Annotated in this window: 46 protein-coding genes, 1 rRNA gene and 1 pseudogene; 43 read left to right on the top strand and 5 right to left on the bottom strand. The window is 41.4% G+C overall.

Annotated elements, in window-relative coordinates:
- Positions 1 to 249: 249 nt before the first annotated feature.
- From G608_RS21295 to G608_RS0114220, 18 genes and pseudogenes are all read left to right on the top strand, one after another.
- Complete coding sequence (locus G608_RS21295) at positions 250 to 2,709, top strand: hypothetical protein (RefSeq protein ID WP_051209366.1); 2,460 nt, start codon at positions 250 to 252, stop codon at positions 2,707 to 2,709.
- A gap of 25 nt (positions 2,710 to 2,734) precedes the next feature.
- Entirely contained in the window at positions 2,735 to 2,905 is a 171-nt protein-coding gene (locus G608_RS24435) for an excisionase (RefSeq protein ID WP_081677437.1), read from the top strand.
- 120 nt (positions 2,906 to 3,025) lie between these two features.
- Positions 3,026 to 4,222 (top strand): annotated as a pseudogene (locus G608_RS21290) (integrase DNA-binding domain-containing protein).
- 422 nt (positions 4,223 to 4,644) lie between these two features.
- Positions 4,645 to 4,950, top strand: coding sequence for a helix-turn-helix domain-containing protein (locus tag G608_RS21285; protein ID WP_035795734.1), 306 nt, complete (start codon positions 4,645 to 4,647; stop codon positions 4,948 to 4,950).
- Between the two features lie 20 nt (positions 4,951 to 4,970).
- Entirely contained in the window at positions 4,971 to 5,999 is a 1,029-nt protein-coding gene (locus G608_RS0114285; protein ID WP_026496615.1) for a Wadjet anti-phage system protein JetD domain-containing protein, read from the top strand.
- A 64-nt stretch (positions 6,000 to 6,063) separates the two neighbouring features.
- Positions 6,064 to 7,611, top strand: a complete 1,548-nt coding sequence (locus tag G608_RS0114280) for a hypothetical protein (protein WP_026496614.1) — start codon at positions 6,064 to 6,066, stop codon at positions 7,609 to 7,611.
- Positions 7,608 to 8,315 carry a DUF6063 family protein gene (locus G608_RS0114275; protein WP_026496613.1) on the top strand — a complete coding sequence of 236 codons (708 nt, stop codon included), beginning with the start codon at positions 7,608 to 7,610 and terminating at the stop codon, positions 8,313 to 8,315. The genes G608_RS0114280 and G608_RS0114275 overlap by 4 nt, the downstream gene beginning before the upstream one ends.
- Positions 8,299 to 12,678 carry a hypothetical protein gene (locus G608_RS0114270; protein WP_026496612.1) on the top strand — a complete coding sequence of 1,460 codons (4,380 nt, stop codon included), beginning with the start codon at positions 8,299 to 8,301 and terminating at the stop codon, positions 12,676 to 12,678. Before G608_RS0114275 ends, G608_RS0114270 begins: the two co-directional genes overlap by 17 nt.
- A gap of 52 nt (positions 12,679 to 12,730) precedes the next feature.
- Positions 12,731 to 13,738, top strand: coding sequence for a virulence RhuM family protein (locus G608_RS0114265; RefSeq protein WP_026496611.1), 1,008 nt, complete (start codon positions 12,731 to 12,733; stop codon positions 13,736 to 13,738).
- 200 nt (positions 13,739 to 13,938) lie between these two features.
- Complete coding sequence (locus tag G608_RS0114260; RefSeq protein WP_026496610.1) at positions 13,939 to 14,526, top strand: low molecular weight protein-tyrosine-phosphatase; 588 nt, start codon at positions 13,939 to 13,941, stop codon at positions 14,524 to 14,526.
- A gap of 63 nt (positions 14,527 to 14,589) precedes the next feature.
- Positions 14,590 to 15,234, top strand: coding sequence for a YkgJ family cysteine cluster protein (locus G608_RS0114255; protein ID WP_026496609.1), 645 nt, complete (start codon positions 14,590 to 14,592; stop codon positions 15,232 to 15,234).
- 196 nt (positions 15,235 to 15,430) lie between these two features.
- Positions 15,431 to 15,880, top strand: a complete 450-nt coding sequence (locus G608_RS0114250) for an Hsp20/alpha crystallin family protein (RefSeq protein WP_026496608.1) — start codon at positions 15,431 to 15,433, stop codon at positions 15,878 to 15,880.
- Between the two features lie 258 nt (positions 15,881 to 16,138).
- Positions 16,139 to 16,696: an ECF-type riboflavin transporter substrate-binding protein gene (locus tag G608_RS0114245; RefSeq protein ID WP_026496607.1), complete on the top strand. Its 558-nt coding sequence runs from the start codon at positions 16,139 to 16,141 to the stop codon at positions 16,694 to 16,696.
- A gap of 4 nt (positions 16,697 to 16,700) precedes the next feature.
- A complete protein-coding gene (locus G608_RS0114240; protein ID WP_242829398.1) occupies positions 16,701 to 18,416 on the top strand; it encodes an ABC transporter ATP-binding protein in 1,716 nt (571 codons plus the stop codon).
- On the top strand, positions 18,413 to 19,240 hold the full coding sequence (locus G608_RS0114235; RefSeq protein WP_026496605.1) for an energy-coupling factor transporter transmembrane component T family protein: 828 nt from the start codon (positions 18,413 to 18,415) through the stop codon (positions 19,238 to 19,240). The genes G608_RS0114240 and G608_RS0114235 overlap by 4 nt, the downstream gene beginning before the upstream one ends.
- 173 nt (positions 19,241 to 19,413) lie before the next feature.
- Complete coding sequence (locus G608_RS0114230; RefSeq protein WP_026496604.1) at positions 19,414 to 21,921, top strand: ABC transporter substrate binding protein; 2,508 nt, start codon at positions 19,414 to 19,416, stop codon at positions 21,919 to 21,921.
- Between the two features lie 26 nt (positions 21,922 to 21,947).
- Positions 21,948 to 23,162, top strand: coding sequence for an ion transporter (locus tag G608_RS0114225; RefSeq protein WP_026496603.1), 1,215 nt, complete (start codon positions 21,948 to 21,950; stop codon positions 23,160 to 23,162).
- Positions 23,163 to 23,189: 27 nt separating this feature from the next.
- The gene (locus G608_RS0114220; protein ID WP_242829397.1) at positions 23,190 to 24,371 is read left to right on the top strand and encodes a substrate-binding domain-containing protein; all 1,182 of its coding nucleotides are present in this window, start codon (positions 23,190 to 23,192) and stop codon (positions 24,369 to 24,371) included.
- Here G608_RS0114220 and G608_RS0114215 read toward each other — a convergent pair.
- From G608_RS0114215 to G608_RS0114205, 3 genes are all read right to left on the bottom strand, one after another.
- Positions 24,342 to 25,985 (bottom strand): diguanylate cyclase domain-containing protein, encoded by a 1,644-nt coding sequence (locus G608_RS0114215; RefSeq protein WP_026496601.1) that lies wholly within the window; start codon positions 25,983 to 25,985, stop codon positions 24,342 to 24,344. The genes G608_RS0114220 and G608_RS0114215 overlap by 30 nt on opposite strands.
- A gap of 117 nt (positions 25,986 to 26,102) precedes the next feature.
- Positions 26,103 to 26,588: a TetR/AcrR family transcriptional regulator gene (locus G608_RS0114210; protein ID WP_207637697.1), complete on the bottom strand. Its 486-nt coding sequence runs from the start codon at positions 26,586 to 26,588 to the stop codon at positions 26,103 to 26,105.
- A gap of 100 nt (positions 26,589 to 26,688) precedes the next feature.
- Positions 26,689 to 27,630 carry a type I phosphomannose isomerase catalytic subunit gene (locus tag G608_RS0114205; protein WP_026496599.1) on the bottom strand — a complete coding sequence of 314 codons (942 nt, stop codon included), beginning with the start codon at positions 27,628 to 27,630 and terminating at the stop codon, positions 26,689 to 26,691.
- A gap of 230 nt (positions 27,631 to 27,860) precedes the next feature.
- On the opposite strand from G608_RS0114205, the gene G608_RS0114200 reads away from it, so the two are divergent.
- The 3 genes from G608_RS0114200 to G608_RS0114190 all read left to right on the top strand — a co-directional run bounded on the left by G608_RS0114200 (position 27,861) and on the right by G608_RS0114190 (position 30,980).
- Complete coding sequence (locus tag G608_RS0114200; protein WP_196810208.1) at positions 27,861 to 29,279, top strand: MATE family efflux transporter; 1,419 nt, start codon at positions 27,861 to 27,863, stop codon at positions 29,277 to 29,279.
- Positions 29,276 to 29,596 (top strand): putative quinol monooxygenase, encoded by a 321-nt coding sequence (locus G608_RS0114195; RefSeq protein ID WP_026496597.1) that lies wholly within the window; start codon positions 29,276 to 29,278, stop codon positions 29,594 to 29,596. Before G608_RS0114200 ends, G608_RS0114195 begins: the two co-directional genes overlap by 4 nt.
- A 106-nt stretch (positions 29,597 to 29,702) precedes the next feature.
- Complete coding sequence (locus G608_RS0114190; protein ID WP_026496596.1) at positions 29,703 to 30,980, top strand: O-acetylhomoserine aminocarboxypropyltransferase/cysteine synthase family protein; 1,278 nt, start codon at positions 29,703 to 29,705, stop codon at positions 30,978 to 30,980.
- An 8-nt stretch (positions 30,981 to 30,988) separates the two neighbouring features.
- Here G608_RS0114190 and G608_RS0114185 read toward each other — a convergent pair whose 3' ends face one another.
- Complete coding sequence (locus G608_RS0114185) at positions 30,989 to 32,212, bottom strand: ribonuclease H-like domain-containing protein (protein WP_026496595.1); 1,224 nt, start codon at positions 32,210 to 32,212, stop codon at positions 30,989 to 30,991.
- 194 nt (positions 32,213 to 32,406) lie between these two features.
- On the opposite strand from G608_RS0114185, the gene rsxC reads away from it, so the two are divergent.
- The 14 genes from rsxC to G608_RS22595 all read left to right on the top strand — a co-directional run bounded on the left by rsxC (position 32,407) and on the right by G608_RS22595 (position 46,478).
- The gene (rsxC, locus tag G608_RS0114180) at positions 32,407 to 33,723 is read left to right on the top strand and encodes an electron transport complex subunit RsxC (protein ID WP_026496594.1); all 1,317 of its coding nucleotides are present in this window, start codon (positions 32,407 to 32,409) and stop codon (positions 33,721 to 33,723) included.
- An 18-nt stretch (positions 33,724 to 33,741) separates the two neighbouring features.
- On the top strand, positions 33,742 to 34,689 hold the full coding sequence (locus tag G608_RS0114175; protein WP_026496593.1) for an RnfABCDGE type electron transport complex subunit D: 948 nt from the start codon (positions 33,742 to 33,744) through the stop codon (positions 34,687 to 34,689).
- Positions 34,686 to 35,285 carry an RnfABCDGE type electron transport complex subunit G gene (locus G608_RS0114170; protein ID WP_035795729.1) on the top strand — a complete coding sequence of 200 codons (600 nt, stop codon included), beginning with the start codon at positions 34,686 to 34,688 and terminating at the stop codon, positions 35,283 to 35,285. Before G608_RS0114175 ends, G608_RS0114170 begins: the two co-directional genes overlap by 4 nt.
- Before the next feature lie 12 nt (positions 35,286 to 35,297).
- Complete coding sequence (gene rsxE, locus G608_RS21280) at positions 35,298 to 36,164, top strand: electron transport complex subunit RsxE (RefSeq protein ID WP_081677434.1); 867 nt, start codon at positions 35,298 to 35,300, stop codon at positions 36,162 to 36,164.
- On the top strand, positions 36,161 to 36,748 hold the full coding sequence (locus G608_RS0114160) for an RnfABCDGE type electron transport complex subunit A (protein ID WP_026496591.1): 588 nt from the start codon (positions 36,161 to 36,163) through the stop codon (positions 36,746 to 36,748). Before rsxE ends, G608_RS0114160 begins: the two co-directional genes overlap by 4 nt.
- Positions 36,749 to 36,788: 40 nt before the next feature.
- Positions 36,789 to 37,583: an RnfABCDGE type electron transport complex subunit B gene (locus tag G608_RS0114155; protein ID WP_330367034.1), complete on the top strand. Its 795-nt coding sequence runs from the start codon at positions 36,789 to 36,791 to the stop codon at positions 37,581 to 37,583.
- Between the two features lie 116 nt (positions 37,584 to 37,699).
- Complete coding sequence (locus G608_RS0114150; protein ID WP_026496589.1) at positions 37,700 to 38,503, top strand: heparan-alpha-glucosaminide N-acetyltransferase; 804 nt, start codon at positions 37,700 to 37,702, stop codon at positions 38,501 to 38,503.
- Positions 38,504 to 38,615: 112 nt separating this feature from the next.
- Positions 38,616 to 39,098 (top strand): hypothetical protein, encoded by a 483-nt coding sequence (locus G608_RS0114145; RefSeq protein ID WP_026496588.1) that lies wholly within the window; start codon positions 38,616 to 38,618, stop codon positions 39,096 to 39,098.
- A gap of 17 nt (positions 39,099 to 39,115) precedes the next feature.
- Positions 39,116 to 40,531 carry a pyruvate kinase gene (gene pyk / locus G608_RS0114140; RefSeq protein WP_026496587.1) on the top strand — a complete coding sequence of 472 codons (1,416 nt, stop codon included), beginning with the start codon at positions 39,116 to 39,118 and terminating at the stop codon, positions 40,529 to 40,531.
- 34 nt (positions 40,532 to 40,565) lie between these two features.
- Complete coding sequence (locus G608_RS0114135) at positions 40,566 to 42,299, top strand: YARHG domain-containing protein (RefSeq protein ID WP_026496586.1); 1,734 nt, start codon at positions 40,566 to 40,568, stop codon at positions 42,297 to 42,299.
- Between the two features lie 8 nt (positions 42,300 to 42,307).
- The gene (locus G608_RS21275) at positions 42,308 to 43,492 is read left to right on the top strand and encodes an N-acetylmuramoyl-L-alanine amidase (RefSeq protein ID WP_242829396.1); all 1,185 of its coding nucleotides are present in this window, start codon (positions 42,308 to 42,310) and stop codon (positions 43,490 to 43,492) included.
- Between the two features lie 367 nt (positions 43,493 to 43,859).
- On the top strand, positions 43,860 to 44,798 hold the full coding sequence (locus tag G608_RS0114125; protein WP_026496585.1) for a hypothetical protein: 939 nt from the start codon (positions 43,860 to 43,862) through the stop codon (positions 44,796 to 44,798).
- A complete protein-coding gene (locus tag G608_RS0114120) occupies positions 44,795 to 45,550 on the top strand; it encodes a YrzE family protein (protein ID WP_026496584.1) in 756 nt (251 codons plus the stop codon). Before G608_RS0114125 ends, G608_RS0114120 begins: the two co-directional genes overlap by 4 nt.
- A gap of 94 nt (positions 45,551 to 45,644) precedes the next feature.
- Entirely contained in the window at positions 45,645 to 46,478 is an 834-nt protein-coding gene (locus G608_RS22595; protein WP_051209363.1) for a prepilin peptidase, read from the top strand.
- Between the two features lie 80 nt (positions 46,479 to 46,558).
- On the opposite strand, the gene G608_RS0114110 is transcribed toward G608_RS22595, so the two are convergent.
- Positions 46,559 to 47,542, bottom strand: a complete 984-nt coding sequence (locus G608_RS0114110; RefSeq protein WP_026496583.1) for an Rpn family recombination-promoting nuclease/putative transposase — start codon at positions 47,540 to 47,542, stop codon at positions 46,559 to 46,561.
- Between the two features lie 613 nt (positions 47,543 to 48,155).
- On the opposite strand from G608_RS0114110, the gene G608_RS0114105 reads away from it, so the two are divergent.
- The 8 genes from G608_RS0114105 to G608_RS0114075 form a co-directional block, all read left to right on the top strand.
- A complete protein-coding gene (locus tag G608_RS0114105; protein ID WP_026496582.1) occupies positions 48,156 to 48,833 on the top strand; it encodes a GDSL-type esterase/lipase family protein in 678 nt (225 codons plus the stop codon).
- A gap of 85 nt (positions 48,834 to 48,918) precedes the next feature.
- Entirely contained in the window at positions 48,919 to 50,400 is a 1,482-nt protein-coding gene (locus tag G608_RS21265) for an MFS transporter (protein WP_051209361.1), read from the top strand.
- 60 nt (positions 50,401 to 50,460) lie between these two features.
- Positions 50,461 to 51,192, top strand: coding sequence for a glycerophosphodiester phosphodiesterase (locus G608_RS0114095; protein ID WP_026496581.1), 732 nt, complete (start codon positions 50,461 to 50,463; stop codon positions 51,190 to 51,192).
- The gene (locus G608_RS21260) at positions 51,179 to 52,141 is read left to right on the top strand and encodes an alpha/beta fold hydrolase (RefSeq protein ID WP_035795725.1); all 963 of its coding nucleotides are present in this window, start codon (positions 51,179 to 51,181) and stop codon (positions 52,139 to 52,141) included. The genes G608_RS0114095 and G608_RS21260 overlap by 14 nt, the downstream gene beginning before the upstream one ends.
- A complete protein-coding gene (pyk, locus tag G608_RS0114085; protein WP_026496580.1) occupies positions 52,134 to 53,123 on the top strand; it encodes a pyruvate kinase in 990 nt (329 codons plus the stop codon). Before G608_RS21260 ends, pyk (G608_RS0114085) begins: the two co-directional genes overlap by 8 nt.
- Positions 53,124 to 53,157: 34 nt before the next feature.
- Positions 53,158 to 53,448 (top strand): hypothetical protein, encoded by a 291-nt coding sequence (locus tag G608_RS0114080; RefSeq protein ID WP_026496579.1) that lies wholly within the window; start codon positions 53,158 to 53,160, stop codon positions 53,446 to 53,448.
- A gap of 2 nt (positions 53,449 to 53,450) precedes the next feature.
- The gene (locus tag G608_RS24575) at positions 53,451 to 53,651 is read left to right on the top strand and encodes an Ig-like domain-containing protein (RefSeq protein ID WP_081677435.1); all 201 of its coding nucleotides are present in this window, start codon (positions 53,451 to 53,453) and stop codon (positions 53,649 to 53,651) included.
- Between the two features lie 371 nt (positions 53,652 to 54,022).
- A 16S ribosomal RNA gene (locus tag G608_RS0114075) occupies positions 54,023 to 54,212 on the top strand; the annotation flags it as partial.

The raw sequence follows: 54,212 nt of genomic DNA, 5'->3' as shown, positions 1-54,212 counted from the left end.
TGGGACACGATCCCTTTAGACACGGAAGGTTCACCATCATAGTTGATCAAAGGGAAAATAGCCTTTATAGAGCAAACAAAGGGATGCTTTATTAGTGCTACCTTCAATCAGCTATTCAGTATATGATATATGACTATTCATCACCTCTGGCTCCTGTTAAAGAGGTATATCAACAAACAAAAAGCTCATAAATACTGAAATTTGAGCTTGAAATTATAGGAAGGAGAAGAGAATCAACTATATACTGATTTGAAAAATCAGTATTGTTCCGAAATTAAAGAGAATGAAATAGTAGAAAAGCTTTATTCTCTTGAACTTGTTGATTGGTTTAAAAACGAAATAACCAAGATTTCAGACCAAAGTCTTGGTAATTATATTTTATACTACGTTTTGTTTGAAAAAAGGTTGGTGAGCATCGAAGGTCTAATAGCTATTTCGTTCCCACGATACAAGAATAAAGCTGTTTATGCATTAAAAACTTTAATAGATATTTTTAATGCTGAGGATATTGCACGCTATGTAGAAAACTCCATTATTTCTGCGTGGGATAATGCTCCTGATGGGCACGACATGGAGTATTTAGAAGCTTTTCACCAGGTCAATCCGGATAAAGCATTGAGCGTTATAAAAAAGAAGATAGAGCAAGAAAAATTTGTGGATTTTGATATGCGTAGCTTTAATGTGGATTCTAAGAAGAACTTTCATGATATTTCGACAAAAGAAATTGGGATTCTTGGAGGATTCAAGTACACAGAATCATTTTATGATTCGATAGAGCTTCTTGTATCATATTTTGAAAAGCGGCCGGATTTAATAATGGATTTTTATTTTGTGATTTGCGAGCAGCTTCTTTATGATGAATACTCATGGAAGAACAAATATAAAAATGAAAATGTGTTAATGGATAGGCTTTGGGAAGCAACTGAGGAGGGGGAGAACTATAATTTCAGTATACTATACATCCATGTGGCACAATATGCCTTAAAAACAGAGTTTTCATATACGGAAGAAATTAGAAATCGCCGAGCTTTTAATTTTATTAGAGTGACGATTGGGTTCAGCAAAGAAATAGCGATGCTACGTAACAAGATATGGAGGGCGTTGGGAGTTCTGCGCTCTAAAAATGTTTACAGGGACTTAGTCAATGATATTCTTTCTGAGGTTCATTTTAATGGTTTAGATGAGAAGGATTCCATTGCCTATTTACAATCTGATTTGGACACGATTTTCACAGGGGTGATAAAAAAAGATGATATTGATTTCTATACTGCAAGAATAATTGATAGATACAGAGAAGTTGCTGGTCAGATAAATAGTTCGATTGATGAAAGATATCTGATTGCCGAGAATAATCGTGAATTCAGATTGTACAGGATTTTATCGAAAGAGCATCTAATCGGTAGAACTATTGAAGAAGATGAAATAATTCGGAAGACCAATATATCTGCGGAATTTGATTCATATAGTCTCGAAGACTATACTGAGTTGTTTAAAATATGCAATTTTTTACAGGATACGCTTGGCGAAAACAATCTCTGGTCTATAAGCAGGGGCCTTGATATAGTTTTTGAATTATTGGAAACAAAGCCAGATTTTTATGTAGATGTTATCAAAGAGTATTTCAGAAATAATGCTCCGTTCAGATTAAATGGCTATAGGCAAGTTGGATTTTTGCTTTCAAATATTGGGTACGACAAAACATATAATATTCTGAACGGAGCTGACTATCGGGGGAAAGATACATGGTTGTCTCTGATTTGGGAGTGTATAAACGATAATGATATCACAGAGACAGTAATTAGTGATTACAACGCTTTTACAGAAAAGAATTTGGTGGGAAATAATCCAATAGTACCTTCGGGTAGGGTATTATTAAGGTATGGTGAAAGAGATAATGGACTAAAGAATAGAATTCTTAACCAAATAGCAGAAAAAGCAAGCCTGTCAGCAGCATTTTTGGGATATGCTTATCGGGATGATGATATAAATGCTATTTTGGATCTATTCAAAGACAATTATGATACACTATCCCAAATCTACATGAATGCACTTGAAATTAGTGATCATTTGGATTACGGTGGAAAACTGTTTATCAAAATCTTTGAACAAAGACCGAGCATATGGAAACAGTACGTAGATTGGGTAAAAGACCATTTACATCGTGATGGATATGAACAAAAGATATTTGATCAGATTTGGGATACTGAGAAGTGGAAAGAGTGTATCGACTATGCATATTCGGTTATTGTAGATGATGACATAGCTTTTTTTATAGAGCATCCAGCTCGATTGCTTTTTGGCCGAGCAGAACGAGAAGAGGATGTTGTTAAAAACAGAAAGCGGCAGTGGCTTCTTGATAGTTTACATGAGAATTATGCGGATGTAGATAAATGCAGTAAGCTAATTGACGTGGTAGTTAACGTTATGCCTCAGTGGAAACAGGAGTTCATACTTGAGTATATTAAGGGAAACAAGAGTATTGAAGATTTCAAGAAGATTCATTTGTTTCCAATGTCAGCTTCGTGGTCAGGTAGTGAAGTGCCTTTGATATTAGACAAGATAGAATTTCTTCAGGATCTTAAAGAAAAAATGAAGGGTGTTGCCTATATTGAGCATAGGGAATACATCGATGAATATCGAAGAGACCTGGAGGAATATAAAAGAAAGGTCGAACTAATGGAGTATCTTGAAGAGGCTGATTATGCATAAGGAATACATTGGATAACGGTAATTCATCACCCAATCGATACAGGAAGCTGCTGAGTATTACGGGATTGGAGAAAAAAGACTTAGAAGTATTATATCAGAGCACTATAATGAGCCATTCATTCTTGAAATAGGATCGCATCAGCGTATAAAAAGAAGACTCTTCAAAGAGTTTCTTGATCAGGCAACGGCGGTATGAATAAACACATGAAATAATGAAAACAGAACAAAAAAAATACGTGGCAGGCGAACAACCCGATTGATATAATGTCAATGTCGGGTAGTTCGCCTTTTTTAATTGACAAGGAGGACTACTAATATGAGTGAAAAAAGAAAGGATAACAGAGGAAGAGTTTTACACAACGGAGAAATCCAGCGTAAGGACGGAAGGTATCAGTTCAAGTATATTGATGCCAACGGAAAAGAAAAATTCGTATACAGTTGGAGGCTTGACCACAATGATGCTACGCCACAGTGAAAAGTTAGAACTTTATCACTAAGGGAAATGGAACGTCAGATTCAGGCTGATCTGTTTGACAACATCGTTTCAAATGGCGGCAATATGACCGTGCTGGAACTTGTGGAGAAATACATTTCTACGAAGACTGGTGTGAGACCTACAACAAAGGCGGGTTATAAGACGGTGACCAATTTCCTGAGTAAGGATCCCTTTGGCAGAAAGCGCATTGATACAGTGCGCCTCTCAGATGCAAAATGCTGGCTTATCAAGCTTCAGGCAGATGGAAAGAGTTATAGCTCAATTCATTCTTTAAGAGGCGTCTTAAGACCGGCTTTTAAGATGGCTGTGGATGATGATTTGATCCGCAAGAGTCCGTTTGATTTCGAATTGGCATCTGTGATTGTAAATGACAGTCATACAAGGCTTTCGATAACCAGGGACGAAGAGAGAAAATTCCTTAAGTTTGTAAAAGAGGATCCTCATTTTTGCAAATACTATGAAGAAATCTATATTCTTTTCCATATGGGGCTTCGCATCTCGGAGTTTTGCGGACTGACTCTTGGGGATATCGATTTAGAGAATCACAAGATCAATGTGGACCATCAGCTTCAGAAGCGTGCACATATCGGATACTACATCGAGAGCACAAAGACTACATGCGGAACCAGAGTGTTGCCTATGACAAAAGATGTTGAGGCATGCTTTAGGAAGATCATCTCAGAGCGTAACGCACCCAAGGTTGAGCCGATAGTTGACGGGTATACCGGATTTCTGTACTACGACAAGGATGGAAGCATTACATACTCGCTTCACTGGGACCATTACTTTAAGCATATAGTGGAGAAGTATAATTCCATCTACAAGCTTCAGATGCCTGAGATTACACCTCATGTATGCCGCCATACCTACTGTTCCAACATGGCGAAGTCCGGGATGAATCCGAAAACGCTTCAGTATCTCATGGGACATGCGGACATCGGAACCACGCTTAATGTCTATACTCACGTGAATTTTGAGGATGCAAAAGCGGAGATCGAGAAGCTGAACGCTGTGTGAAAATCTTAAGGTGTAAATGACAAATAATTACACCTTACTTTACACCTTTTGCCGGTGTAAATATGCCCAAATATACATATATTATGCCGGCAAATGAAAATGAAAAAGGTGTTAAACCCCTGATAAAACAAGGAAAAACGATATGATAAAGGTACTTTTCGTCTGCCACGGCAGGATTCTGACATGTGCCTTGGAATGGCCTGTTTTAGTCACTTTCGGAGCAGATTATGTGAGATTTGCACCTCATTTGCACCTTTTGCTGTAACAATTTAAATCGGCTCCGATATGGCATGAATATTGAAAAAATGATAATTGGTTGAAATATGAAAAGATTTTGATGTCAGAAAAGCTGACATCAAAATCTTTTTATGTTATCATAAAAAAGTATTGTCAACCATAGTTTTGGGAAAAAGGTTTGTCGAATGAACAATTTGGGAAAAAGGCTAAGAGAAGCAAGAAATAATATACATATGCATCAAGCTGTTGCTGCAGAGAGTATGCAAATGTCGAGACCCACGCTCAGTGCTATTGAAACTGGTAAGAGACAAGTAACAGCGAATGAATTGGTACAATTTGCCGAGTTATACAAAGTTGATGTTAGCGAACTTTTGTATGAAAACGGTGATAGTAACAGAAAAAGGGTGATGGAGTATTATCAGAGATTTGTGGCTTTATCGGAGGAAAAGCAGATAGAAGTCATGCATTTTATAGATGATGTAGAAAGGTAATCGTTTTGGGGTGGGAAGATTTGAATATCAAGGAAAAGTTACTGGAGTATGGCAAGAAAACAATAACGTTGGAAGATATTAAGAATATTATGAAAATAAGCCTAATGGATGAACAGAGTGCGTATGAACAGATTTCGGAAATGATAATGGAAGAGATTATTGAACCGGTCAAGTCGTCAGGCAAAAACGGCAATATATGCTATCCGTTATATAAAAAATACAGGATTTTGATAAAAGAAGAGGCTGATAAGGACGCCATCGATGAAATAAAGAGGCTCCATCCTCTGTTACTGCAGAGCGGTTATCTGTCGGCTAACCCAATGGAATTTCAAAGGAACAGAGCTGTTATCGAAGGGCTTAGTGCCTTCTTGTTCGTGGATAAGGACGAGATTTTTGTATCCAGGAAAGAGCGTTCCTTTGAGATATTTGGACATGAAAAAACGCTTGATGACAGCATGGTCAAAGCTCTTTTACGAAAGCTGCAGATTACAGAGTCGGAGCTGAGATTCTATGATACCCCCGAGTACTGCTTTCATGATTATATTCCGGTCAGAAAGGAGCACATGATGCTTTTAATCTGCGAGAATAAGGATATCTGGTTTAATATCCGAAGGCGTATGTTTGAGGACGGCGTAAAAGGCCTGTTTGGGATACCAATTGATGGAGTTGTTTATGGCGAAGGTAACAAGGTTTCTGACAGAACAGGAGCACTTGAAGAGTATGTTAAATTCATGGGTGAGCCTGATGTGAAATTTCTGTACTGGGGAGACATTGACAGAGAGGGCTTTGACATATTCAGAAGGACTAAAGATGCCAATGACAGGCTTGATATATCTTTATTTGTGCCCGGATATAAGAAAATGATAGAAAGAGCAAAGAATATTGAACTGGAGGATAGTCCGTCTTCCAAGAAGCAGGGCATGCGTTTCGATGATCTTATCAATGAGTTCTCCGATGATGAACGGAACCTTCTATCGGACATATTTGAGAATAATAAGCTTATTCCACAGGAGATAATATCATATAAGTATTTGGAAGAAGGTTGCTAGTCGACCACAGCGAGTCACGAGCTGATGAGAGACTGTATCCGTAATGAAATGGAGGTGAAGATTGATGCTTCGTTCTGACATAAAAGAGATGCTTTCGGATTTTCAGAACAGAATGAAGTTTATTGATATCGTCAGGAGTATCACTGTTACAAGCTATCCGGATGATATAAAGAAGATGTTCGGTGGAGATTATGATTATATAAACAACCTAGTAGTTGCTGTTCTTTTGTATATCAAGGAACGTACTTTGAGTGACAGACAGTCCTGCACACTAAAGGATATTGCAGGATTTCTTGACAGCATAATTCAGATTGTTCCTGAAGAATATGAAATTGACACTTATAAACTTGCCGGTTTTATTGTTGTAAATGTTCTTCAGAATAACGGAAAGCTCATTGAATATAATACTTTTTACGCAGATTCAGAAAGCTTTAAGAAGATGCCAATCCGCCTTGTCAATGAGGAAAAGGGTTCATATCATCTGACAGATGATGTTTTTGATTTCCTTTACAGATCAAAAGAAATAGAGTCCGAACTGGATTATTCTGTAACACGCTTTAAAATGCAGGAATACATGAAACGCAAGAACTATTCTGAGGCTCTTTCACAGAGTAGGGAGCTGGTTGCCAGACTGCGCAACATGAGTCACAGCATGGATGATTTCATAATGCGATGCCGGGAAAACATTGCAAAAATAACAGTTGATGAGTACGAGAGAATAGTGGGCCAGTTCAGAAACCTTATGTATGATGAGCAGAAGGAACTGGAAGAAATTCAGAAGAATGCCCGCAAGGAGGCAGAGGCCATAAGGAGCGCACTTGATAATGGTGCTGATACTGAAGAAGCCAGGAAAAATCTGAAATCTCTTAATGAAATCAATAAGAATCTGGATATTACCATATTGGAGCAGCGGTCCCTTATTAATGCCAAAAGCTCTGTTTCGGAAAGTTATAAGCAGATGCTGCGGGACAGCTTTGTTATAAAAAGCTTTGAACGTATGAACTTTGAGCAGGACATTATGGTGAAACTCCGAAAAATGGGAGATGGACTGGGGGATGCAGTATATACAATCATGGAGCCGCTACTCAGTCCGGAGTTTGATAAGAAATTCAGTATAGAAAACTTCTATGCAGCCTGCGGAACCATAAGTAATGAGGAAGAAGACAAGGGGCTCAGCATAGATGATGCTGACATAAAAGCTGAGGAACTGGGCAGGAAAAGAAATGAAATATACATGGAGATATGCACAGCGTTTTTTGCATTTCTTCAGAAAGAAAGCTCTTTTGAGATAAAGAAGTTCATAAGGACGCTTTCAATGGATGAACTTATGAAATGGAATAAGGAAAGCGCTCTTCCTAATACACTTATGACCATATATCAGAAAAGAGAGATTGATTTTGAGGCGCTCCATGGCGATGAGAGTTTGTTTGCTAAAGAACCACTTGGCGAGTTCGACCTTCTCTGGGTTCTTAGCAATATACCACAGAATTATCTGAACATGAAGAAAATAACATTTTTTACATCTGATCAGAAATGCGAGTTTACTGTGGATGATGGGGAAACGCAGGTGACAATAGAAATGACTAATTTTACAGTTGAGGTAGAACGATGAATAAAAATGCGCTTAAGCTTTATCATGAGCTTATGAAAAAAGGCTGGATTGACCGCGATGAAAACAGCGTATTATGGAGCTTTGTAGAGGATCCGGAAGCAAGGGATGAACTCGATCAGATGGGTGCAGAACTTGGATTTGAAATAATGCCTGCACAGAACAGAATATATATGGTCCCAACCCAGGACAATGATCTGTTTCTTAAAAACAATATTGATTACAGGTCTGATATCAAGGCAGGCAATGATGTAAGGACGAGGGACCTGTATCTGCTAAATTATCTTGCTATTTACATTTTGTATATATTCTTCAAGGGTGAGGGCTCAGAGGCACTTGTCAGAGACTTCATCACAAAAGAAGAGCTTATAAAGGAGTTTACCGATCACTGTCTTAGCGTAACTCAGAAGGGCGTAGATGGTGAGGATAAGGCAGAAGACTTCAGTGAGAGCTTTTACATGCTGGCTGAGGACTGGCTCGGTAAAAAGGAAGGGGATCCGACAAGCAGAAGAGTAGATGACCGTTATGGTGTTGTAAATAAAATCATTCTTAAGCTTCGGGCAGATGATCTTTTTGTAGAGGGCGATGATGGAAGAGTGGCTCCAACAAGGAAAACAAAGGATCTTATGCCATATGTACTTCAAAAAGAGCGTGTTCGGGTAATAAATGCATGGATTGAGGGGGATTCACATGCCACAGATAAATAAGATAAGGATTGTAAACTTTAACTATAATGATGGCAACCGTTTTATCCCTGATGAATTATATGATCTTTCCTCAGATAAGGGAGAGGCGCTTAATTCACTGTTTAACCTGAATAATGGTGGCGGTAAGACAGTCCTGGTACAGCTTATGATGCAGCCTGTGCACCCCAGGGCAATGGCAGGTGGAAGACATATTGAGGATTATTTTGGCCGCCCAGGAGATCATTCTTTTGTACTTATAGAATGGAATCTGGACGGAAGTGATGACAAGCTTCTGACAGGTATTGCCATAGCCGGAAGTGCCAGCGAGAACACTGATGAGAGCCTGAGGGGAAATAGCATCAGGTACTACACCTTTAAGACTGTTTATGAAAACAGTTATTCTTCCTACAGTATAGCGGCTTTGGAGCTTTCCAAAAATGAGAACGGGAAGTATGTACCTGCACCTTTTGCCTATGTAAGGGAAAAGGCTAAGGCCAGCAGAGGTATTCTGGAAGTTTATTCATCCGATGAAAGTACTAAATGGACGAAAGAGCTTTCCGAATATGGTATTTACAGATCTGAGTGGGAAACGGTAATAGAGGCTCTCAACAAGGATGAAGGTGGACTGAACCAGTATTTTGATGACGCAAAAACATCTGACAAACTGATCGCCAAATTCTTTATTCCGGCAATCGAGAATAAAATGAAAAGTGTGGCTTCAAGCGGGACGGATTCCTCTCTTGAAACCATGCTTATCAACTATGCAAAGAGAATCTCAGAAAAAGAAGCTGTAATCAGGGAAAGAGATACAAATAGAAGATTGATTGAAAAATTGTCGGATCTTGGTAAGGTGAGCGACAATCTTTATAATGCGGGGGAAAAATTATCGGATAGTATAGGTGAGGTCTGTGGTTTTAAGGCTTCCATTGGCAGGAAAATCGGGACCATAGATGAAAGTATATATGGAACTGCAAAGGAGATCCATAGTGTAGATTCCAAGATCAGACATATAGAACATGAGGAAAAATCCAAAGAATACTACGAAGCCAGTGGTGAATATGAGGAAGCTGCTAATGCTCTTTCGGATGCAAAAGAAGCTCTCAATCAATCCAGGGAAGAAACAAGAGTAAAAAAGCATGCTGAAGAAATACTGCAATCTGCAAGGCTTTACAGGCAGATTTTAGAGGCTGACAGCCAGATAACGGCATATAAGAAACTTATTGAGGAAAAAGAAAACAATTCTAAGGATGCGGAAACTGTAGCAAAGCTGAAATACTCTTGCCAGTTGAAGGCCAAAAGTGAAAGCGAAAACCTGTCACAGAGTATTGCCCAAAAGGATGAACAGATTCAGAGTAAAAATGTTGAGCTCAATGATAATAAAGATGAAATGGTAAAGTCTGAAAAGCTATGGAGTGATGCGAAGGAGAAACATGCGCAGTTTACTGCCAATCTGAGTGCTTCAAAAGATAATACTGATGCCAAAGTTAATGCATTAAAAATTGAAGCGGTAAGAATGCTGGACGGATTTTACTCTGAAAAAGATATAGAAGATGTGCGGATTAAGCAGGATGCTAATCGTGAGCAAACTGCCGTCTCCATAGCAAAAATCCAAAATGAAATAAATGCTATGGATGACAGGAAAAATGAGATCCCTGATGAACTGGCTGATGTAAAGCTTAAACTTGGCAGGTTGTCAGAAGAGAAGAAAGTTGCTGAGGATGCGCTTTCAGAATACAGAACACTATTGGATTCACTTATACATATCTGCAGCAAATATAGCCTTGAAAATAGCACTATTTTTTCCGGTCGTCTAAAAAGTGTACTGCAGGAAGAAATAGAAATGACCGGCGCAAAGATCAGAAAGCATGGGCAGGACAAGCAGTCTTTGGAAGAAAGGCTTACGGCAGCGAAAGAAGGTCATGTTCATATTCTGCCGGATATCATGAAATATGTGGTGTCCACAGGAGTGGGGTGTCAGACCGGTGAAGAATATATTACAGGTCTTTTAGAAAATGTTGCCATTTCGCAGGAAAAAGCCAAGGATATTATGGAGCGACACCCGGAATTTGCATTTTCACTTCTTTTCAATAATGAAAAAGATATGGAAAAACTTCTGGCGGCGGGGAATGTGGAGTGGCTCCCTGCCTCTGTTCCGCTTTTTACTATGGAACAGGTGAATTCTCTTATGTCAGGGAACATGGAAAGTGCTTCTCACCTGGCTGCTTATGACAAAGAATATTTTGCTGACAGATCAGGTTATTATGGCAGATTGGAAGATGAAATAAGAGTCAAAGAGGAAAAGTTGCAGCGTCTTAACGAAAGGCTGCGGGACAGTGAGGAAGAGAAGAAACTCGTAGAAAAGTTTGATTATTCTGAGGACTGGAGCTCTTTACAGGAAAAAGCTATTGCCGAGCTACAGGAGAAAATATTTTCTTTAGAGGGCCGAAGGAAAGAACTGGAAGAAGAACAGGGGAGGATAAAGGAAAAAATTGATGCCCTTAAGGATGATCTGAATCGTGAAGAAAAGCGTTTGCATGACCTTACCGTGTGGCTTGAGTCATTTGCTGAACTCAGTATAATGCTTGCCAAGGAAAATGAGTGGTATACAAAAGCACAGGAAGCATATGTTGCCCTGAAAGATGCAGAAAGCTCATATAAAAAGGTATGTGATACGGTGGCTAAGTGCCAGGATGAGCTGACATCATTTGAAAATGAACGTAAGCAGCAGGCTGATCACTTGGATCGCGTCCGCACAGTTTTAGAGAATACGGGTAGTGCAAAGGAAGCAGAAATCGTTGAAGGATCATTGGAAGAACTCTACTCTCAGTACCAGACTCTTCTGGGGAGTCTCAGTGAAAGTCTGGATAATCTCAGAGTCTGCCTTAATAAATCGCAGCAGGACAAAGCTGAATATGAAAAAGAACTTGGTGATTATGAGTGTGAAAAGGCCGAATATGAAGCGGTCCATTTTTCATCTGAAGCCCTCAAGAATGCCAAGGATGCAGTGAGAGCAGCTTCAGAGAAAATGGAGAATGCCAGGTCCATATTTGGAGAATGTAATGTGAAAGAGGCATCTGCCAAGCAGAGATATGATGCAGCTGGGAAAGCACTTGAAGATTTTGACGGTGTAGCTCTTCCACAAAATGAGATAGGAGAGGATTTCAAAGCCAGAGTAAAGGCCGCCAAACAGGAGATAAAGCAGTTAAACGAAAGGAAAGATTCACTCGAGCAAGAAAAGCATTCATTGGAGAGAATCTTTGATCGAGTAGGAGACGTCTTAAAGCCTATTCAGTTTGGAAACATAATAAAGACAGTTACTCTTTCCGAAAGACCGGATGTTCAGTGGGAGTCTCTACATGAAAATCTCATCCATGTAGAGAAAACCTTCCAGGATCAGAAAGAAAAGCTTAAGAGCAACATAAGAACAACAGTAGCTGAGTTTAAAGACATAGCACTTTCTGAAATAGTGAATAAACTTGCTGCCATCGGTGAGATGCTTGATGATTCAGGGATGAAGGGAGACCGGCTTTATACGGTCAGTGAGAGCATCAGTACAATGACAGCTTCCATAGAGAAGATTAACAGCAGGATTGAGACTGATCTAAGAGAAATTGAGAACGACTTTAATGATATCGTAGACCAGTGTATGAATCAGGGGAAGAGGATGTATCTTGACCTTCGTATGATAGCAGCCAGTTCAAAGGCTCATATTTTTGCGGGCAAGCCGCAGACGCAGATGGTAAAGATGGATCTTCCTGAGGAAAAAGAGATATCTGAGGAAGCATCAAAGGTTTCGATAAAGACTGAGATTGAGCAGGGGGCTAATGAGATAAAAGAGCTCCTTCGAAGCGGTGCGGAAGAAAAGCAGATCCAGAAACGCGCCAGAACTATAGTATCAAGTGAAAGGCTTCTTCATAAATATATACGCCAGGAATCCATAAAAATCAGAGTCTACAAGATTGATATGAACAGTGCAAACTCTGTATACAAGGGTTGGGAGGAGACACTTACACAGAGTTCCGGGGCTGAGAAATTTGTGGTATTTTTCTCAGTGGTACTGACACTCATGAATTATACTAGGTCATCAGCAGGGCTTGTCAGCAAAAACGTGGGGAGTGTGTTGATCCTTGATAATCCTTTTGGAAAAATAACTTCAGCGCATCTTTTGAAACCGATGTTTGATATAGCAAAGCACTTCAATGTACAGTTGATTTGCCTGTCAGATATAAATAAGAGTGATGTTGTTGGCTGCTTTGATTGCGTTATCAAGCTTGTTATAAAGGCACAAAACCTTTCAAACTTCGAAATAATGACGCATGAGGGTAATGAGAGGATAGAGCATGGCTACTATAAGATCATGAACGGACAGATGAGTTTGTTTTGATGATAAAGACTTTTTTATTTGTCTAAACATATTAGTTGGAGGTATTCATATAATGAATGAATATGGGGAAGTTATCATCTACCAAACAGATGATGGCTTAACGAAACTTAATGTAAATCTTCAAAATGAAACAGTATGGCTTACTATCGATCAAATGGCAGAATTGTTTCAGAGAGATAAATCAACAATCTCAAGACATATAAATAAGATTTTTAAAGAGGAAGAGTTGGTTAGAGAGGCAACTGTTGCATTTTTTGCAACAGTTCAAATTGAAGGTGGAAGAAAAGTTGAAAGAAACATAGAGTACTTTAATCTGGATGTTATTATTTCTGTTGGATATAGAGTTAAATCTAAGCGTGGTACACAGTTCCGAATTTGGGCAAATTCCGTACTGAAGGAGTATATCATTAAAGGATTTGCTATGGATGATGAGCGCCTGAAAGGTAATGGCGGTGGAAACTATTGGAAAGAACTATTAGATAGAATCAGAGATATCCGATCATCGGAAAAAGTTCTTTATAGGCAGGTTCTAGATCTTTATGCAACCAGCGTGGATTACAATCCAAGAAGTGACGAGTCAATCCAATTCTTCAAAATTGTTCAGAATAAATTACACTATGCAGCACATGGTCATACAGCAGCTGAAGTGATTTATGAAAGAGCAGATGCTGAAAAGCCATTTATGGGATTAACTTCATTTGCGGGTGAGTTGCCCGCACTTAAGGATATTGGAATCGCAAAGAATTATCTGAAAGAGGATGAACTAAAAATTTTAAATAATCTTGTATCCGGTTATTTTGACTTGGCGGAGATTAATGCAATAGAGCATAAACCTATGTACATGAGTGATTATGTTGATCAACTTGATTCGATATTGACTTCTGGAAATAGAAAACTATTAAGTGGACCAGGGAAAGTTAGTCATGAAAAGGCTCTTAGTAAAGCAAAGGAAGAATACAGGAAATACCAGGAGACAACCCTTTCGCCTGTTGAAGAAGAGTATATGAAGAGCATAAAAGATGTTGCAAAAGAAGCAAAAATACAAAGCAGGAAAAAATAGGGCTGCTTTACTTATGAGGACTTTTGCAACAGAATAGTTATGTCGGTTCAAGACCATCTATATTGCACCTTCACTTGCACCTTTTGCCGGTCAAACTATGCCAAATATTGCCAAGGATTGCCACGAAAATGAGAAAAATACGTTGGACAAAAATAGGCTTAAAGCCAGTAGATACGCAGAAATAGAGGTTTTTTACTAAGATGATAAGAATTTTATTTGTTTGCCACGGCAATATATGCCGATCAACCATGGCGGAATTTATTATGAAAGACATTGTACATAAGCAGCACTTGGAGGAGTTTTTCCATATCGAGTCATCTGCGACTCATACGGATGAGATTTGGAACGGACATGGAAGTCCTGTCTATCCGCCGGCGAGGGCAAAGCTTAGAGAGTACGGGATCGGAACTCCGGACAATGAGCTTGGAGTTTCAGAAAAAAGAGCAAGACTTACATCGAGAACCGACTATGAGAAGTTCGATTTCATAATCGGAATGGACAGTGCAAACATAAGAGATCTTAAGAGGCTCTTTAACGGAGACCCTGAAAATAAGGTTTACAAGATGCTGGAATTTGCTGATAGAAGCGGAGATGTAGCAGATCCATGGTATACCGGGAATTTCGATGATACCTGGCGCGACTGTTCAGATGGATGCCATGGGCTTTTCAGGGCTATTCTTATGGACCCGAAATACGCTGCGCAGATGGGCGATGCTGAGGATATAGATGACTTTGATGATTATGGTGATGACAGAGGCCTGATCCATGATGATTTTCCAAGGGGATAAATTGATGCAGAACATTTGCTGATTATTTCGGAAAATAAGCATTACGATAAAGGTAAATAATACATGATTAGAGATGTTGATTTAGATAAAATTTCAGACGGTAAGCTATACGATATTGGTGATATGGCCAAGCTCGGAGTAGATGATTGCAGTGGCTGTCATGCATGCTGCTGTGGTATGGGAGATTCCATAACTCTTGATCCTTATGATGTTTACAGGCTTGAAAAAGGCCTTGGCAAAAGCTTTGAAGAACTGCTTTCTGAAAATCTGGAGCTTAGAGTAGCTGATGGAATCATTCTTCCATGCCTAAAGATGGACGGTGACGAGAAGTGCACTTTCCTTAACAGAGAGGGGAGATGCAGTATTCATCCTCACAGACCCGGTATATGCAGGCTCTTCCCCTTAGGCAGAATATTTGAAGATAATACTCATAAATATTTCCTCCAAATTCATGAATGTCACAAGGTGAGGCAGACCAAGATAAAAATCAAGAAATGGCTGGACACTCCCGAGCTATCAAGCTACGAAGCATACATTGATAAATGGCACTACTTTTTAAAAGAAATCTCTGACAAAGCCCCGGAAATGCCAGAGGCAGAGCTTAAGGCCATAAACATGAAAATCCTTAAGGAGTTTTTCATAAAGCCCTACAATGTGGAAGAGAGCTTCTATACTCAATTTGAAGGGAGACTATCCGGTATGAAGTAAAGCGCATAAATGCAGGCATTTCTCGTGTGCCTGCATTTTTTATAAAAATAATTAGCACTCACTTGACAAGAGTGCTAACAAGTGTTATAACAGTTATAGAACAAGGGAACAGAAATAAAGGGAGCAAATAACAAAGTAATGACTCCGGTTCCGATGCTCAAATACAAAAATATATAGTCATAAGGAGGTAATTATTATGTTGATGCCTAGTATTTTTGAAGAGAACTTATTTGATAATTGGTTTGATTTCCCGATGTTTAATGACTTTGATAACACCGAGAGGAAGCTGTACGGCAGACATGCTGACAGACTTATGAAGACAGATGTACATGACAACGAGGATCACTATGAAGTAGATATCGACCTTCCGGGATTTAAGAAGGAAGAGATTTCACTAGAGCTTGATAAGGGATACCTCACAGTCAGCGCTGCTAAGGGACTTGATAAGGATGAGAAGGACCACAAGGGTAAACTCATCAGACAGGAACGTTACAGCGGATCCATGCAGAGAAGCTTCTACGTTGGTGAGAATCTTACCGAGGAAGATATCAAGGCTTCATTCAGACATGGCGTTCTGAGTCTTGAGATTCCTAAGAAGGAACAGCCTAAAGTTCCTGAGAAGAAGCTTATAATGATAGAAGGCTAACATTTAGCCCTCAAAATTAAATGCCAAACATTTAAACACCAGAACAAATTAACAATCAACAAATAAATCGAGTCGTTTACATCGCCCGGCTATATCATCGTAGCCGGGCGATATTTTTGTAACGAGCGAAAGCGTCAGTTGAGTGGATTATTTATGTTTGAAATACATGTAGATTGAAGTGCAATATTTCCAAGCTAAGGTGTATAATATCCTCAATGGGGAACTAAAATATTTTACTTACACATGGAGGAATTTGGTATGAAATTAAAGTTTGGTATCAGAGAAGTTGTAGCATTAGGTATTGGAACTGCATTGTTTGTCGTTCTTACGACAGTACAGGTTCCATTTTTTATTGTTCCTAACACAGCACTTCAGCCCAGAATGGCAGTTCTTGCATTCATAGCAGCAGTATTCGGACCTATCGTAGGCGGCGTTGCAGGCGTTCTCGGACACGCTCTCGGCGATGCATTTTTCTATGGATCAGTTTGGTGGAGCTGGGTATTCCCTGAGGCTGTTGTAGGCGTTGCAGTTGGCTTATTCGCTAAGAAGTTTGCAGTAGAAGAGGGCGGCTTCAATGTAAAGAAGAACATCATTCTCTTCAACGTAGTTCAGGTAGTTGCAAACGCAGTAGCATGGATCGGCCTTGCACCTGTTCTTGATATCCTCGTTTACGCAGAGCCTGCAAACAAGGTATTCGCACAGGGTGCCCTTGCATTTATCGGCAACATCGTAATAATTGCAATCCTCGGAACTATCCTTCTTGCAGCATATTCTAAGATTGCAGGTAAGTCATCAGGCCTCAAGGCGGAGGATTGATTTTTTGGAAAAGACCCCAATCATCGAATTTTCAGATGTAACATTTAAGTACAGAGTGCAGGAAAAACCTACACTTAAAAACATAAATTTAAAGATTTACCCGGGTGAGAAAATCCTTATCGCAGGACAGTCCGGCTCGGGTAAATCCACATTGGCACATTGCCTTAATGCACTGATTCCCTGTTCTTTTTCAGGCGAGATGAGCGGAACACTCCGGGTTGACGGGAAGACTCCCAGTGAACTCGGAGTTTTTGGCATGTCACAGATAGTGGGAACCGTCCTTCAGGATACGGACGGACAGTTTATAGCACTGACCGTTGGCGAGGACATAGCCTTTGCTCTTGAAAACGACAACATTCCTCAGGATCAGATGTTTAACAAGGTCCATGAGGTTGCGGAAAAGCTTGATCTAAAGAGCTTCTTAAACCATGCGCCGGGAGAGCTTTCGGGCGGACAAAAGCAAAGAGTTTCCCTTGGCGGCGTTATGGCCTGTGATGTAAAAATCTTACTGTTTGACGAGCCGCTTGCTAATCTCGACCCGGCAACGGGAAAGCGCACCATAGCCCTTATAGACGAGATAATGAAGCGCGAGGATGTGACGGTTGTCATAATTGAGCACCGTATAGAAGATGTGCTTTACCGCGACGTTGACAGAGTAATCCTCATGGGAGATGGCGAGATTATTGCAGACATGCATCCCGATGAGCTTCTCTGCACGGATCTTTTGCCAAAGCATGGCATCCGCGAACCACTCTATGTAGCTGCGCTTAAAGCAACAGGCTGCGAGCTTACCAAGGATACACATCCGCAGCATATAGAGACCATGGATGTAACAAAATATAAAGATCAGGTAAGGGACTGGTTCCATTCAGTTCCAAAGCATCAGCAGCAAAGTTCTTCTGAAACAATTTTAAGCGTAAATAATCTTAACTTTGGCTACGAGGATGGAAGGCAGATTCTTAAAGATGTTAGCTTCGACATAAAAAAAGGCGAGATGATTTCTCTTGTAGGAAGAAACGGTGCAGGAAAATCCACGTTAGCATCTCTCATTTGCGGTTTCTACAAGCCTCAGAGTGGAAGCATCCTCTTTAACGACGAAGATATGGCAGCCCTTTCTATCAAGGAAATCGGCGAGAAAATCGGCTACGTTATGCAAAGCCCAAATCAGATGATAAGCAAGCCAATGATATTTGACGAAGTGGCTTTGGGCCTTACCGCAAGAGGCGTTCCGGAGGATATCATCAAGGAAAAAGTCAATGAAGCTCTGAAAATCTGCGGCCTGTATTCCTTTAGGAACTGGCCTGTTTCAGCCCTTTCCTTTGGACAGAAAAAGCGCGTTTCAATCGCATCAATCCTTGTCCTTAGCCCCGAGCTGATAATTCTTGATGAGCCTACGGCAGGGCAGGATTACAGCCACTATACCGAGATTATGGAGTTTTTGATTAAGCTCCGCGACGAGATGGGCAAGACCATACTTATGATCACTCACGATATGCATTTGATGCTTGAATATACCGACAGGACTCTGGTTTTAACAGATGGTCAGCTTCTTATGAACGCACTTCCCTCCGAGGTTTTGACAGATGAGGATATGTGCGACAGAGCTTACCTTAAGAAAACATCACTCTATGATCTGTCACTAAAATGTGGCATAGATACACCTTCGGAATTTGCGGCCAGATTCATAGACCATGAGAGAGCAAAAGGAGGTCAGGCATGAACAGACTGATATCCTATGAAAAAAAAGACACCTTCGTCCACAAGCTAAGCGGCTTTACAAAGCTTGTGTTTTTCCTGATATGGTGCCTTACAAGTGCTCTTACCTTTGATACCAGAATTCTTGCAATCATGCTGGTTTTGGGTATCTTGATTTACATAAGCGCCGGAATAAAATGGAGACAGGTCAGCACAATTTTTAAGGCTGTCATGTTTTTCATGGTAATTAACCTTACCTGTATTTTCTTCTTCTCACCCCTTGAAGGCTGCAGAATCTATGAAAGCAGGGCCGACCTTTTCCATTTGTTTGGAAATTACACGGTGACAAAGCAGCAGCTTTTTTATGAGCTAAATGTGCTGATGAAGTACTTTACAGTAATTCCATCAGTTTTCATTTTTCTTACGACAACAGATCCCAGCGAACTGGCATCAAGCCTTAACGGAGTGGGAGTGCCCTACAAGATTTCCTACGCCCTAGAGATAACTTTAAGATACATCCCGGACATTCAGGACGAGTTTCACAGAATTAAGAATGCTCAGGAGGCCCGCGGTATCGAGATGAGCTCAAAGGGAAAGCTGCTTTCAAGAATTAAAAACACGGCAGCTATAATTTTCCCGCTATTGTTTTCATCAATGGAGAGGATAGATGTGGTCAGCAATGCCATGGAACTAAGAGGCTTTGGAAAGAAAAAGACAAGGACCTGGTACTCAAGGAAAAAGCTTACTACAGCAGATTTTGCGGTACTGATATTCATCATAGTTTTTTCTGCTGCAGCGCTTGCATTTACTTACCACGACGGGAACAGATTTTTCAATCCGTTTTTATAGAAATTTAATAAATATCGGTCACAACACTTGATCCAAAAGGTTGCGTCCGATATTTATTTTTTTTTAAGAATTTCTTTCTAGTTTCTATATGTAAAAAAGACTAAATTAATAATGCAAAAGCTCTTTTAATGCTATGATTAAATAGTATTATAGTCTAGCAACGGAGCAAAAGCATGAAAAAAGCTACGGTTTTCAGGACGCTAAGGGGGGTATGGCTTGTCCTTAGCGTTATCTGCCTTATATTGGCCGTGATTTTCTTGCAGATTATGGTCATAAATAAAGGGAAAAAGACCGAGGACCCTGCCTCTCAGTATGTTGAGGATGTCAGACACAGGGTGCTTTTATTCTGTTCGTATAATTCCCAGTACTACACATATCCCAATCAGATAGAAGGTTTCCATGACTCACTTTATCCAAACGGCGTAGAGTATGATGTTATCTTTATGGATGCCAAGAATTACAGGACCAACGAGGACCAGAGCGCTTTCTATAACTTCTTCGTATCAAGAATGCAGAATGGTAAAAAGTACGACGGTGTAATAGTTGTTGATGATGAAGCGCTGCAGTTTATGTATGATTACGGAGAAAAGATTTTTGGCGATATTCCCGTTGTTTTCATAGGTGCAAATAATCTTGCTCTTGCCAGAAAAGCCTGCACTCGCAGAAATATAACCGGATATTATGAGAATGATTATCTCGATGAAACCCTGAAACTCACCAGGGAAATTTTCCCTAACCGTAAGAAATATGTAGGCTTTTTTGATGAGTCCGCAGCAGGAAAAACAGATGTCGCAAGATTTACCATCGCAATGACCAGTCGTGCCGGATATGAATTCGAGACTGTCAATGTAACTAACCATACTAAGGAACAGCTTATTGAAGTTATTAAACAGATTCCGGATGACGCAGTCATAGTTTTCATGACCTGCTTCTCTGATGCAGATGGAATTACACATACCAAATATGAGATGACGAAATTCTTTACAGAGTATTCCAATGCGCCTATAGTGCGCTGCTATGAAGATGCAGTAGGTGATGGTGTTCTTGGTTCAGTTGGTATGTCCTTCTATCAGCAGGCAAAAAATGCCGGCGAAACTATGGTTAAGGTTCTTGACGGTGCCGACATCAGCAGGATACATATGGCTCAGAAAACACCCAGTATCACTGAATTTGATTACAACATTATGAAGAAATACGGTGTCTCTGAAAAGCTTCTTCCGGATGATGCGATAATTATAAATAAACCCGTTTTATTCATAGATGTTTACGGAGCAATTCTTCCCTCAGCAGGCCTTATTTTCCTTGCTATGATAATGCTTTTGCAGTCTGTCAATGCTACGGTTTTCCTTGGCAAAGAATCCAACAAAGAACTTCTTGCATCTAAGGAAGAACTTGAAAAATCCCAGAAAAAGCTTATCTATCAGGCGCAGCATGACGACTTCCTTGATATTTTAAACAGAAGAACAGCAGTAGAATATCTTAGAAAACATGCGCTACCGGATAAGGTATTTTCCATAGTCATGGTGGATATCGATAACTTCAAGGATGTAAATGAGACCTATGGCCATCAGGTAGCGGATGAGGTTTTAAAGCACCTGTCCTATGAGCTTGAAAATCTTGCAAGGACCAGAGACTGGATGCTGGCAAGGTACGGAGGCGACGAATTCCTTATGATGCTCTCCGGAGAGCGCGTGACTGAGGATAGCTACACTGTTCAGGAAATCATGAAAATATTCAGGAATCCTATTAGTTTAGGTGATGAAACTATTATCATGTCCTGCAGTATGGGTGTATCTTTGTCTGATGGAGTGACACCCCCTGATCAGCATATCATAAACGCTGAGATAGCAATGTACGAAGCTAAGCAGAGAGGAAGAAATAAGGCATTCCTGTACTCTGATGACATGAAGAAGAAGGTTCGCGAGGAGAATAAGATTAAGGCCAAAATCCTTGATGCCATGGATAATGACGGATTCTACATGGTATATCAGCCTCAGATCGATGCAGAGACAAAGAAGCTTTGCGGCTTTGAGGCTCTTGTAAGAATGAAGGCAGAGGGAATGTATCCCGGAATCTTTATTCCTATAGCTGAGGCCAGTGGATGGATAGCGAGAATCGGAAGAATCACAACAGAGCTGGTAATCAAGCAGCTGGCAGCCTGGAGAGACGCAGGACACATGCTTTATCCTGTTTCCATAAACTATTCTAGTAACCAGCTCAGTGATATCGGATATGTTGAGTTTTTAAAAGAGCTCCTAACGGAGTATAATATATCTGGGCAGTTCGTTGAAATCGAGGTTACGGAGAGTCTGTTCCTTGAAAGAACAGAGAAAGCGGAGAGCCTCTTTGCACAGCTCAAGGAGCTTGGAATAAAGATTTTGATGGACGATTTTGGTACCGGTTATTCATCACTTGGATACCTTACCTACATTCCTGTGGATGTGGTTAAGCTCGATAAATCTCTTGTGGATGCATATCTTGTTGGAGGCAAGGATTCATTTATCAGGGATGTCATCCAGCTTGTACATGACCTTGATAAGCTGATGATCATCGAGGGTGTTGAGGAAAAGTGGCAGTATGAAAAGCTAAGGGAATTCAAGGCCGATATCATTCAGGGTTACTACTTCAGTAAGCCTATAAGTCCTGAAGAAGCCATAGTATTTGATGCTACGGACAAATAAAAAGTTTTTGTTGGGGTCAGGGGAAAATGTCTGAAAAGAAAATAAGTTTTGATGAATTTAGACAGAAGCTTTTTAAGATAGTTTCTGTTGGATATCTGGGCGACTGGCCAAGCGTTATCTATGACGTTGTTGGTACAATCGCCCTTGTCATGAATTTGACGGTGGCATTTTTAGCAACCTTTTCAGAGCTGAACGTTCGATGCGGGTCAGTCTTTGATCGGATCGAAACTGTCACAGTATTCTTTTTTGCAATCGATTATATTTTGAGACTCCTTACGTCAAAGTGCCTTTTTCCTGACAGATCAGAGGGCGGTGCAGTAGTACGTTACATTTTTTCTTTCTTTGGAATAATTGATCTTTTGAGTTTCCTGCCCTTCTATTTGCCGTTTGTATTTCCTACAGGCGCAGCGGCTTTCAGAATGTTCCGTGTGGCAAGGATATTCAGACTCTTTAAGATCAACGCCTATTACGATTCACTTAATGTAATTACGGAAGTTATCAAAAATAAGGCGCAGCAGCTCCTGTCATCTGTTTTCATTATTGCAGTAATGATGCTGGCATCAAGCCTTTGCATGTACTCATTGGAGCATGAGGCACAACCTGATGTTTTTGAAAATGCATTTTCAGGAATCTGGTGGGCTGCATCCACGCTGCTGACAGTGGGTTACGGAGATATTTATCCCAAAACCATCCTTGGAAAAGTCTTTGGAATTTTGCTGGCGTTTCTTGGTGTAGGAATCGTAGCTATACCTACAGGTATTATTTCCGCAGGATTCGTGGAACAGTACACCAAATTAAAGCATATGGGCGATTATTCAAAGAGCATAGATATGCATTTTATCAAGGTGCAGCTCTCCATGAATGATAAGTGGGTAGATAAAAAAATAAGAGATATTGATCTTCCCCATGGTGCAATTATTGCAATGATACAACGTCAGGGCAACGTGATTATTCCAAACGGAAGCATAGTTCTCGAAGCGGGAGATAAGATAATAATCGGAGCTCAGGCCATCAAAAATGATGTACCCATGCACCTTAAGGAAGTTACTTTGGGAGATACTCATCCCTGGTGTGATAAATTTATTAAGGACCTGAATTTCCCGAGACAGACCATATTATTGTCAATAAAAAGAGGCAGCAAATCAGTTGTTCCAAAAGGGCAGGTTAAACTACGAGCAGGGGATACAATTGTAGTTATCTCCAAAGTACATCTGCCTGAAGAGGATGAAGTTGAGATTTAAGTGACCAATTTGAGGATACATAACGCTATGATGAAAACTAAGAGGTTATTTACAATTTCATTACTGTTTTTCCTGATCATAGCAGGATGCAGCTCGAAAAAAACTAATACAGATGTTGGCCGGAACGATACACAGAAGGTTAAAATAGAAGATACACATTCTGATGACGGCAAAACAGTAGTGGGTATTTCCATGCCTGATATGCTGCTTGAACGCTGGAATCGTGACGGATTATTCTTAAAAGAACAGTTTGAAAAAAATGACTGTGAAGTCATGCTGCGTTATGCCAATAATCTGATAGATACACAGGTAGACGACCTTCGCGATATGATAAACAGCGGTGCGGATCTTTTGGTAATCACTGCTGTGGATGGTGCCGCCTTATCAGATATTCTTGATAAAGCAGCTGAGGCAAACATAAAGATAATTGCATATGACAGACTCCTAATGGATACAGAAGCTGTGGATTATTATGTCTCTTTCGACAATTATCAGGTAGGCGTCCTTCAGGCCAACTATGTGATAGATGCTCTGTCACTGGATTCTGCAGAAAAAACCTTTAATATTGAATTTGTTTCAGGCGATCCGGTGGATAATAATGCCAGGTTCTTCTATGGCGGTGCCATGGACACACTTAAGCCTTATATTGATGCAGGGACTCTGAACGTAATGTCTAACCAGACCGGTTTTTACGAGACCTCCACTGCTCAGTGGTCGACAGATTTAGCCCAGCAAAGGCTTCAGATTATTCTTAATTCCTATTATCCAAGTGGGACTATTCTCGATGCGGTACTTTGTGCCAATGACTCAACTGCCCTTGGCGCAGCAAGAGCACTGGAAGTAGATTACTCAGAGAAAAACCCGGTTGTGTTAACCGGGCAGGATGGCGATATTGCCAATATTTATAATATTTTTGATGGAGTCCAGAGCATGACAGTATTCAAGGCTATGGATAATGAATCTGCTGTTACTGCCGATCTTGGATTAGCCATTTTATCAGGAAGTAAACCTGATGCGGATCTTATTGATACGTCGAACTGGGATTTTTCCTGCGATTACAATACCACGGATTACGACAACGGTGTGAGAGTAGTATCATCATACCTGTTACAGCCCATTACTATCACACTGGACAATATTGAGGAAGAATTGTTTGATACGGGGTACTACAGTCGAAACTCAGCCGGACTTATTTATGCTGTCAAATAATGTATATCCGTTTCTGCCGTTTTCCTTAGTCTCATATAGTGCTTTATCTGCACATTCCATGACGTTTTTGGAATTCTTTGTGTCAAGTGGATACATTGCACAGCCTATGCTGACAGTGATCTTAAGGTCACCGGCGGAAGTCTTTATTGGATCTTTTACACTCTTTATGATTGATTCGCATATCTTGCGGGCTTTGTCTTCAGAAGGTTCCATAAAAATTCCGGAGAACTCATCTCCACCAAGTCTTGCGAAGGACAGCTTTTTCTTTGAAAGCTTTTTTAACTTTTCTGCAACAGCTACGATCACTTCATCCCCTACTTTATGACCATAGGTATCATTTATGCTCTTGAAGCGGTCTACATCGAGCATTATTATTCCATAAGGTGTTGACGCAGTAACCGCCTGAACGATATCCTCCATGATCTTTTTTCTGTTGGGCATTTGTGTCATGAAGTCCATCTTTATCAACTTTTTGCGTTTGTTATTAGCGATATTAAGAAGAACAATTATGACTATCAAAAGAAGCAGGATTACAATCATCAGGTTACTGATAAGTTTGTTTTCACGATAAAATTTCGCAAAGGTCTGATGCTCATTTATTATTGTTGCACCTTTTGGAAGTTGTGAATTTTTTAAGTCAAACTTATCCATGGAGTGCTGTTCAAAATATGTAGCAGTGACAGCAGAAGTAACAAGAGGTATACTGTCGGCACTTTCGCCTGAAAGTATCTTTGCGGAAATCTCACCGGCCATTTTACCGGCATCATAATAAGAGTAGGATATTCCGCCAAGTACTCCATATCCTATATCAGTGGAAGTAAGCCTGATTATGGGGATATCCGGAGCATACTCGGAGATGAATTCTGCCGCGTTCTGCAGAGAATAAGCATTTTTCTCACCATCCAGTGAAAAATCCAGGAAGAGTATTATGTCATCTGATTCAAAAGTTCCCAAAAGTTCCCGGAGTCCATTTCTGGTATAGGATGATGCATTGATGACAGTGCTTTTCATTTCGGGATGTGCATCCCTGAATTTCATAAACTCAACATAATCGGCCAACCCTGCGATAGTAGAGTCCACTATCACATACAGATGTGTTCTGTCAGGGAAAAGCTCCTTCATAAGCTCATAATTGCCTTCAAAATCAAGATTCTCGGCGATACCGGTGGCGTTTTTCATTGCAGAAGCTGTGATTGCCTCTGTTCTGTTGTTTATTCCCATGAAAACCATCGGCGTATCCGGGAATAACTCGTTCCTATTGTTGATGGCATATCGCAGGGCAGAGTCGTCTGCCACAACCAACAGATCAAAAGAGCGAATTGAATACACCTTGTACCTGATATATTTATCAAAATTCATAAGATCAAGTCCGCCATAGTATTTATCCGCATCCATGAATTCATAACTGATATCGACATTAGCCTGTCCAAGTCCGGCCTCAAAACCCTGAAGCTGCGATGGAACTGCAGGATTGGAAAAACCGTATGAGGATATGAAAAGAATGCGATATTGACGCTCGCTATCGCCATCTGCGCTGACTTTCAGCACCGATGAAAAGAGCAGTATCAGTATGCTATATGTAATTAAGAAGAATTTTAGGCAATAGTTTCTCATACTATAATTTTTGACCTTTAGCGGTCAGAGTTCAAATAAAAAATATATAAATTTATATGTGTATATATAGAAAAAACTCCTGCACATTCAGTTATTGATATGTGACAGGAGTTTATATTACTTCCTTTCAGTCGGGAAATAAGAACCGTTAAAAAGATCATATATAAGTTGTTTAAGTTGTTCTTCCGATATCTTATCGCTGTTCATTACATAGTGCTTTGCAATGGTCGTAAGACCTGCTGCAATAAAATCCGCAGTCATGTTGGAAATGATTTCGTCATACTCATCCTTGGGATCATTGCACTCAGTAAAGGATTTGTACAAAGACCACATCATCATGTAGATGATATTGTTCTTCACAAGCAGCTCGAGAATCTCCTTTTTGGATAAAATATATTTTGTGAACCCCTCTGCAAGCTGCGCGAGAGTAGGGGGCCCCTGGCATTCGCAGTCCTTATCCGGTTTAAAGTCATGACTTTTTGCCAGAATAAAAATTACGATGTTTTCCTTGGATTCAAACAGAGTATAGAAGGTCTGCCTTGATATGCCTGAGCGCTGGCAGATCTCGCTTATACTGATCTTGGAATATTCTTTTTCATGCATTAACTCTGTAAAACCCTGGGCTATACTTTTCTGCGAGCTAAGCGCTGTTTTGTTAGAACCCTGATACATACTTTTTCCCTTTACAACTTATGCGTCTAATTTATTCGTAGGTCATCACTGCCTCGAGCTGACCCTTTATCTCGTAGCGTCCGCTACCTGCAGGAAGCAGAAGGCTGTCGCCCTTCTTGTATTCTACCTTGTCATCACCGTTTGTGATAACGCCTTCTCCCTCAAGAACAAGAATGTGGAGGAAGCTTTCAGCTGTAACCTCACCGCTAAGAGTATCTGTGAGAGAACCGGAGAGAGCAACCTTATCAACTGTGAAATACTTGCACTGACCGATGTGAGGCTCAGGCCTTGGAATCTTCGGTGCAGGATTTGTATCTGTAACATCAAGAGCTTTCTCAACATGAAGCTCACGAAGATTACCATCCTTATCGCGTCTGCCGTAATCATAAACTCTGTAGGTTACGTTGGAATTCTGCTGAATCTCTGCAAGAAGAATTCCTGCGCCTATTGCGTGGAGAGTACCTGATTCAATGAAAATCACATCACCTTTTTTTACATGAACAGGATTTAAAACCTCAGTTAAAGTCTCGTTTTCAATCCTTTTTGCGAATTCTTCTTTGGAAACTTCTCTATTGAAGCCGTAGTACAAAAATGCTCCTTCCTCAGCATCAAGGATGTACCACATTTCAGTTTTTCCATACTGATTTTCATGTACTCTTGCATATTCATCGGAAGGGTGTACCTGAAGTGACAGGTCCTTTTTTGCATCAATGAGTTTTATAAGAATGGGGAAGTCCTCGAACTTTTCACAATTGGTTCCAAGAACTTCTTTTCCGTTTTCTTCTATATACTGTGTCAGAGTCTTGCCTGCAAACTCGCCGTTTTCAATCACCGATTCACTTCCGGGAAAACATGACAGCTCCCAGCTCTCAGCAGTTACCGCACCTGCGGACTCTTTACCATATTCATTTACAAGTCTGTTGCCACCCCAAAGATAATCCTTTGTAGGAGCTTTTAATTTCAAAATTGCCATAAATGCACCTCTATATTTATATTCGTTTAATTCACTATAGGTTTTTGTTTTTCCTCAGAAAAACAGAAATCTGTACATCTGCGATTTTATAATAGTGAAGGGAATCTTTCAAGTTATCTGCTCAATTTTTCTCAGCAGCGTACTACGATATGTGGCTTGAGAAAAGTGCGATATTTTGCAATAATAAAATCATAATTAAGTACATGGAGCCGCAAAAATAAAGAATGACTATGCTGGGGAAAATAATAGAACCAAAAGAATATTTACCTGATGATCGTAAACGTTTTGATAATGCAGCGTTAAAAACCATGATCGTGCCACTGCTTATAGAGCAGCTATTGCAGATGGTGGTGGGACTGGCGGATACGATGATGGTCAGCTATGCAGGAGAAGCTGTGGTTGCCGGTGTAGGACTTGATACAATGGTATACACCATATTTATATACCTGTTTACCGCCATTTCTGCCGGAGGATCGGTAGTTGTATCACAATACATAGGAAGTAAGGAAAAGGATAATGCTGATGTTTCCGCATCACAGATATTCTTTATAGGCGGAGTACTTTCTTTAGTATGTATGGTGATCATGCTCATTTTCGGATCATCACTTCTTCAGACAATGTATCCTAAGGCAGAAGCAGATACTATGGCAGCCTGCAAGACATACATGTGGATCGTGGCCTGGTCTTTTCCTGCAAATGCTATCTATAATGCCGGTACTGCAGTTTTTCGCGCAATGGGTCAGACCAGAGTGACCATGTGGGTTTCGTTTATAGCAAATCTGGTTAACGTTGTAGGAAATGCAATAGGTATATTTGTACTGAAAGTCGGTGCTGCCGGAGTTGCATGGCCGACTACGATTTCATGGTATGTGGCAGCAGTTATCATGACGGCGCTTTGCCTTGAGACAGGGGCATCTGATGAGCTTCTTAGAAAACTTAAAGCGCTTAGCACTCCGAGAATCAGTATTAGAATTAAAGAATCACTTCGACTTAACACAGCTATGGCAGGTCGCATATTGGGTGTGGCTATTCCGAATTCTATAGAAAATACACTTTTTCAGGCGGCCAAGGTTGTCCTTGGTATGCTTACTGCAACCTTTGGTACCTCGCAGATAGCAGCAAATACAACAGGACAGACATTCTGGTCACTGGCTGCATGCATGGGCATGTCCATGGGAACGGTGTTTATCACTGTGGTCGGGCAGTGCGTAGGAGCAGGTGACTATGAGGCGGCTGAGTGGAATATTAAAAAGCTTACGAGATTATCGCTTTTACTGGCGACCATCTGGAATGTGATAGTAATGGCGCTGACTCCGATTTTGCTTACTTTATATAATCTCTCGGACGAGACTAAGCGTCTGATACTGATAATAGTTGCAATACACAATCTGTTTTCTGCGCTAGTTCAGCCCTTTTCAGGGCCGCTTTCATCCGGTCTTCGGGCTGCAGGCGATGTAAAATTTACAATGTGGGCATCGATATTCGCCACAGTTGTGTGCAGGACAGCCCTGTCGTTCATTCTGGCTTTATGGATGGGAATGGGTGTTATCGGAATAGCTCTTGCAATGGTGCTTGATTGGTGTATAAAGGCAGCTCTTGATATATGGCGTTTCAGGAGCGGAAAATGGAGGGATAGAAGAATCATATGATAACAGTTAATCTCTATTACAAAGGAAAAGATGGAAATGCACGTGCGTTTGTCCGGGAGATGGAATCGTCGGGAATAGCGGCTGCAATAAGAAACGAGGAAGGTAATCTTCGTTACCAGTACTTTCAGCCTTTAGATGATCCTGAGACAGTTCTGCTCATAGATTCCTGGACGGATCAGGCTGCGATCGATGCTCACCATGCATCCCCGATGATGGGACAGCTGGCAGCTCTTCGTGAAAAATATGATCTTCATATGACAGTTGAACGTTTTGTCAGTGATGAATATGAAGCAGATGAGAAGTTTTTGAGAAAATAATAATCGTTCCCTATACAATTATTCCTTTAATTATGGGAAGCTTTGTAATAGAATAGTGCTAATGCAGTGCTTTTTTTTGAAACTAAACAAGGGAGGGATTTAGATAATGAGTAATTATTCTATGGATACCAAATGCGTGCAGGGCGGTTATACACCCGGAAACGGTGAGCCCAGACAGATTCCGATAGTTCAGTCTACCACTTTTAAATATGCTACCAGCAGTGATATGGGCAAGCTTTTTGATCTTGAGGCTTCAGGCTATTTCTACACAAGACTTCAGAACCCTACTAACGACTACGTTGCAGCAAAAATTGCTGAGCTTGAGGGCGGCAGCGCAGCAATGCTTACATCTTCAGGTCAGGCAGCCAACTTCTTTGCGCTTTTCAATATCTGCGAAGCAGGAAGCCACGTTGTAGCATCAAGCTCTATCTATGGCGGAACCTTCAACCTTCTCGCTGTTACCATGGCGAAGATGGGCATCGAGACCACATTTGTATCTCCTGATGCAACTGACGAAGAGCTTGCAGCAGCATTCAAGGATAACACCAGAGCAGTATTTGGTGAGACCATTGCTAATCCCGCACTTACAGTTCTTGATATAGAAAAATTTGCGAAAGCAGCTCACGATCACGGAGTTCCGCTTATCATCGACAACACCTTCCCTACACCTGTTAATTGCAGACCTATCGAGTGGGGAGCAGACATCGTTACACACTCAACAACCAAGTACATGGACGGACACGGCGTGGCAGTTGGCGGTGCTATCGTTGATTCAGGAAAATTTGACTGGATGGCACACGCAGATAAATTCCCCGGACTTACAACTCCCGATGATTCATATCACGGTATTGTTTATGCTGAAAAATTCGGAAAAGAAGGTGCATTCATAACCAAGGCAACATCACAGCTTATGAGAGATCTTGGAAGCATCCAGTCACCTCAGAACGCTTTTTATCTGAACCTTGGCCTTGAGTCACTTCACGTAAGAATGCCTAAGCACGTTGAGAACGGCCAGGCAGTTGCTGAGTTCCTTGAAAAGCACGAGAAGGTAGTTAAGGTCAACTATCCCGGACTTAAGTCTGATCCTTACTATGACAGAGCTATGAAATACATGGGAAATGGTGGATGCGGCGTTGTATCCTTTGAAATCGCAGGCGGAAGAGAAGCTGCGGAAGCATTCATGGGCAAGCTGAAAATCTGCGCAATTGAAACTCATGTTGCTGATGCAAGAACCTGCTGTCTGAATCCTGCTACTTCAACACATCGTCAGATGACAGACGAACAGCTTAACGCAGCAGGAATCCCCGCAGGACTTATCAGAATTTCCTGTGGTCTTGAAGATAAAAAAGACCTGATCGCAGATATCGAACAGGCCCTGGCTTAAGTAATCACTTAGCAACTTTCTATTATATGCGCCATAACATGCAGCGCGTACAGACTCATTGCACTACGGCTCTGCTTCAGCTCATCGGTGAGCTCGAAGTAGAGCTTTTTATCTTCATAGCTTTCTTTGAAAACAGGAGAGAAAACTGCATCCCACTGAACAAGGTACTGACCCGGCTTTCTTGTGTAGCAGTTTGATGCTTTTGCCTGCTCCCTGTGAGTCTTTTCGACAAACTGGGCAACAGACTTATGAAGAGCCTGATCCTCGGCAGGCAGATAGTAGTAATCCTTATAATTATCGTAAAAATACTTAAGCTCTTTTTCCAAAAGCGGCATACGAATGGTCGCGCTGCTTCCTTCTGCCTTAAAATAGCAGCCATCGGCACTACCGCCAACAGAAGAGGGCAGATAGTCGGGAAGAGACACCTTCATGATGATCTCCTCGCGGGTTTTTCCCTCGTAGTCGTTGTAGTAATTTGCCTGAACCTTTGTGGCACGGATAGGAAGATCGATAACTGCATCAGGATCCTCGTTGTCAGAGCCTTCATCCATAAGAAAACCGCTTCTTATCTGCGGAAATTCTGCAGCTTCGGTATTAAAAAGTATCACATTCTGCTCACAGAGTGCGGTGAAAAGATCATAATAATAAAGTGATGGCAAAAGAGCGAACATTCCCCGGACATCATCTGCATTGTGCTGCATTAGAAGATTGTAGGCTTTCTCTGTGGGATTAGTCAGGTAATCCGTGTAAACCTCAATAAGCTCGCCGCCTGAGTATTCATCAATTCTGTCTATACCAAGGAAAAGCTCGATGGTTTTCTGCTTACAATCTGGAATGCCAAGCACATTTTTATAGGGACTGATGCGCTTGTACATGTCTATGGATTCCATATTTTCAAGGACGTCGGTCATATTTGCCTTGTCGCACTTAAACTTGATAAAGGGCAGATCAAAGCGATTGCCGTTAAAATGTATGAGAATTTTATAATCTCTGGCAAAGCCCATGAAGGTCTTTATAACTTCAAATTCTTCATTCTTTTCATTTGCGAAAAACTGGCGAAGATGCCAGCCGTCATCCCCATAATAAGCGCATCCGATAAGATACAGGGAACTGGTTTTAGGAGACAGGCCTGTGGTCTCGATATCGAAAAATAGAATATCTTTTTTATCATTACAGATTCGCTCCAAAGGATAACCCGGTTCCTGATTTATGAGTTCGTCTATGATTTTCATACCTTATACCCCAAAGAAATTCATTAAAAATTTCATATAAAAACTGACAATTCAACTAAATCCTTAAAACATTAATATGATACCACATAAAATGTATAAATTGCCCATAAGTTTTCTAGAATAATCTGACTAATCGCGCAACTTTGGTGTATAATAATTTTATGTATTTTCTTAACGAAAGGAAGAGGTAGGAAATGGCTAAATTAACTTTTGTTGGCGGAGTGCATCCTTACGAAGGCAAAGAGCTTTCCAAGGATAAACCCATCAAGGAAGTCCTGCCGAAAGGTGATCTTGTCTATCCGGTATCTCAGCATATCGGAGCACCTGCAAAGCCGATCGTCCAAAAGGGGGACCATGTGCTGGTAGGGCAGAAGATTGCCGAAGCGGGAGGATTTGTCTCAGCGCCGATCTATGCATCGGTATCAGGAACTGTCAAGGGGATTGAAAAAAGGAGACTGGCTACGGGGGCGATGTGCGACAGCATTATCGTAGAAAATGACGGCCTCTACGAGGAAGCTCCTATGCTTCCGGTAAAATCTCTTGAAGAACTCACCACTCAGGAAAAAATCGATCTCATACGAGAAGCAGGCGTAGTCGGAATGGGCGGCGCCGGGTTCCCTACAGCCGTGAAGCTCTCACCCAAGGAACCTGAAAAAATTGAATATGTTATCGCGAACTGTTCTGAGTGCGAACCCTATCTGACCAGCGATTATCGCCGTATGATCGAGGAGCCGGAGCTCGTACTGGGCGGCCTTAGAGTTGCGGTTTCGCTTTTCCCCAATGCCAGAGGAATACTCGCCATTGAGGACAACAAGCCCGACTGTATCGCTAAATTCCGCGAGCTCACCAAGGACGACGATAAGATAATGGTCAAAGCGCTTCAGACCAAGTATCCCGAGGGTGCTGAGCGTATGCTTATCTATGCCTGCACCAAGAGAGAGATCAACTCCTCGATGCTTCCTGCAGATGCTGGATGTATCGTTGATAACGTTGATACTCTTTGTGCTGTTTACAGAGCTGTCACAGAGGGCAGACCTCTCATGGAGAGAATCGTAACCATTACCGGCGATGCCGTTGTGGATCCCAGGAACTACAAGGTTCGTATCGGTACCAATTACAGAGAACTCCTTGAGGATGCCGGCGGTTTTGTAAAGACACCTGCAAAGATTATTTCAGGCGGTCCCATGATGGGATTTGCACTGTTTGATCTTGATGTTCCTACTACCAAGACAGCTTCAGCTCTTACCTGTCTTACAGAGGATGCGGTTTCTGCAATGGAACCCAGCGCTTGTATTAACTGTGCAAAGTGCGTGGATGTTTGTCCCGAGAGACTCATTCCCAAGAACCTCGCAGATGCGGTTGAGAATGGTCAGGAGGAGAGATTCCTTGCGCAGTACGGTATGGAGTGCTGTGAATGCGGATGCTGCAGCTTTATTTGCCCGGCCAGAAGACAGCTGACCCAGCTCATCAAGGGTATGCGTAAGATTCAGCTTGGCAAAAGAAAGAAGTAAAAGAAAGGGAGAGTAACAATGAGCGATATGATGAAAGTATCGTCAAATCCGCATGTCAGAAGCGGCGTGACATCATCAAACATTATGATGTGGGTGGTTATAGCGCTCCTTCCCGCAGCCGGCTTTGGCGTCTACAACTTCGGTATCGATGCACTGATCATACTTCTTATATCAGTTGGCTCAACGGTCGCTACCGAGTTTATCTATGAAAAACTAATGAACAAAAAGATCACCATAGGTGATTTTTCTGCGGTTGTCACAGGACTTCTGCTTGGAATGAACCTTCCCTGCACGGCACCCTGGTGGCTTCCCATCATCGGTGGCATCTTTGCAATTTTAGTTGTAAAAATGCTCTTTGGCGGACTTGGTCAGAACTTCATGAATCCTGCTCTTGCAGCAAGATGCTTCCTTCTGATTTCGTTCCCTGCACTGATGACCAACTTCACAACCGATGTTTACACATCGGCTACACCTCTTACAGCACTTAAAAACGGCGAAGACGTAATGGTTCTTGATATGATCATCGGTAAGATTCCCGGAACCATCGGTGAGACTTCCATGATAGCCATTGTGATTGGTGCCTGCATACTGATAATGCTTGGTATCATCGATCTCAAGATACCCGGAACCTACATTGTTTCCTTCGTTATTTTCATAATCCTCTTTGGAGGACATGGACTGAACGGAACCTACATCTCAGCGCAGCTTGCAGGTGGCGGACTTATGCTCGGTGCATTTTTCATGGCAACCGACTACGTAACAAGTCCCATCACCACCAAGGGAAAATACATCTATGGTGTATTCCTTGGAGTTCTCACCGGAATTTTCCGTGTATTCGGAGCTTCAGCTGAGGGTGTATCCTATGCCATCATCATAGGAAACCTTATTGTTCCGCTTATTGAAAAGTACACAATTCCGAGAGCATTCGGAATCAAACCGGCACCGAAGAAGGAGGAGAAAGCATGAGAGACATAAAAACTCTGATTAAAAATGCACTGGTTCTCTTCGTTATCACATTGGTAGCCGGAGTTTCACTTGGTTTTGTTTATCAGGTGACTAAGGAACCCATTGCCGAGCAGGAGAGACTTGCACAGGTAAAAGCAAATCAGGCAGTTTTCCCTGACGCAGCTGACTTTACGGATGAAGCACTGGATGAAGCAGTTGCCGCGCAGGTTCTGTCAAATGCCGACTACGGCAAGATTGAAATTAGCAGTGTGAAAAAAGCAGTTGACTCATCAGGAAACGGACTTGGCTATGTAATCCAGGTTACAAGCGGCGGATACGGAGACAAGATCGTATTTACCGTTGGTATTACCAATGAGGCTTCGGTTAACGGCATATCACTGATATCCATTAACGAGACTCCCGGACTTGGAATGAATGCCGAGAAGGTGATAGTTCCCCAGTTTGCCGGAAAGCCTGCTACTGTATTTTCAGTTACCAAGAATGCAGCAGCCTCCGACAGCGAGATTGAGGCAATCTCCGGAGCAACTATTACATCAAAGGCCGTTACATACGGCGTAAACGCAGCTGTTGAGTATTTTCAGTCTGCATTACAGTAAGGAGGGGCACTGATGAGTGAAGAAAGAAAAGGAGCCCTTGGTTTTAAACAGGATACTCCTGCAGAAAGATTTTTTAACGGACTTATCGTAGAGAATCCGACGCTGGTACTCATGATCGGTATGTGTCCTACACTTGCGGTCACAACGTCAGCGATAAACGGTCTCACAATGGGACTTGCAACTACATTCGTACTTGCACTCAGTAATGCGGTTATTTCACTTCTGAGGAAGGTTATTCCGGACACAGTTCGTATTCCTTCATTTATTGTAGTAATCGCATCATTCGTAACATTGGTTCAGCTTGTTATGCAGGCATACGTTCCAAAGATGTATGAAGCACTTGGCGTGTACATTCCGCTTATAGTTGTTAACTGTATCATCTTTGGCCGTGCCGAGGCATACGCTTCAAAGAACAACATCATTCCTTCCTTCTTTGACGGAATCGGAATGGGTCTTGGCTTTACCTGTGCAATAACTGTTATCGGACTTTTCCGTGAGCTTATCGGCGGCGGCACAATGTTCGATGTTCAGATATTCGGTGAAGGCTCTGTTGTTCCCGGAGCAGTAGGATACTTCTTCTCACAGTATCAGCCGATTCGTATTTTCATTCAGCAGGCAGGTGCGTTCATCGTATTGGCAGTGCTGATCGCAATCATGAATCAGGTAAAATTCAACCTTGAGAAAAAGGGCAAGGATACTTCAAAGTTCGGTGTTGGCGGATGCTGCAGCGATGTTGAGATAAAGGATCCCCACAAGGTTAAGGAAGAGCTTCTTGCAAAAGAAAAGGCAGCTCTTGAAGCAAAAGAGACAATTAAGCCTGATTTCAAAGCAGCAGAAAAAGAGCCGGTACCGGTTAACAGTAAGGAGGAGAACAAATGACAAATACAATAGTAGGACTTTTGTCCATCATGATAACCGCCTCACTTGTTAACAACGTAGTACTTAGTCAGTTCCTTGGACTTTGTCCGTTCCTTGGTGTTTCAAGGAAAACTGAGACGGCTTTTGGTATGGGTATGGCCTGCGTCTTCGTTATTTCGCTGGCATCCCTTGTAACTAACGCCATTTATAAGTTTATATTGCAGCCATTGGATCTGTCTTTTTTACAGACTATCGTATTCATCATGGTTATTGCCATGCTGGTTCAGTTTGTAGAGATGTTCCTTAAAAAGTTCGTTGTTTCTCTATATCAGTCACTTGGTGTATACCTTCCGCTGATCACAACCAACTGTGCAGTGCTTGGTGTTGCACTTAACAACGTAACTGACGGATACAGCTTGCTTGAGAGTACAATCTGCGGTTTTGCCACAGCAGTCGGCTTTACGATTGCCATCGTAATTCTTGCAGGTATTCGTGAAAAGATCGAGTTCAATGACATCCCTAAGCCCTTCCGCGGAATGCCCACGGTACTTCTTGCGTCAGCGCTTATGGCAATAGCATTTACCGGTTTTTCAGCTCTTAGGTAGGTTGCGAGAGCAGAACTTCCATATAAAGGAGATAACTATTATGATTAGTGGTGTACTCATTGCTACAGCAGTGGTTGCAGGCGTCGGTATAATCATAGGAATAATCCTCGGCGTAGCTGACATGAAGCTGCATGTAGATGTGGATGAGAAAGAACAGGCTATTTTGGAAGCACTTCCCGGAAATAACTGTGGTGGATGCGGATTCCCCGGATGTTCAGGATGTGCAGCTGCTATAGCAAAGGGCGAGGCTGCTGTAAGCCAGTGTCCTGTAGGAGGCCCTCCGGTAGCAGCAAAAATATCAGAGATTATGGGTGTTGATGCGGGCGAAGCAAAGCGCATGGTTGCTTACGTGCACTGTGGCGGCGACTGCGAGCAGGCAACCCAGAGATATGAATATTATGGAGCAGAGGATTGCCGCGTAATCAATCAGGTACCAGGCGCAGGTCCTAAAACCTGTACCTTCGGATGCCTTGGCGGTGGAAGCTGCGTAAGTGTCTGCCAGTTTGATGCGATCCACGTAGTAAACGGAATCGCAGTAGTTGACAAGGAAGAATGTAAAGCCTGCGGCAAGTGCGCAGAGATCTGTCCTCGTCATCTGATTGACCTTATTCCCTATGATGCAACGGAATCCGTTCGCTGCAAATCTCAGGATATGGGTCAGGCAGTCAACAAGTACTGTAAGGTCGGTTGTATCGCATGTCATATCTGCGAGAAGAACTGTCCTGCAGGAGCAATTACAGTAGAGAACAATGTAGCTACAATCGATCAGGAAAAGTGCACACACTGCGGACTTTGCGCAGAAAAGTGTCCTAAGAAGGCTATCGAGGTACTGTAATAAAACAGTTTAGACATTAAATGGTCTGTAAAGAGCTGAAAAAATGCTCTTTTCAGACCATTTTTTCATTATTTTTATAAAGAAAATTTCCTATTAATACAGTATAATAACAAGGTATGGAAAAAAGACTAAAGACACTGGATACATTAAGAGGATTTACCATAATCAGCATGATCCTATACCATTTTTGTTGGGACCTTAAGTATATCAAGGGTTTTGACATGGAATGGTACGTCAGTGAGGGTGTGTATTTCTGGCAGCAAAGTATTTGTTGGAGTTTTATTTTGCTGGCAGGTTTTTGTATGCACTTTGCAAGGTCGCCACTTAGAAACGGTGCTGTTGTATTTCTCTTCGGAGTGATAGTTACCTGCGTCACTGAGATTTTTCTTCCGGAAGCACCGATACATTTTGGTGTTCTTACGCTGCTCGGCTCATCAATGCTGCTGATGGGTGCTTATCTGAAAATCTATGATAGGATAAACAGCCTTACTCACGCACAGAGCAGAGACCATAAGTATAAGCCGGATAAAAATGTAAGTACCTTTGGCTTTTTAATAACTGCATTTTTATTTGCTCTTACAAAGGGGATTAATTTTGGTGTTTTGAAGCTGGCATTTATTAACATTAAACTGCCGGAATCGCTGTATCAAAATGGCGGAGCAGACGGAATGGGCCATTCTTATCTGACTTATCTTGGTTTTATGCAGAATGGTTTTTATTCATCTGATTATTTTTCACTGATGCCCTGGTTTTTCCTTTTTATAGCAGGATATTTCCTATACGGAGTCCTCAGAACACGTTTTAAGTCAAAGGTCTTTCATATTGATATAAAGCCGCTTTCATGGCTGGGCAGGCATTCACTTATAATCTATCTGCTTCATCAGCCGGTTTTATACGGAATCACAATTTTATTGCCATAGTGACCGGCAACGTATTTTCATGCCGTGGATATAGAAATTGGCGGCATATTTCCTTGCCGGTATAGCGCCGGTTTTCGAAGTGAGGGGAGAACTTCAAAAAGGGAGATTTATTATGAAAAAAGGCTTGAATAAAGGTGTAGCTTTTGCGGTGGTATTTATCTCAGTTTTTGTGATGTGCCTCGCACTTATAATCTATATGCTTAATATGTCCAACACATTAAGAGAATTCAAGGTGGACCTGTTTGTTCTTTGCAACGAGGCTGATGTATGCGTGGCAGAGAGCTCGGAGGGGACATTCAGAATTAATAAAGACAATCTGAATGCCATTAACCTCATTATTTCATCCACCACAGGTGCTATTGTTAAAGGTGAGCCGGAGCTTTTGGATGAGTTCAATCTTGATTTTACCCATGACGGCGAAGAGTGGAAAATGCTCATAGGCAATGCCGGCGACAACAGGATGCTTATTGAGCTGAATGGTCCAAGACACTACAAGGTTTATTTGAAGGAAAACAACAAATATGCGGAGCTCTTAAAATGCGTTTCTGCTAAGGGCTATCATGAAGCCAATAAACCTTTTAATGTAAATAAGTAATATAAATAGGAGATTTTATGAGAAAAACTAAGATTGTATGTACTATCGGTCCCGCAAGTGAATCAGAGGAGATGATCGCAGCGCTCTGCAAAGCAGGAATGAATGTTGCGAGACTTAACTTTTCACACGGAGATCACAAGGAGCAGCTTACAAGAATTAAGAGAATAAAGAAGGTTCGCAAAGAACTTGGCCTTCCCATCGCAATTCTTCTTGATACAAAGGGCCCCGAATACAGAATCGGTACCTTTAAGAACGGCAAGGTCAACCTTGAAGCAGGAAAGAAATTCACCTTCACAACCGAGGACATCAAGGGCGATGACACCATAGTTTCCGTAAGCTATAAAAACCTTGCGAAGGAGCTTTACAGAGGCGACAGAATCCTTCTGAACAACGCTCTTTTGGAGTTTAAGGTTATCGATACAGACGGCACAAGAATTGAGACTGAGATCATCACAGGCGGCGAGCTTTCAGATAAAAAGAGCATGAGCTTCCCCGGAAAGCACATCAAGCAGGTTTATCTTTCAGAGCAGGATAAATCAGATATCCTTTTTGGTGTCGAGAATGATGTTGATTTCATCGCATGCTCATTTGTTTCCGTAAAACAGGATCTTGTGGATGTCCATGAATTTTTGAAGGCACACAACGGTAACGACAAGGTTCAGCTCATCGCTAAGATTGAGAACCAGTCAGGCTATGACAATATCGAAGAGATCTGCACAGAGTGTGACGGAATCATGGTTGCCAGAGGAGACATGGGTGTAGAGGTTCCCTTCGAGCAGCTTCCTGCGATCCAGAAGGACCTTATCACCAAGTGCAGAATGCTTGGTAAGCGTGTAATTACAGCTACTGAGATGCTTGAGTCCATGATCCACAATCCCAGACCCACAAGAGCTGAGACCTCAGACGTAGCAAACGCTGTTTATGACGGAACAAGTGCCATCATGCTTTCTGGCGAGACCGCTGCGGGCGCATATCCTGTTCAGGCTGTTGAGACCATGGCAAAAATCGCTGAGACTACAGAGCAGAATATTCATTACAACAAGCGTTTTTACAATTACGATTTTCTTATAAAAAATGATGTGGATGCAATTTCACATGCAACCTGCGGAATGGCTATTGACCTTGATGCCAAGGCAATCGTAGCCTGCACCCTCTCAGGACGTACAGCGAGAATGGTATCCAGATTCAGATCACCTGTGGATATCATCGGTCTTACAACTAATGAAAAGACCTGGAGATGGCTGTCACTTTCTTGGGCTGTCACACCCAGAATGTGCGATGTTTTCCCTTCTACTGACGTTTTGTTCTACAGCGCAAAGAAGGTTGCCATCGAAACCTTTGATCTTAAAGAAGGGGATAAGATCGTTATCACAGGCGGTGTTACCAACGGAGAATCCGGCAATACCAATCTTATTAAGATTGAAGATGTATAAATAAAATCCATGAAATGAAAGTGAGGAGAGAGAAATGTTTTGTGGAAGTTGTGGAACTCAGATTCCCGAGGGTTCGAAGTTTTGCCCAAATTGCGGCACGGCTGTTGAGGTACCGGTTCAGGTTGTGCGTAAGAAGGGAGGCGCAGGTAAGCTTGTAGGAATTATCGCTGGTGTATGTGTACTGATTCTTGCACTTGGTGTAGGAGCGGCCTACTTGTTTTTGGGCAGAAAGACCACTATCAATCTCAATAAGTACATGACCATAAGCTACAGCGGTTATGAGACAATAGGCAAGGCTTCAGCAGTTTTTGACACTGATAAATTCGAAGCTGACTACAAGGATAAGATTAAATTCACCAAGGCAGCTAAGAAAGAATTCGAAAGCGCTAAGGGTGAGTTAGGCGAGCTTGGTAATCTTGTAAGTGACCTTGATGATGTCGAGGCAGCGCTTGCAGCATACGGTTTTACACCGGCGTCTCTTTTGGAGGATGGTTTTAACGGTAGCCTTGATAAGACAGATGGTCTTTCAAACGGCGACAAGGTAGTTTATACATGGACCATCTCAGAACAGGATGAGAAGGATTTTGAGAAGTATCTTAATGTAAAGATTAAGTACTCAGACATTGAGGGCACAGTTGAAGGCCTTGAGACAGCTACATTATTCGATCCTTTCGAGGGCGTTGAGATAGTTTACTCGGGAATCGCCCCTGATGGAACAGCTCAGATTCAAAACAGCAATACAAGCGGTGTTTACGGATACCTTGATTATCAGCTTGATAAGAGCTATGAGCTCAGTAACGGAGACGAGATTACAGCTACTGTTACAACTTATTATGGAGATAGTCTTGAGGATTACTGCCTTGAAAACTATGGCATGATACCAAGTCAGACAGAAAAGGTCTTCACAGTAGACGGACTTAGCAGCTATATAGCATCTGCTTCCGAGATTTCAGACGACATGCTGTCCAAGATGAAGCAGCAGGGCCTTGATATCATAACAGCTAACGCAGCATCTTACTGGTCAGATCAGGTTACATTAAAAGAAGCAAATTACATCGGCAACTATTTCCTTGTTGAGAAGCCGGGTGCATATGCAGACTACCACAACATTGTGAATCTTGTTTTCGAAGTAGTATCCACAATCGATATAGACGAAGATGATGCTAAGTACAAGGCAGATATTCCATATTACTACTACGTTTCTTTCTATGATGTAATGCAGATGCCTGACGGAGTAACATCTGTTGACCTTAGCAGATATGACACAACCTATGACTACTTTAACGTAGATACAGGCGTGGATTCCGGTTGGTGGAGCACCTACAATTACGACTTCAAGGGTTATGAGACCTTAGATACAATGTTCAACAAGCTTGTATCAGCAAGCGTTGATGTTTATACTTATGAAGATAATATCCAAGATGATTTAAAGAATAATAATGCTCAGATAAGTAGCGAAACAGAAGCTGACAAAAATGAGGATAGCGCAGATTACATTTTACCTGATAGTGACACAAGACTTTATACGAAGGCAGAGCTTAATAAGTTTACTGCAGAAGAACTCAAAATAGCCCGCAATGAGATTTATGCACGCTACGGCAGAAAGTTCAAGGATGAAGAACTTCAGAGTTATTTTGACAGCAAGGACTGGTATGTAGGTCTTTACACTCCGGAAGAATTCGACAAGATAAGTAACACCCTTCTGAGCGATACCGAGAAGACCAACGCTGAATTGATTAAAGAAGTAGAAGATTCAAAGAAAGATTGATTTTTGACATGAAAAAAAGAAAGAACAGTCCTATCCCATACATACTTATCGGGGTAGGTGTGATTGTACTTTTGGCACTAGTGGTTTTTGCTATTACAAGGGATCCCTCAGGTGTAAAAGATAAAGAAGAAACAGAAGTGGCGGAAGCTCAGATGGAGGCTTCCGGTGATAGCGGTGATACGGATAGTGTCTCTGCTGATGATCAGGCAGGTTCCGAAAACGGTGATATAACCATGAACGGATCAGAAGAAGCTCAGGCTCGGGAGAATGATTCGCTGCAGGCTTCACAGAATGGTGAAGGCTCATCGGATACTGCTGATAGTGATGAAAGTACAGATGGCGCGGCTTCTGAAAATTCAGATACATCAGAAGAAAATGGAACTTCTGATACGTTAGCTGCTGACAGCGATGCTTCTGCGACTGCTGGAGACAGCACAGATAAAGAGGCATCAGATAGTGAGAATGCTGAATCATCTGAAAACAGTAATGCAGATATTTCCGGTTCAGATAGTGAGAATACATCCGCAGATGCAGCGCAGGCTCAGACGTCAACGCCACATACAGGCGGCCATCTTGTAGTAATTGATCCGGGGCACCAGTCCCATGGAATGTCAGAGAAGGAACCCAACGGCCCGGGGTCATCAAATATGAAAGCCAAGGTTACAGGCGGAACTTCAGGCAAGACATCAGGCCTTACAGAGTATCAGCTCAACCTGACAGTCGGACTGAAGCTTAGGGATGAACTGGTCGCAAGAGGCTACACAGTTATAATGACAAGAGAGTCCAATGACGTCAGTCTTAGTAATGTGGACAGAGCACAGATTGCCAATAACGCAGGTGCGGAAGCCTTTGTCAGAATACATGCCAACGGCTCTGATAACACCTCCACAAACGGTGCCATGACTATTTGTCAGACACCTTCAAATCCCTACAACGCTGCTTACTATTCACAGTCAAGAAAGCTTTCAGACTGCGTTCTTGATTCCTTCGTGGCCGCAACCGGCTGCAAAAAGCAGTACGTATGGGAAACAGATACCATGACCGGCATCAACTGGGCTAACGTCCCCTCCACCATCATTGAGATGGGCTATATGTCCAACCCAACAGAAGATGCCAACATGGCCTCCGAAGCCTACCAGTCTCAAATGGTGACTGGAATTGCAAATGGAATAGATGCTTTCTTTGCGAACTGAATTATGATGAAAATGTTGAGGCTCCCCAGGTAATAGGGGAGCTTTTCAATTCCTTGAAAGCCACTTATTGCCTAGGAAAACAGATTAATCAAATCTTAAGAAATTTTGTAAGAGTTTCTTAAGAAATTTGGGAACTATTTGTGGTATTATCTTTTTACGTGATCACTACAGTTTAAGTTTAAAAAGCATATATTTATTAGACTAAATTGGTCGGTTTGATCATATAGGTATCCGGGATATCCCCGATTATTTCCACTGAATTTGTTTGTAAAGACATAACAGCAAGGTTATAATTTAATAGTAAGACATATCTCTACTACATGCTCCTATATGGTCATCTGATTTAAAAGTATAGAGAGGATGTAGTATGATAGAAGTACAAAATAAGGTCACTGTTAATGAAAAATATAAGGATAGGTTATTCAATTTCATATTTGGTAGTCCTGAGAATAAGAAGTGGACACTGAGTCTTTATAATGCTGTAAATGGATCTGCTTATACAGATGAAAATGCTATAGAAATCAACTCGATTAAAGAAGCTCTTTATCTGGGGATGCATAATGATACATCATTTATGATTTCAGATACAATCAATATTTATGAGCATCAGAGTAGCTTTAATCCCAATATGCCACTTAGGCAGCTACAATATCTCGGGAGTTTGTATGAAAAATATATAAAAGAAAATGAACTGAATAAATATAGTAGCACGCTTTTACAGCTTCCAGTTCCAAAGCTGGTAGTATTTTATAATGGTATTAGGGATAAACGGGATGAAATCATTTTAAATCTCAGTGATTCTTTTGATGAGAGAGTCAGGGCTGAGGCAGATGTTGAAGTCCGTGTCAGAATGTTGAATGTTAATTATGGTCATAACCAAAAAATCTTGGATGCATGCAGACCGCTTAAAGAATATGCATGGTACATCGATACTGTTAGACAATACCATCGAGCGATGGGGATAGAATCTGCGCTTAGCAGAGCTATAGATGACATGCCTAAAGATTTTAATATTAGGCAATTTATGATGATTCACAAATCGGAGGTATTTAGTATGCTTTTGTGTGAGTATAATGAAGAAGAAACAATGAACTTGTTCAAAAAAGAGGGCATACAGCAAGGACTACAGCAAGGTCAACAGAAGCATCTTGTCGAACAAGTTTGTAAGAAACTTAAAAAATGTAAAACAGCTGCTGAGATAGCAGAAGATTTAGAAGAAGATATAAATGAAATAACAAGAATATGTCAGGTGGCAGAGAAGTATGCGCCTGATTACGATGTTAATGCGATTATGGAGAATCTATGAACTCTCTGTTAATTAGTTTTCTTTCGATTGAAATAATTTCTACATTCCGCGGATTGAGAAGAGGAATCCGCGGAATGGTCTATGGAATCGCCACGTGGGTCATCATGATCCTTCTTATTCCGTCGTTGGCGCTTAGTATCACACATAATCTTGAAAAACAACCAAAGGTTAGAGATAAAATAGAAGACATAATTGATCCATACGTTGATGCTGTTACCATGAATGTTTTGGATGAGAATTCAGCTGTATTTAACACTGACACTGATGCGTTGAAACAGTACTTTCAGAACTTCGTCGGAACCGAGGAGCAGCTTGAACAATATGAAAAATATGTTCTTGGTGAGTCCGACGATCCGGGATATTCATATTCTCAGGGCAGCACCTTTAGCTTTGAAAATGGGTCGCTTGAGCAGCAGGCCCATGAAGAGGCCAAAGATACTCTTGTGGAATACAGCATCTACATAATGTCAGTTGTGATCAGCTATATACTGATAAAAATCGGATTAGCCATAGCTTCAAGCCTAATAAATAGCTCTATGAAGCAGCGTCTTAGAACCTCTGCCGACAACATCGGATTACTCTGGGGAATTGCAGAGGGCGTACTCTATATATTTGTCATCCTGATGATAATTTCAACCATGCAGCATACCGGTGTCGGAAAGCACTTCATGAGTATGGTCACAGAGAACACCTTTATCAAGTATATGTATGAAAATAACATAATTCAGAAGCTGTTTATGGCAGGCCCTTGATTTAATAAATCAAAGTGACTTGCTGTTCATAAATTACGCGGTGGATTTTTGAATATATTGAGTAACATCATTTACATGTGGGGGATAGGGCAAAATGTATGCTTATTTTAGAACGGTAGTTTTCATATTTGGACTTATATTTGGTTCGTTTCTTAACTGCACTGCAATTCGAATATGCAGGAAAGAGGATTTTGTTAAGGGCAAGAGTCACTGCATGTACTGCGGACACGACCTTGCAGCGATAGATCTAATTCCTGTGGTCAGCTATCTTCTTACAAAGGGTAAATGCAGATATTGCAAAGAAAAAATATCACCCAGATATCCGCTTACAGAGCTTTCTTTTGGAATAATTACGCTGTCAATGTACCTTGCAGTGTTAGAGCCATCTCTTAGACTTTTGTTTACTGTGGACGTATCCACATTAGTATTGTTTTTTAGAAATCTTGTACTTTCAGGAATCCTTTTCATAATCGCGCTTACAGATCTTGAGACCTTTGAAATACCGGATGGATGCATTCTTGCCGGAATTATTACCTGGGTAGTGACTGCACCCTTTATGTCAGGTGAAGGCCTATTTTCAAAGATATCGCTTTTGTGGATGGGGAATCATCTTCTTGCAGGAATTCTGATGCTAGTAATCATGCTTCTTTTAACTATGGCAGTTGAGAAGTTCCTGAGAAAAGAGGCGCTTGGAGGTGGAGATATTAAACTCTTTGCGATGCTTGCACTTTATCTTGGATATGCCGGAAGCTATGAGTTAATCATTTTCTCCTGTATCAGCGGACTTGTATTTGCAGCTATCAGACGATTGCTTAACCCGGATGCTTCAAAGGCATTTCCTTTTGGCCCTGCCATAGCGTTTTCGGGATATTTACTTTTGATTTTTTCAGAAAGTATTACGAGTTGGTATCTCGGGCTACTCATGTAGAGCTTAAGTTTTAGGGTATAAAGTAACCAGGATTTCACAAACGTGAAATCCCGGTTTTGACTGTAGACATATCTAATATGTTAATCCAACTTTAACAGAAGACGAGCCTGCTTTTCTGCATCAGCTCTGGGAATATTTTGCATTTCCATTATTGAAAGTGTAACGTTTTCAAAATCCTCATTTTTTTGCTCTCCTCGACCTTCAACCCTACCTTCAACCCGACCTTCAATCCGACCTTCAACCCGTCCTTCAATCCGACCTTCAACCCGTCCTTCATCTATTAATCCTTGAATTCCTTTACACACTTCTATCACCTCATCGTTCTCATGTTCTGGTTTAATTGTTGATCCTGTCATGGTATTCATAATAGCCACTCCTGTTCGACTGATTTTCCATTCACCATTTCGCTCAGCTACCATTTGTTTAAGAGCAGGAGTGCTGTCTGATTTGCTAATGAATTCAAGCACACCTCCAAGCTCTGTTTTGAACAATTTGAAATCGTTGATTGTTTGCGGCGTGATAAGATTTACTCTGTAATCACATGCATAAATACGAATTTCCTTTGGTGTATTAGGTGGAAACATATCACTAATGCGCAGGCTACCATCCCATTTTTCTTTGCCCCAGTATATGGTAAGCGTTACTACAGGGATTATGTGATCGTCTTTCGCAAAATGAGATAAGAATTCATCACCTTTGAGATCCTGTTTTTTCTTGTGCATGGTAGATATGTTATCTGCCTGTGTAGCATAATTAAGGCTGTCATATAGCAGGTTCTTTACAGCCATGGCGTAATGTATATTTGATTGGTTTTCAACGCCCATCATAACATACACTGCATCATCCGAAGTGCGAAGCACACACTGCTTAAGCACATCCCTCATTTTCTGCTTTGCAAACAAATCATTGTTTTTAGTGAGGGAAATTAGTTCGGTAGGATCTTTTTCGTGAAGATCAGTATCTTTTATAACCTGCTTCCCACCAAATAAAAAGTAGTTGAACGCATCTGCAAAACGTGCATTATCTGACATGTATTCCTTAGTCAGATTGTCTTTTTGTCCCATTTAATCATTTCCTTTCCTCGCATTTTTGAATTCTCAGCCGTATATCTATTATAGAAATAACGCGAGGCAAAATAGTATCTGGACAAAATACATATTTGGGTACAGTAAAATAAAGCTATGTCAATACATACTTTCTTTTTGTACATTATAACATAGTTATATCAATGTTTCTGCGAAAAGTGCCCGAAATTAGGGCTGGATTCGTTACGCCGTAGCGTTATTTGATAAAGATATAAAACATGAGTGAAATCATAATAACATATGAGATAAACAAATACAACAGAAAATGCAATTTGTTCATTTGTTACCAGATAAGTGTTGAATAAGTTTAATAATTATTTAGGAATATTGATAAATCACAAAGTAGTGGTAATATCTCTCAGGATGCCACCGCCGATTCAAATGCGCTTTTTGCAAGGATTAAAGTGACGATACTGCTTTGGTACTTGCTCTTTACTATATTTTACTTCATAGATTTCGCAGCAGAGATTTTTTGGATCAAATACTACCATATCAAACTCGCTGATTGGAAATTGTAAGTTATAACGGCGATATGCAGCCTGCTTTTTTTGAGGTAAAATGTACTATATATATTACTAACCAGGAGGACATTATGGCAGAGGAAAGCAAAAACGTATTTTCAGAATTTATTGGGGATTTTATGAAGCGCGAGAAGGCTGATAAGCTGGAGCGATACAGACATCTGAACAAATTTGTGAAAAAGGGTCAGATCCTTTTTACAGGCTCATCACTTATGGAGCAGTTTCCTATTCAGGAGATTCTTTTAAATCACGGAATGAATCTGACAATCTATAACAGAGGTATCGGCGGATACACAATCCCGGAGATGCTTGATGCTATGAACGAGCAGATTCTCGACTTAGAGCCATCTAAGATTTTTATCAATATCGGAACCAACGACATCAGCATACCCGATGAGACCAAGGAAAAGCTTATTTCTGATTACAGACAGGTACTTACCCAGATTAAGGAAAAGCTTCCGGAAACTGTGGTTTATCTGATGGCTTATTATCCTGTAAACGAGACAGTTGCAGCAAAGATGCCCTGGCCCGACGCAGACAAGGCAGCAATCCTTAGAAGAGAGAGGCTTCCTGAGGCAAACGCAGCAGTTAAGGCTCTTGCTGAAGAATTTTGCTACAACTATATCGATGTAAACGAAGGCCTCACCGGCCCTGACGGCAAGACCAAGGAGGAATTCTCAATCGACGGAATTCACATGTGGTCTGATGCATATGAAGTTGTTTTTGAAAATATGAAAAAATATCTTTGATTTACAAAAGCTTGCGCTGTCCCCATCTGTTTTGGGGACGCGTGCTTATATTATGAAAAAAGAGAAAGGTTTTTAGGGGGCACTTATGGAATATTATGGAAGAAAACCAAACTATAATTTTCTTCACCAAATGATGTTTGGCATGGCGGAATTCTACAACGGGGGCGCTTTTGTCATCATAAACACTTTTTTTGCAGTATTTATGACCAAGGCACTTGGCATGCCTGCGGCGCTTGCGGGCACAATCCCGCTTGTGGGAAAGGTTTGGGATGCCATCACGGATCCCTTGATGGGAAACATTACTGATAGGACCACGTCCAAATTCGGACCCAAGAGATTTTACATTTTTATTGGTGCATTTGCTTCATCAATTACATTCCTTCTTTTATGGGTAAGCATTCCAAGCACCTCGCCTGTGATTCTTTATATCTTTTATCTGTTTATGTACTGCCTGTTTTCAACGGGCTTTACAATTCTTTTTGTTCCATATTACGGACTTTTACCTGACATGATGGATGACTATGCCATGCGTGCGAAGTTTTCAAACTGCCGCATGATCTGGTCCACACTGGGTTCCATGGTTTGCGGACTTATTCCGACATTCATAATTACCGATACGCTGAACAAAGGCCTGTATATGAAGTGCGCCTTCATTTTCAGCATTCTCTTCCTGTGCACATCCTTAGTGACCTTCTTTGGCACTTGGGAAAAGAAAAAGGAACCCATCAACACAACTCTTGCCGAGAGCTTTCCTCAGTCTGTAAGCGTCTTAAAAAGCAGATCCTTCAGGCTTTTCCTGGGCCTGTATCTCTTTGGACAGTGCGGTATGGACTTCGTTTCCGGCATGGCAGTTTACTATGTGGATGATGTTTTAAACGGCTATGGAAACGGTTACTTTACCTATCTTATGGCGGTTCTTCTGATTTCGCAGCTGGTTGGTATGCTGATCTGGGGACCTGTTATGAGCAAGACCTCCAAGAGGACGACCATACTTATCGGCGCGCCTATAAGACTTTTTGGTACTTTGGGACTTCTTGCTTTTTCTTATGAAGGTGCAAACATAGTTATGATTTTGATTATGACGGCACTTATTGGTCTTGGAAACGCTGCAACTCTCACAAGCATCTTTGCAATCATGGCGGATATGGCTGAGGTTGACGAGCTGATCACATCAGTAAGAAGACCCGGCATAGTTTCCGGTATGGCTACTTTTATCAGAAAAATCTCAGCAGGCGTATCAGCCGCAGTTATCGGAATCCTTTTATCGGCAGTTGGTTATGATGAGGTAATCGCAAATCAGGGCGGCCGCCAGAGCCTTGGTACTCAGCATGGAATATCCCTGATTTTCATCATCTGTCCTGCTATTCTGATTACACTTTTGTTTGTAGTTGCTGTTATTTTCCCTATCACAGGAAAAGAGTTTGCAGTTATTCAGAAGGAAATCGCCCGCAGAAAGGGCGAGGAACCTTCAGTAGCCTCAGATGAAGAGAAGCGAATCTGCGAGAAGGTAACGGGCTTTTCCTACGATAAGCTCTGGGATATCAGGAATTCAAACAAGAAGGTTTGATTTTTGAAAAAACGTATTCCAACAAACGAATATTTATATAAGAAGAAAGAGGTGAAAATTATGAGCTATCCTTTAATTTGGGCTCACCGTGGAGCCAGTGGTTATGCGCCTGAAAACACACTTCCTGCATTTAAAATGGCGGCTGATATGAAGGCCGACGGAGTTGAGCTGGATATCCAGCTTACAAAGGATGATGTGATCGTAGTCTGCCATGATGAAAAAATCGATAGGACCAGTAATGGTGCGGGATTCATCAAGGATTATACCTATGAGGAGCTTCTTAAGTTTGATTTCTGCAATGGAAACCAGGCCTATGAAGGTGTGCACATTCCTACTATGGAAGAGGTGTTTGATTTACTTGACCCTACAGGCCTTACCATCAACATCGAGCTTAAGACAGGGGAGATATTCTACCCTGATCTGGAGGATAAGATTGTCGAACTCACGAAGAAAAAAAGCTTTTCCGACAGAGTAATCTATTCATCCTTCAACCATTACTCAGCTATGAAGATTAAGGATATGGATCCCGACGCAAAGGTGGGCTTCCTCTACGGCGACGGTCATCTTAACATGCCCGGCTACGCTGCCGAAAATGGCGTAAACGCGCTTCATCCGGCATTCTACAACCTGCAGTATCCTGATTTTATGGACGACTGCAATATGTTTGAGATTGACGTTAATGTCTGGACCGTAAACAAAGCTGCCGACATGATTAAATGCCGCGACCTTGGCGTAAATGCCGTGATTACAAACTATCCTGATAAGGCAAGGGAATTATATGAACAAGGTTAATTTTTTAGGTGAAGATGATTTCATCGAAGTAATGAAAACTGAAAACAAGGAATTTCGCAAAGCCCATGTAAAGCAGGGAAAATTCAAGTCCTTTGACGGAACTACCCTCAATTACTATTTTGCCATGCCGGAAAACGCCACAAAGGTAGTAGTTTTCGTCCACGGCTTTTGCGAGTTTTTCGGAAAATATCACGAGTACGTGTGGTATCTGTATCAGGCGGGCTTTGGTTTCTATTTCATAGAGCAGCGTGGCCACGGCTACTCCGAGGGCAAGATGAAGGAGCCCGATGTAGTCTACATAGACGATTACAACACTTATGTGGAAGACCTTCGCATTTTCATGGATAAGGTTGTTGTGCCTGCTACTTCCGGAAAGAAGCGAATCCTTTTTGCACACTCAATGGGAGGCGCTGTAAGTACCCTTTTCCTTGAAAAATATCAGGACTACTTTGACAGAGCTATCCTTAGCTCGCCCATGCTTAAGATGAAGTCCGTTCCCTCAAAATTCATTATCACACTGATCACTATCTACGCGACTTTATTTGGTAAAAAGCAATCAATGGGACCGGGACAGAAGTACTTTGACGGCAAGCCTGTTTTTGAAACCAGCAGTACCCAGTCAAAACCGCGCTATGATTATCTGTTTGAGATGCGATTAAAGGATGAGCATTACCAGACCTATGGTGCAGCCTTTGGTTGGGGACTTGCCAGCTACAAGGTTTTTGACAGGATTTTCAAAAATACATCAAGGCTGTCTCTGCCTATAACAGTCTTTACTGCAGGACAGGACCATCTAATTGACCCTGACGGCTACAGGGAGTTTGCAAGGAAGGTCCCCCAGGCAAAGATTGTCAATTTTGAGGATTCAAGACATGAGATATTCAATGCATTGGAAGAAACTCGAAATGAATATTTCAGACAGGTACTGGAGATAATAGATAATGATTGATATATTCGGAACCCTTGGCCCATCCTGCAGCGACGAAGCAACACTTAAAGCCATGTTCGAAGCTGGCATGACAGGAGTAAGGCTAAATCTGTCTCATTCCATGCTTGCTGACAACTTAGATACGATAAATATGGTCAAAAGTGCCGCAGAAAAAGTAGGGGTTAAGCCCCTCATTCTCGTAGATATCCAGGGCCCTGAGTTGAGGATAGGTGATTTGGAAACTGAGCTACAGCTTAGCGAAGGGCAGGAGATAGTTATTGGAAAAAACGGGATCCCGGTAGACTTTAGAATTTTTGAAAACATCCATCCCGGTATAGAACTGAAATTTGACGATGGTAAGTTAGCCGCTGTCGTTTCCTCATGCTCGGATGACTACGCGCTGGCCACAGTAAAGCGTGGTGGGGTCCTCAAAAGCCGCAAAAGCATAGCCTCGGATGATTTCGATATCGAGATGCCAACTCTTACAGAGGAAGACCATATCAATATCAAATGCGCAGCAGAAAATGGAATAACAGGAATAATGCAGCCCTTTGTGAGAGGCCGCGAGGATGTGGCAACCCTTAGAAACGAATTGCACCATTGCGGAGCAGATGATATTCGAATCTACGCCAAGATAGAAGACAGGCGAGGCATCGATAAACTTGACACTATTATAGAAGAAAGTGATGAAATTATAATCGCAAGGGGAGACCTTGGAAACGCCGTACCACTCTATGACCTTCCCGGAGTACAAAAGGATATCGCAGGAAGGTGTACTGAAATCGGAAAACCGTTTATGGTTGTAACCCAGATGCTGGCTTCCATGGAACATAGTCCTGTTCCCACAAGAGCAGAGGTAAGCGACATTTTTAATGCAGTACTGGACGGCGCATCATCCGTTATGGTGACCGGAGAAACTGCAGTAGGCGAGTATCCTGTCGAAGTAATCAGATATATGAAGAAAACAATTGAAAGTGCGGAAAAGTACAAAAATAAATTGTGAAGAAGGGACTTAAAATCTCAGAAAGGAGGACATAATGAGCAGCGTTTTTGAAAAAGGAAAGATGGGTATACGTAGTTTTTTATCTGTAACAATTTTATCGTTTGCAATGGTAACAGGAGCAGTTCCCTTAAATGTATTTGGCTTACCGGCAAATGCTGAAGAGTCAGGTGGAAGTGATAAGACATATTATGAGCTGGTTTATGATCCGGGAGAAGGTTCCGGTACCATGGCATCTGAAGAAGTATATGATGGGCAGATATACTCTTTTCCTGAGTGCTCATTTGAGCCTCCAAGAGCCTTTCTGTTGATACGGGTAAGACTGTAAATATAAAAGCATCGGTAAAGCTTGCTGATAAGAAAAAGAAGCTCCCTAAAAATGCAGCGAAGCTAAGGTACGTCTCTTCAGATGAAGCGATTGCTACAGTCGACAAGAAAGGTGCAGTTAAAGGTGTAAATTCAGGAACCTGTTTCGTATATGTTTTTGCCGTAAATGGTCTTGCAAAGAAGGTAGAAATTATAGTGAAATGAGAATTTCATAACAAATTTCAATTTTTTTTAGGAGGAATAATGTGTCGCAAAGCCGCATTATTCCTCACTTTTTTGCTTTTGAAGATGGCTCGGGAAAAATTTTTTTGAAAAAAATTTAAAATTTTTGTTGACACATTATTTGCGTGGTGATATATTTAATTTTGCTGCGGCGCACGGCAAACAAACAAAAAGCCAGCGAGCCCAGTGTTTAAGCACTTTGACAATGGAATAGTAATGCAACCCTGAAAATTCCAAAAAGAAATTTCAGAGAACAAAACAAACCTAACAAGGTAAAAACGGACAGAACAAAGCCAAGCTTTAGTTCTGGTCAGACGAACGATCCAGTCACTTTAAGTGATTAGATAGAATTTAAACGTGAGAGTTCGATCCTGGCTCAGGATGAACGCTGGCGGCGTGCCTAACACATGCAAGTCGAACGGAGATTTAACGCTGATGAAGCTTCGGCAGAATCTTGTTAAATCTTAGTGGCGGACGGGTGAGTAACGCGTGGGCAACCTGCCTCGTACTGGGGGATAACAGTTGGAAACGACTGTTAATACC

It is taken from the genome of Butyrivibrio sp. WCD3002, from assembly GCF_000424265.1.
Classification (GTDB): domain Bacteria; phylum Bacillota; class Clostridia; order Lachnospirales; family Lachnospiraceae; genus Butyrivibrio.
This window is presented reverse-complemented; position numbering and strand designations above follow the sequence as displayed.

Coding starts and splice junctions, on each gene's coding strand:
- G608_RS0114235 (WP_026496605.1), top strand. CDS start 18,413: ATGAACAGACTGATATCCTATGAAAAAAAAGACACCTTCGTCCACAAG.
- G608_RS0114135 (WP_026496586.1), top strand. CDS start 40,566: ATGTTTTGTGGAAGTTGTGGAACTCAGATTCCCGAGGGTTCGAAGTTT.
- G608_RS0114145 (WP_026496588.1), top strand. CDS start 38,616: ATGAAAAAAGGCTTGAATAAAGGTGTAGCTTTTGCGGTGGTATTTATC.
- G608_RS0114230 (WP_026496604.1), top strand. CDS start 19,414: ATGAAAAAAGCTACGGTTTTCAGGACGCTAAGGGGGGTATGGCTTGTC.
- G608_RS0114255 (WP_026496609.1), top strand. CDS start 14,590: ATGATTAGAGATGTTGATTTAGATAAAATTTCAGACGGTAAGCTATAC.
- G608_RS0114200 (WP_196810208.1), top strand. CDS start 27,861: ATGCTGGGGAAAATAATAGAACCAAAAGAATATTTACCTGATGATCGT.
- G608_RS0114155 (WP_330367034.1), top strand. CDS start 36,789: ATGATTAGTGGTGTACTCATTGCTACAGCAGTGGTTGCAGGCGTCGGT.
- G608_RS21285 (WP_035795734.1), top strand. CDS start 4,645: ATGAACAATTTGGGAAAAAGGCTAAGAGAAGCAAGAAATAATATACAT.
- G608_RS0114160 (WP_026496591.1), top strand. CDS start 36,161: ATGACAAATACAATAGTAGGACTTTTGTCCATCATGATAACCGCCTCA.
- G608_RS0114170 (WP_035795729.1), top strand. CDS start 34,686: ATGAGAGACATAAAAACTCTGATTAAAAATGCACTGGTTCTCTTCGTT.
- G608_RS22595 (WP_051209363.1), top strand. CDS start 45,645: ATGTATGCTTATTTTAGAACGGTAGTTTTCATATTTGGACTTATATTT.
- G608_RS21260 (WP_035795725.1), top strand. CDS start 51,179: ATGAACAAGGTTAATTTTTTAGGTGAAGATGATTTCATCGAAGTAATG.
- G608_RS0114250 (WP_026496608.1), top strand. CDS start 15,431: ATGTTGATGCCTAGTATTTTTGAAGAGAACTTATTTGATAATTGGTTT.
- G608_RS0114245 (WP_026496607.1), top strand. CDS start 16,139: ATGAAATTAAAGTTTGGTATCAGAGAAGTTGTAGCATTAGGTATTGGA.
- G608_RS0114120 (WP_026496584.1), top strand. CDS start 44,795: ATGAACTCTCTGTTAATTAGTTTTCTTTCGATTGAAATAATTTCTACA.
- G608_RS0114265 (WP_026496611.1), top strand. CDS start 12,731: ATGAATGAATATGGGGAAGTTATCATCTACCAAACAGATGATGGCTTA.
- G608_RS0114210 (WP_207637697.1), bottom strand. CDS start 26,588: ATGCATGAAAAAGAATATTCCAAGATCAGTATAAGCGAGATCTGCCAG.
- G608_RS0114105 (WP_026496582.1), top strand. CDS start 48,156: ATGGCAGAGGAAAGCAAAAACGTATTTTCAGAATTTATTGGGGATTTT.
- G608_RS0114205 (WP_026496599.1), bottom strand. CDS start 27,630: ATGGCAATTTTGAAATTAAAAGCTCCTACAAAGGATTATCTTTGGGGT.
- G608_RS0114275 (WP_026496613.1), top strand. CDS start 7,608: ATGAATAAAAATGCGCTTAAGCTTTATCATGAGCTTATGAAAAAAGGC.
- G608_RS0114260 (WP_026496610.1), top strand. CDS start 13,939: ATGATAAGAATTTTATTTGTTTGCCACGGCAATATATGCCGATCAACC.
- G608_RS0114150 (WP_026496589.1), top strand. CDS start 37,700: ATGGAAAAAAGACTAAAGACACTGGATACATTAAGAGGATTTACCATA.
- G608_RS0114220 (WP_242829397.1), top strand. CDS start 23,190: ATGATGAAAACTAAGAGGTTATTTACAATTTCATTACTGTTTTTCCTG.
- G608_RS0114110 (WP_026496583.1), bottom strand. CDS start 47,542: ATGGGACAAAAAGACAATCTGACTAAGGAATACATGTCAGATAATGCA.
- G608_RS21275 (WP_242829396.1), top strand. CDS start 42,308: ATGAAAAAAAGAAAGAACAGTCCTATCCCATACATACTTATCGGGGTA.
- G608_RS0114080 (WP_026496579.1), top strand. CDS start 53,158: ATGAGCAGCGTTTTTGAAAAAGGAAAGATGGGTATACGTAGTTTTTTA.
- pyk (WP_026496587.1), top strand. CDS start 39,116: ATGAGAAAAACTAAGATTGTATGTACTATCGGTCCCGCAAGTGAATCA.
- pyk (WP_026496580.1), top strand. CDS start 52,134: ATGATTGATATATTCGGAACCCTTGGCCCATCCTGCAGCGACGAAGCA.
- rsxC (WP_026496594.1), top strand. CDS start 32,407: ATGGCTAAATTAACTTTTGTTGGCGGAGTGCATCCTTACGAAGGCAAA.
- G608_RS0114225 (WP_026496603.1), top strand. CDS start 21,948: ATGTCTGAAAAGAAAATAAGTTTTGATGAATTTAGACAGAAGCTTTTT.
- G608_RS0114095 (WP_026496581.1), top strand. CDS start 50,461: ATGAGCTATCCTTTAATTTGGGCTCACCGTGGAGCCAGTGGTTATGCG.
- G608_RS0114125 (WP_026496585.1), top strand. CDS start 43,860: ATGATAGAAGTACAAAATAAGGTCACTGTTAATGAAAAATATAAGGAT.
- G608_RS0114195 (WP_026496597.1), top strand. CDS start 29,276: ATGATAACAGTTAATCTCTATTACAAAGGAAAAGATGGAAATGCACGT.
- G608_RS0114215 (WP_026496601.1), bottom strand. CDS start 25,985: ATGAGAAACTATTGCCTAAAATTCTTCTTAATTACATATAGCATACTG.
- G608_RS0114280 (WP_026496614.1), top strand. CDS start 6,064: ATGCTTCGTTCTGACATAAAAGAGATGCTTTCGGATTTTCAGAACAGA.
- G608_RS0114190 (WP_026496596.1), top strand. CDS start 29,703: ATGAGTAATTATTCTATGGATACCAAATGCGTGCAGGGCGGTTATACA.
- G608_RS0114270 (WP_026496612.1), top strand. CDS start 8,299: ATGCCACAGATAAATAAGATAAGGATTGTAAACTTTAACTATAATGAT.
- G608_RS0114185 (WP_026496595.1), bottom strand. CDS start 32,212: ATGAAAATCATAGACGAACTCATAAATCAGGAACCGGGTTATCCTTTG.
- G608_RS0114175 (WP_026496593.1), top strand. CDS start 33,742: ATGAGCGATATGATGAAAGTATCGTCAAATCCGCATGTCAGAAGCGGC.
- G608_RS21265 (WP_051209361.1), top strand. CDS start 48,919: ATGGAATATTATGGAAGAAAACCAAACTATAATTTTCTTCACCAAATG.
- rsxE (WP_081677434.1), top strand. CDS start 35,298: ATGAGTGAAGAAAGAAAAGGAGCCCTTGGTTTTAAACAGGATACTCCT.